Origin of the sequence: Porphyrobacter sp. LM 6, assembly GCF_001720465.1 — a bacterium.
Classification (GTDB): domain Bacteria; phylum Pseudomonadota; class Alphaproteobacteria; order Sphingomonadales; family Sphingomonadaceae; genus Erythrobacter.
Genome location: NZ_CP017113.1, coordinates 2,310,915 through 2,365,611, shown reverse-complemented (window position 1 = coordinate 2,365,611; position 54,697 = coordinate 2,310,915). Strand labels below are relative to the sequence as shown.

61 protein-coding genes (1 of these 61 running past the window's edge) are annotated in these 54,697 nt (G+C 64.4%); 45 read left to right on the top strand and 16 right to left on the bottom strand.

Translation table 11 applies throughout. The features are described 5' to 3' along the window. The 35 genes from rpsL to BG023_RS11215 form a co-directional block, all read left to right on the top strand. A protein-coding gene (gene rpsL, locus BG023_RS11385) for a 30S ribosomal protein S12 (protein WP_006831873.1) crosses the window boundary here: on the top strand, positions 1-124 show its 3' end. 248 nt of this gene lie to the left of the window's left edge; only the last 124 of its 372 coding nucleotides appear in the window; the start codon falls outside the window, past its left edge; it ends in the stop codon at positions 122-124. A 136-nt stretch (positions 125-260) separates the two neighbouring features. Next, positions 261-731 carry a 30S ribosomal protein S7 gene (rpsG, locus tag BG023_RS11380; RefSeq protein WP_069310558.1) on the top strand — a complete coding sequence of 157 codons (471 nt, stop codon included), beginning with the start codon at positions 261-263 and terminating at the stop codon, positions 729-731. Between the two features lie 110 nt (positions 732-841). Beyond that, the gene (fusA, locus tag BG023_RS11375; RefSeq protein WP_069310557.1) at positions 842-2,974 is read left to right on the top strand and encodes an elongation factor G; all 2,133 of its coding nucleotides are present in this window, start codon (positions 842-844) and stop codon (positions 2,972-2,974) included. A gap of 94 nt (positions 2,975-3,068) precedes the next feature. Beyond that, a complete protein-coding gene (gene tuf, locus BG023_RS11370; protein ID WP_069310556.1) occupies positions 3,069-4,259 on the top strand; it encodes an elongation factor Tu in 1,191 nt (396 codons plus the stop codon). A gap of 332 nt (positions 4,260-4,591) precedes the next feature. After that, entirely contained in the window at positions 4,592-4,903 is a 312-nt protein-coding gene (gene rpsJ / locus BG023_RS11365; RefSeq protein WP_017665146.1) for a 30S ribosomal protein S10, read from the top strand. A gap of 272 nt (positions 4,904-5,175) precedes the next feature. Then, the gene (gene rplC / locus BG023_RS11360) at positions 5,176-5,970 is read left to right on the top strand and encodes a 50S ribosomal protein L3 (RefSeq protein ID WP_069310555.1); all 795 of its coding nucleotides are present in this window, start codon (positions 5,176-5,178) and stop codon (positions 5,968-5,970) included. Positions 5,971-5,973: 3 nt separating this feature from the next. Beyond that, complete coding sequence (gene rplD, locus BG023_RS11355) at positions 5,974-6,597, top strand: 50S ribosomal protein L4 (protein ID WP_069310554.1); 624 nt, start codon at positions 5,974-5,976, stop codon at positions 6,595-6,597. Then, positions 6,590-6,898, top strand: a complete 309-nt coding sequence (locus BG023_RS11350; RefSeq protein WP_069310553.1) for a 50S ribosomal protein L23 — start codon at positions 6,590-6,592, stop codon at positions 6,896-6,898. The genes rplD and BG023_RS11350 overlap by 8 nt, the downstream gene beginning before the upstream one ends. Before the next feature lie 23 nt (positions 6,899-6,921). After that, positions 6,922-7,758 (top strand): 50S ribosomal protein L2, encoded by an 837-nt coding sequence (gene rplB, locus BG023_RS11345; RefSeq protein WP_069310552.1) that lies wholly within the window; start codon positions 6,922-6,924, stop codon positions 7,756-7,758. 6 nt (positions 7,759-7,764) lie between these two features. After that, entirely contained in the window at positions 7,765-8,040 is a 276-nt protein-coding gene (rpsS, locus tag BG023_RS11340) for a 30S ribosomal protein S19 (protein ID WP_069310551.1), read from the top strand. After that, positions 8,040-8,417, top strand: a complete 378-nt coding sequence (gene rplV, locus BG023_RS11335) for a 50S ribosomal protein L22 (protein WP_069310550.1) — start codon at positions 8,040-8,042, stop codon at positions 8,415-8,417. Before rpsS ends, rplV begins: the two co-directional genes overlap by 1 nt. 1 nt (position 8,418) lies before the next feature. Continuing rightward, complete coding sequence (gene rpsC, locus BG023_RS11330) at positions 8,419-9,114, top strand: 30S ribosomal protein S3 (protein ID WP_069310549.1); 696 nt, start codon at positions 8,419-8,421, stop codon at positions 9,112-9,114. 11 nt (positions 9,115-9,125) lie between these two features. Beyond that, positions 9,126-9,560 (top strand): 50S ribosomal protein L16, encoded by a 435-nt coding sequence (rplP, locus tag BG023_RS11325; RefSeq protein WP_069310548.1) that lies wholly within the window; start codon positions 9,126-9,128, stop codon positions 9,558-9,560. Next, the gene (gene rpmC / locus BG023_RS11320; RefSeq protein WP_069310547.1) at positions 9,560-9,772 is read left to right on the top strand and encodes a 50S ribosomal protein L29; all 213 of its coding nucleotides are present in this window, start codon (positions 9,560-9,562) and stop codon (positions 9,770-9,772) included. The genes rplP and rpmC overlap by 1 nt, the downstream gene beginning before the upstream one ends. A gap of 12 nt (positions 9,773-9,784) precedes the next feature. Continuing rightward, positions 9,785-10,075, top strand: a complete 291-nt coding sequence (rpsQ, locus tag BG023_RS11315) for a 30S ribosomal protein S17 (protein ID WP_069310546.1) — start codon at positions 9,785-9,787, stop codon at positions 10,073-10,075. A gap of 75 nt (positions 10,076-10,150) precedes the next feature. Then, entirely contained in the window at positions 10,151-10,519 is a 369-nt protein-coding gene (gene rplN / locus BG023_RS11310; protein ID WP_069310545.1) for a 50S ribosomal protein L14, read from the top strand. Continuing rightward, positions 10,519-10,839: a 50S ribosomal protein L24 gene (gene rplX / locus BG023_RS11305; RefSeq protein ID WP_069310544.1), complete on the top strand. Its 321-nt coding sequence runs from the start codon at positions 10,519-10,521 to the stop codon at positions 10,837-10,839. Before rplN ends, rplX begins: the two co-directional genes overlap by 1 nt. Beyond that, entirely contained in the window at positions 10,832-11,413 is a 582-nt protein-coding gene (gene rplE, locus BG023_RS11300; protein ID WP_069310543.1) for a 50S ribosomal protein L5, read from the top strand. Before rplX ends, rplE begins: the two co-directional genes overlap by 8 nt. A gap of 42 nt (positions 11,414-11,455) precedes the next feature. Next, positions 11,456-11,761, top strand: a complete 306-nt coding sequence (gene rpsN, locus BG023_RS11295; protein WP_069310542.1) for a 30S ribosomal protein S14 — start codon at positions 11,456-11,458, stop codon at positions 11,759-11,761. Positions 11,762-11,771: 10 nt separating this feature from the next. Continuing rightward, positions 11,772-12,167 carry a 30S ribosomal protein S8 gene (gene rpsH / locus BG023_RS11290; RefSeq protein ID WP_069310541.1) on the top strand — a complete coding sequence of 132 codons (396 nt, stop codon included), beginning with the start codon at positions 11,772-11,774 and terminating at the stop codon, positions 12,165-12,167. Next, the gene (gene rplF, locus BG023_RS11285; protein ID WP_069310540.1) at positions 12,167-12,700 is read left to right on the top strand and encodes a 50S ribosomal protein L6; all 534 of its coding nucleotides are present in this window, start codon (positions 12,167-12,169) and stop codon (positions 12,698-12,700) included. The genes rpsH and rplF overlap by 1 nt, the downstream gene beginning before the upstream one ends. 1 nt (position 12,701) lies before the next feature. Next, entirely contained in the window at positions 12,702-13,046 is a 345-nt protein-coding gene (gene rplR / locus BG023_RS11280) for a 50S ribosomal protein L18 (protein ID WP_069310539.1), read from the top strand. Positions 13,047-13,048: 2 nt separating this feature from the next. Continuing rightward, complete coding sequence (rpsE, locus tag BG023_RS11275) at positions 13,049-13,759, top strand: 30S ribosomal protein S5 (protein ID WP_083234667.1); 711 nt, start codon at positions 13,049-13,051, stop codon at positions 13,757-13,759. Positions 13,760-13,765: 6 nt separating this feature from the next. After that, positions 13,766-13,942, top strand: a complete 177-nt coding sequence (gene rpmD / locus BG023_RS11270; protein ID WP_069310538.1) for a 50S ribosomal protein L30 — start codon at positions 13,766-13,768, stop codon at positions 13,940-13,942. Between the two features lie 73 nt (positions 13,943-14,015). After that, positions 14,016-14,540, top strand: a complete 525-nt coding sequence (gene rplO / locus BG023_RS11265; RefSeq protein ID WP_069310537.1) for a 50S ribosomal protein L15 — start codon at positions 14,016-14,018, stop codon at positions 14,538-14,540. A gap of 140 nt (positions 14,541-14,680) precedes the next feature. Then, entirely contained in the window at positions 14,681-16,045 is a 1,365-nt protein-coding gene (gene secY, locus BG023_RS11260) for a preprotein translocase subunit SecY (protein WP_069310536.1), read from the top strand. Between the two features lie 104 nt (positions 16,046-16,149). Beyond that, positions 16,150-16,797 (top strand): adenylate kinase, encoded by a 648-nt coding sequence (locus tag BG023_RS11255; RefSeq protein ID WP_069310535.1) that lies wholly within the window; start codon positions 16,150-16,152, stop codon positions 16,795-16,797. A gap of 8 nt (positions 16,798-16,805) precedes the next feature. Further along, on the top strand, positions 16,806-17,603 hold the full coding sequence (locus BG023_RS11250) for an SRPBCC family protein (RefSeq protein WP_190315762.1): 798 nt from the start codon (positions 16,806-16,808) through the stop codon (positions 17,601-17,603). A 257-nt stretch (positions 17,604-17,860) separates the two neighbouring features. Next, positions 17,861-18,229, top strand: coding sequence for a 30S ribosomal protein S13 (gene rpsM / locus BG023_RS11245; protein ID WP_069310533.1), 369 nt, complete (start codon positions 17,861-17,863; stop codon positions 18,227-18,229). Positions 18,230-18,286: 57 nt separating this feature from the next. Further along, positions 18,287-18,676, top strand: a complete 390-nt coding sequence (rpsK, locus tag BG023_RS11240; RefSeq protein WP_017666383.1) for a 30S ribosomal protein S11 — start codon at positions 18,287-18,289, stop codon at positions 18,674-18,676. Positions 18,677-18,803: 127 nt separating this feature from the next. Continuing rightward, on the top strand, positions 18,804-19,859 hold the full coding sequence (locus tag BG023_RS11235) for a DNA-directed RNA polymerase subunit alpha (protein WP_069310532.1): 1,056 nt from the start codon (positions 18,804-18,806) through the stop codon (positions 19,857-19,859). Positions 19,860-19,975: 116 nt separating this feature from the next. Continuing rightward, entirely contained in the window at positions 19,976-20,392 is a 417-nt protein-coding gene (gene rplQ / locus BG023_RS11230) for a 50S ribosomal protein L17 (RefSeq protein WP_069310531.1), read from the top strand. Positions 20,393-20,495: 103 nt separating this feature from the next. After that, positions 20,496-21,899, top strand: coding sequence for a serine hydrolase domain-containing protein (locus tag BG023_RS11225; RefSeq protein ID WP_069310530.1), 1,404 nt, complete (start codon positions 20,496-20,498; stop codon positions 21,897-21,899). Positions 21,900-22,038: 139 nt separating this feature from the next. After that, entirely contained in the window at positions 22,039-22,602 is a 564-nt protein-coding gene (locus tag BG023_RS11220) for a hypothetical protein (RefSeq protein ID WP_069310529.1), read from the top strand. 197 nt (positions 22,603-22,799) lie between these two features. Next, the gene (locus BG023_RS11215) at positions 22,800-23,654 is read left to right on the top strand and encodes a hypothetical protein (RefSeq protein WP_069310528.1); all 855 of its coding nucleotides are present in this window, start codon (positions 22,800-22,802) and stop codon (positions 23,652-23,654) included. Here the strand turns inward: BG023_RS11215 and BG023_RS11210 are convergent. From BG023_RS11210 to BG023_RS11150, 12 genes are all read right to left on the bottom strand, one after another. Continuing rightward, positions 23,651-24,295, bottom strand: a complete 645-nt coding sequence (locus tag BG023_RS11210) for a trimeric intracellular cation channel family protein (protein ID WP_069310527.1) — start codon at positions 24,293-24,295, stop codon at positions 23,651-23,653. The two genes, BG023_RS11215 and BG023_RS11210, sit on opposite strands and share 4 nt — an antisense overlap. Then, a complete protein-coding gene (locus tag BG023_RS11205; RefSeq protein WP_069310526.1) occupies positions 24,292-24,984 on the bottom strand; it encodes a PepSY domain-containing protein in 693 nt (230 codons plus the stop codon). Before BG023_RS11205 ends, BG023_RS11210 begins: the two co-directional genes overlap by 4 nt. 24 nt (positions 24,985-25,008) lie before the next feature. After that, positions 25,009-26,367, bottom strand: coding sequence for an amidase family protein (locus BG023_RS11200; RefSeq protein ID WP_069310525.1), 1,359 nt, complete (start codon positions 26,365-26,367; stop codon positions 25,009-25,011). A gap of 28 nt (positions 26,368-26,395) precedes the next feature. Next, the gene (locus BG023_RS11195; protein ID WP_150122864.1) at positions 26,396-27,223 is read right to left on the bottom strand and encodes a hypothetical protein; all 828 of its coding nucleotides are present in this window, start codon (positions 27,221-27,223) and stop codon (positions 26,396-26,398) included. Between the two features lie 10 nt (positions 27,224-27,233). Then, positions 27,234-28,652: a dihydrolipoyl dehydrogenase gene (lpdA, locus tag BG023_RS11190; RefSeq protein WP_069311284.1), complete on the bottom strand. Its 1,419-nt coding sequence runs from the start codon at positions 28,650-28,652 to the stop codon at positions 27,234-27,236. Positions 28,653-28,739: 87 nt separating this feature from the next. After that, positions 28,740-29,030 carry a GIY-YIG nuclease family protein gene (locus BG023_RS11185; RefSeq protein ID WP_199797148.1) on the bottom strand — a complete coding sequence of 97 codons (291 nt, stop codon included), beginning with the start codon at positions 29,028-29,030 and terminating at the stop codon, positions 28,740-28,742. Positions 29,031-29,069: 39 nt separating this feature from the next. Then, positions 29,070-30,317: a 2-oxoglutarate dehydrogenase complex dihydrolipoyllysine-residue succinyltransferase gene (odhB, locus tag BG023_RS11180; protein ID WP_069310523.1), complete on the bottom strand. Its 1,248-nt coding sequence runs from the start codon at positions 30,315-30,317 to the stop codon at positions 29,070-29,072. Between the two features lie 52 nt (positions 30,318-30,369). Then, the gene (locus BG023_RS11175; protein ID WP_069310522.1) at positions 30,370-33,165 is read right to left on the bottom strand and encodes a 2-oxoglutarate dehydrogenase E1 component; all 2,796 of its coding nucleotides are present in this window, start codon (positions 33,163-33,165) and stop codon (positions 30,370-30,372) included. 70 nt (positions 33,166-33,235) lie between these two features. Beyond that, complete coding sequence (sucD, locus tag BG023_RS11170; protein ID WP_069310521.1) at positions 33,236-34,126, bottom strand: succinate--CoA ligase subunit alpha; 891 nt, start codon at positions 34,124-34,126, stop codon at positions 33,236-33,238. Between the two features lie 294 nt (positions 34,127-34,420). Then, a complete protein-coding gene (gene mdh, locus BG023_RS11160; protein ID WP_069310519.1) occupies positions 34,421-35,383 on the bottom strand; it encodes a malate dehydrogenase in 963 nt (320 codons plus the stop codon). Between the two features lie 249 nt (positions 35,384-35,632). Continuing rightward, positions 35,633-35,962: a hypothetical protein gene (locus tag BG023_RS11155; protein ID WP_150122863.1), complete on the bottom strand. Its 330-nt coding sequence runs from the start codon at positions 35,960-35,962 to the stop codon at positions 35,633-35,635. A gap of 149 nt (positions 35,963-36,111) precedes the next feature. Continuing rightward, positions 36,112-37,197 carry a cell wall hydrolase gene (locus BG023_RS11150; RefSeq protein WP_233992992.1) on the bottom strand — a complete coding sequence of 362 codons (1,086 nt, stop codon included), beginning with the start codon at positions 37,195-37,197 and terminating at the stop codon, positions 36,112-36,114. A 161-nt stretch (positions 37,198-37,358) separates the two neighbouring features. Here BG023_RS11150 and BG023_RS11145 point away from each other — a divergent pair, with 161 nt between their 5' ends. From BG023_RS11145 to BG023_RS11130, 4 genes are all read left to right on the top strand, one after another. Further along, entirely contained in the window at positions 37,359-38,204 is an 846-nt protein-coding gene (locus BG023_RS11145) for an ABC transporter substrate-binding protein (protein WP_069311280.1), read from the top strand. Beyond that, positions 38,201-39,199, top strand: coding sequence for a FecCD family ABC transporter permease (locus BG023_RS11140; protein WP_069310518.1), 999 nt, complete (start codon positions 38,201-38,203; stop codon positions 39,197-39,199). The genes BG023_RS11145 and BG023_RS11140 overlap by 4 nt, the downstream gene beginning before the upstream one ends. Further along, positions 39,200-39,955: an ABC transporter ATP-binding protein gene (locus BG023_RS11135; protein WP_069310517.1), complete on the top strand. Its 756-nt coding sequence runs from the start codon at positions 39,200-39,202 to the stop codon at positions 39,953-39,955. Positions 39,956-40,362: 407 nt separating this feature from the next. Beyond that, positions 40,363-42,429, top strand: a complete 2,067-nt coding sequence (locus tag BG023_RS11130; RefSeq protein WP_069310516.1) for a TIR domain-containing protein — start codon at positions 40,363-40,365, stop codon at positions 42,427-42,429. Here the strand turns inward: BG023_RS11130 and BG023_RS11125 are convergent. Further along, a complete protein-coding gene (locus BG023_RS11125) occupies positions 42,426-42,989 on the bottom strand; it encodes a hypothetical protein (protein ID WP_190315761.1) in 564 nt (187 codons plus the stop codon). The genes BG023_RS11130 and BG023_RS11125 overlap by 4 nt on opposite strands. Positions 42,990-43,443: 454 nt before the next feature. Here BG023_RS11125 and uvrA point away from each other — a divergent pair, with 454 nt between their 5' ends. From uvrA to BG023_RS11105, 5 genes are all read left to right on the top strand, one after another. Then, the gene (gene uvrA / locus BG023_RS11120) at positions 43,444-46,347 is read left to right on the top strand and encodes an excinuclease ABC subunit UvrA (protein ID WP_069310514.1); all 2,904 of its coding nucleotides are present in this window, start codon (positions 43,444-43,446) and stop codon (positions 46,345-46,347) included. Between the two features lie 16 nt (positions 46,348-46,363). Further along, on the top strand, positions 46,364-48,622 hold the full coding sequence (locus BG023_RS14570; RefSeq protein WP_083234666.1) for an SEC-C metal-binding domain-containing protein: 2,259 nt from the start codon (positions 46,364-46,366) through the stop codon (positions 48,620-48,622). Positions 48,623-48,763: 141 nt separating this feature from the next. Beyond that, positions 48,764-48,991 (top strand): hypothetical protein, encoded by a 228-nt coding sequence (locus BG023_RS11115; protein ID WP_069310513.1) that lies wholly within the window; start codon positions 48,764-48,766, stop codon positions 48,989-48,991. Between the two features lie 62 nt (positions 48,992-49,053). Beyond that, on the top strand, positions 49,054-49,380 hold the full coding sequence (locus tag BG023_RS11110; protein WP_069310512.1) for a hypothetical protein: 327 nt from the start codon (positions 49,054-49,056) through the stop codon (positions 49,378-49,380). Positions 49,381-49,417: 37 nt separating this feature from the next. Beyond that, complete coding sequence (locus tag BG023_RS11105) at positions 49,418-49,900, top strand: hypothetical protein (protein WP_150122861.1); 483 nt, start codon at positions 49,418-49,420, stop codon at positions 49,898-49,900. A gap of 245 nt (positions 49,901-50,145) precedes the next feature. Here BG023_RS11105 and BG023_RS11100 read toward each other — a convergent pair whose 3' ends face one another. Both BG023_RS11100 and BG023_RS11095 read right to left on the bottom strand, forming a co-directional pair. After that, positions 50,146-51,369: a hypothetical protein gene (locus BG023_RS11100; protein ID WP_069310510.1), complete on the bottom strand. Its 1,224-nt coding sequence runs from the start codon at positions 51,367-51,369 to the stop codon at positions 50,146-50,148. 120 nt (positions 51,370-51,489) lie between these two features. Next, positions 51,490-52,830: a sodium:solute symporter family transporter gene (locus tag BG023_RS11095; RefSeq protein WP_069310509.1), complete on the bottom strand. Its 1,341-nt coding sequence runs from the start codon at positions 52,828-52,830 to the stop codon at positions 51,490-51,492. 211 nt (positions 52,831-53,041) lie between these two features. Here BG023_RS11095 and BG023_RS11090 point away from each other — a divergent pair, with 211 nt between their 5' ends. Beyond that, complete coding sequence (locus BG023_RS11090) at positions 53,042-53,449, top strand: hypothetical protein (protein ID WP_069310508.1); 408 nt, start codon at positions 53,042-53,044, stop codon at positions 53,447-53,449. A 9-nt stretch (positions 53,450-53,458) separates the two neighbouring features. Here the strand turns inward: BG023_RS11090 and BG023_RS11085 are convergent, their stop codons facing one another. Then, positions 53,459-53,995, bottom strand: coding sequence for a septal ring lytic transglycosylase RlpA family protein (locus tag BG023_RS11085; protein WP_083234665.1), 537 nt, complete (start codon positions 53,993-53,995; stop codon positions 53,459-53,461). Positions 53,996-54,697 lie beyond the last annotated feature (702 nt).

The window sequence follows — 54,697 nt, the reverse complement described above, 5'->3', positions numbered from 1 at the left end:
CGGCGGCCGTGTGCGCGACCTTCCGGGCGTGCGTTACCACGTCCTTCGCGGCGTGCTCGACACGCAGGGCGTGAAGGATCGCAAGCAGTCGCGTTCGAAGTACGGCGCCAAGCGTCCGAAGTAAGGGTTTAGGTCCGGCTCCGGACCGCTCCCCCTCCCGAGCGCCCTACGGGTAGCATCCGGGTGGTCGGGAGGGGGAGTGGGCCGGAGCCGCAAGGCGGACCCGGAGGGGTTCGCCGCATTCCGAAGGAATTCAGAAGATGTCACGTCGTCGTCGTCCCGAAAAGCGGGTCATCCTGCCCGATCCCCAGTACGGGGATCAGATCCTGTCGAAGTTCATGAACAACCTCATGCTCGACGGTAAGAAGGCTGTTGCCGAAAAGATCGTCTATGGCGCGCTCGCCACGGTGGAAGCGAAGGCCAAGGCCGATCCGATCCAGCTGTTCCATGATGCGCTGAACAATGTGAAGCCGCAGGTCGAAGTCCGCAGCCGCCGCGTTGGTGGTGCGACCTACCAGGTGCCGGTCGAAGTCCGCCCCGAGCGTGCTCAGGCGCTGGCGATCCGCTGGTTGATCACCGCTGCGCGCGGCCGTCCGGAAACGACGATGGCGGCGCGTCTGTCGGGCGAGCTGCTCGATGCGGCCAACAACCGCGGCAATGCCGTGAAGAAGCGCGAAGATACGCACCGCATGGCGGACGCGAACCGCGCCTTCTCGCACTACCGTTGGTAAATCGCTGATTGGGGGCAGCCGGGGGCTCAAGTCTTCCGGCTGTCACAATCCTTCCTATATGGGGCTCAGTCCGCACCCCGGCGGCCCCTCTCTCGATTAAGGAACCTGATATGGCCCGCGAGTATCCGCTGGAGCGCTATCGCAATATCGGCATCATGGCGCACATCGATGCCGGCAAGACCACCACGACCGAGCGTATCCTCTATTACACCGGCAAGTCCTACAAGATCGGCGAAGTGCACGATGGTGCCGCGACGATGGACTGGATGGAGCAGGAGCAGGAGCGCGGGATCACCATCACCTCGGCTGCGACCACGACCTTCTGGACCGCCGAAGATTCCTCGATGGATCCGATGAGCGATCCCGACGCGCTGCGTGACGGCCAGCCCAAGCACCGCATCAACATCATCGACACCCCGGGCCACGTGGACTTCACCATCGAAGTCGAACGTTCGCTCCGCGTGCTCGACGGTGCCGTGGCGGTGTTCGACGGCGTGGCCGGCGTGGAGCCTCAGTCGGAAACCGTATGGCGCCAAGCCGACAAGTACGGCGTCCCCCGGATGTGCTTCATCAATAAGTTGGACCGTACTGGCGCCGACTTCTACTATTGCGTGCAGTCGATCATCGATCGTCTGGGTGCGAAGCCGCTGGTGCTCTATCTCCCGATCGGTGCCGAGAGCCAGCTTCAGGGCGTGGTCGACCTCGTCAACAACCGCGGCATCGTCTGGAAGGACGAGAGCCTCGGCGCGAAGTACGAGTTCATCCCCGTTCCGGCTGACCTCGCCGACAAGGCTGCTGAATACCGCGAGCGCCTGATCGAGCTCGTCGTCGAGCAGGACGACGATATCATGGAAGCCTACCTCGAAGGCAACGAGCCCGACGTCCCGACGATCAAGAAGCTGATCCGTCAGGGCACGATCGCGCGCAAGTTCGTGCCGGTGACCTGCGGCTCGGCGTTCAAGAACAAGGGCGTACAGCCCCTGCTTGACGCCGTGGTCGACTACATGCCGTCGCCGCTCGACATTCCGCCGATCAAGGGCGTCCTGCCCGACACCGATCAGGAAGACGAGCGTCCCTCGAGCGACGATGCGCCGTTTGCCGCGCTGGCGTTCAAGATCATGAACGACCCGTTCGTCGGCTCGCTGACCTTCACCCGCATCTATTCGGGCAAGCTGACCAAGGGTCAGGTCCTGAACTCGGTGAAGGACAAGAAGGAAAAAATCGGCCGCATGCTGCTGATGCACTCGAACAACCGCGAGGACATCGATGAGGCATTTGCCGGCGACATCGTGGCGCTGGCCGGCATGAAGGACACCACCACCGGGGACACCCTGTGCGACGCGTCCAAGCCGATCATCCTCGAGCGCATGGAATTCCCCGAGCCGGTGATCGAGCTCTCGGTCGAACCCAAGACCAAGGCCGACCAGGAAAAGATGGGCATCGCGCTCAATCGTCTGGCGCAGGAAGACCCCTCGTTCCGCGTGTCGACCGACCACGAAAGCGGTCAGACGATCATCAAGGGCATGGGCGAACTGCACCTCGACATCATCGTCGATCGCATGCGTCGCGAATTCAAGGTCGAGGCCAACGTCGGTGCGCCGCAGGTGGCTTACCGCGAATACCTCGCCCGCGAAGTCGAAGTCGATTACACCCACAAGAAGCAGTCGGGCGGCTCGGGCCAGTTCGGCCGCGTCAAGGTCACTGTCACCCCGGGTGAACGCGGCCAGGGCGTGATCTTCGAAGATCAGATCAAGGGCGGGAACATCCCGCGCGAATACATCCCGGCGATCGAGAAGGGCTTCCGCGAGCAGGCCGAAAGCGGCCATCTGGTGGGCTTCCCGATCATCGACTTCAGCATCAAGCTGACTGACGGTGCGTACCACGACGTCGACTCGAGCGCGATCGCGTTCGAAATCGCCGCGCGCGGTGCGATGCGTGAAGTCGCGCAGAAGTCGGGCATCAAGCTGCTCGAGCCGATCATGAAGGTCGAAGTTGTGACCCCGGATGACTATCTGGGCGACGTCATCGGCGACCTCAACAGCCGGCGCGGTCAGATCCAGGGCACCGACACGCGCGGCAATGCCCAGGCGGTCGAGGCGTTCGTCCCGCTCGCCAACATGTTCGGCTACGTCAACGAGCTGCGTTCGTTCACCCAAGGGCGCGCGCAGTACACCATGCAGTTCTCGCACTATGACGAGGTTCCGGCCAACGTCGCAGCCGAGGTCAAGGAGAAACTTGCCTAAGCTGCTTCGGCAGTCTAGGGGCGGCGCCTGATTCTGCGGGTGCCGCCACTCTCCCGCGAACACACATTTTCATCCAAGAAGGTACACCAGAGAAATGGCCAAGGAAAAGTTCCAGCGGAATAAGCCGCACTGCAACATCGGCACCATCGGTCACGTTGACCATGGCAAGACCACCCTGACCGCGGCGATCACCAAGGTGATGGCTGAAACCTACGGCGGCAGCGCCGTGGACTTCGCCAACATCGACAAGGCCCCGGAAGAGCGCGAGCGCGGCATCACCATCTCGACTGCGCACGTCGAGTATGAATCGGCTGCCCGTCACTACGCGCACGTCGACTGCCCGGGTCACGCTGACTACGTGAAGAACATGATCACCGGTGCCGCCCAGATGGACGGCGCGATCCTGGTGGTGAACGCTGCTGACGGCCCGATGCCCCAGACCCGTGAGCACATCCTGCTCGCCCGTCAGGTCGGCGTGCCGGCGCTGGTCGTGTACATGAACAAGGTCGACCAGGTTGACGACGAGGAAATCCTCGAGCTCGTCGAACTGGAAGTTCGCGAACTGCTTTCGTCGTACGACTTCGACGGCGACAACATTCCGATCGTCAAGGGTTCGGCTCTGGCCGCTCTCGAAGGCCGCGATGACAACATCGGCAAGGACTCGGTCATTGCCCTGATCGAAGCCGTCGACAGCTACATCCCGCAGCCCGACCGTCCGGTCGACAAGCCGTTCCTGATGCCGATCGAAGACGTGTTCTCGATCTCGGGTCGCGGCACCGTGGTGACCGGCCGTATCGAAACCGGCATCGTGAACGTTGGCGACGAAGTCGAAATCGTCGGCATCAAGGACACCCGCAAGACCACCGTCACCGGCGTGGAAATGTTCCGCAAGCTGCTCGATCGCGGTGAAGCTGGCGACAACGTCGGCGCCCTGATCCGCGGCGTTGCCCGTGAAGAAGTGGAGCGTGGCCAGGTTCTCGCGAAGCCGGGTTCGGTTACCCCGCACACCGAGTTCAGCGCCGAAGTCTATGTGCTGTCGAAGGACGAAGGTGGCCGTCACACGCCGTTCTTCGCCAACTACCGCCCGCAGTTCTACTTCCGCACCACCGACGTGACCGGCGAAGTGATCCTTCCCGAAGGCACCGAAATGGTGATGCCGGGCGACAACGTGACCATCGGCGTCAAGCTGATCGCTCCGATCGCCATGGACGAAGGTCTGCGCTTCGCGATCCGCGAAGGTGGCCGCACCGTAGGTTCGGGCGTCGTCGCCAAGATCACCAAGTAAGGTTTTGCCTCCGCGAGGAGGTTGACTGAACATGAAGAGGCCCGGCCGCTCCCACGAGCTGCCGGGCCTTTTTGTGTAGGGCAGGGCGCTCTGATCGGAGCTGCGGCGAGGTCATTTCCTTCCCGCGCAATTTCCTTTCAGTTGGCCCTTGCCATACCGGGGCGCTCTCCGTATAGGCGCGCATCCGCAGACGAGATTCGCGTTTCGTCTGACACGAGTTTTGAAGAAGGCCGCCCGCTCACGGGAAACCGGAAACAGCGGGGCCGGCCTTTGTTTTTGGGAAATGCCGGGCAACCGGCTGCTCCTTGGCTCTTTCGCATCGGTAGTAGGACATGGAAGCTCAGAATATCCGTATTCGCCTCAAGGCGTTCGACCACCGCGTTCTCGACCAGGCTACTGGTGAGATCGCTGATACGGCCCGCCGCACTGGCGCTCTTATTCGTGGCCCCATTCCGCTGCCGACGCGCATCGAGAAGTTTACCGTGAACCGCGGTCCGCACGTCGACAAGAAGTCGCGCGAGCAGTTCGAAGTTCGCACCTACAAGCGGCTGCTCGACATCGTGCAGCCCAACGCCCAGACCGTCGACGCGCTGATGAAGCTCGATCTGGCTGCCGGCGTGAACGTCGAGATCAAGCTGGCCTAAGGCCAGCCGAAATGCCCCCCGCTTCGGCAGGGGGCCTCTATCGTTGGGGCACCAAGATGCCCCGCCTGACGATAGGGTGGATACCGCCGGAGAAACTCTCCGGGCTGCGTCCCCCGTCTCGCTCCAGCGGCCACCCGGCCAGCGGAGCACTCAGCCCGGACGGGGCGATGCGTGACAATTCGGGCTGAACGGGGCTGCGGGCTTTTGCGCGCGGTCTCACACGCACCTTGCGGATGGTCCGTAGGGTGCCTCTGTTGAGGAGTGAACTGACGATGCGCACCGGCGTTATCGCAAAGAAAGTCGGGATGACCCGCCTCTTCCAGGAGGACGGACGGCACGTGCCTGTGACCGTTCTCGCGCTGGAAGACTGCCAGGTTGTTTCGCACCGCACCGCTGAACGCGATGGCTATTTCGCTGTCCAGCTCGGCGCGGGCGAAGCCAAGCAGAAGAACGTTGCCAAGCCGCAGCGTGAACATTTCGCCAAGGCCGATGTCGGTCTGAAGAAGCAGGTTGCCGAATTCCGTGTCGACAGCGCCGATGCGCTGGTCCCGGTTGGCGCCACCATCAGCGCCGAGCACTTCATTGCCGGCCAGATGGTCGACATCACCGGCCACACCCAGGGTAAGGGCTTTGCCGGCGCTATGAAGCGCTGGGGCTTCGGCGGTATGCGCGCCACCCACGGTGTTTCGATCTCGCACCGTGCCCACGGTTCGACGGGTAACCGTCAGGATCCGGGCCGCGTGTTCAAGGGCAAGAAGATGGCCGGCCACATGGGCGACCGTCAGCGCACCCAGCAGAACCTCGAAATCGTCCGCACCGACGCCGAGCGCGGTCTTCTCTTCGTCAAGGGCTCGGTCCCGGGCGCGAAGAACGGCTGGCTGCTCGTTCGTGACGCGGTGAAGCTGGCTGCCCCCGAAGGCCTGCCGTTCCCCGGTGCCATTCTCGAAAAGAAGGCTCCCGTGGCTGACGAGACCCCCTCGGTGGTCGAAGCTGCTGCCGAAGACGTCATCGTGACCGAAGCTGTCGAAACCGACGCGCCGGCCACCGAAGAAAACAAGGAAGGCTGAGCCATGAAGATCAAGGTTCAGAACATCGAGGGTAAGGCCTCGGGCGATATCGAACTGTCGGATGACGTGTTCGGCATCGAGCCGCGCGCCGACATCCTGCACCGGGTCGTGACCTGGCAGCTCGAAAATCGCCGCGGCACCGCCCGCCCGACGCGCGAGCGTTCGGACGTGGCCCGCACCGGCAAGAAGTTCGGCAAGCAGAAGGGTGGCGGCACTGCCCGTCACGGCGACCGCAAGGCTCCGATCTTCATCGGCGGCGGTAAGGCTCACGGTGCGCGCAAGCGTGACTTCGAGCAGTCGCTCAACAAGAAGGTCCGTGCACTCGGCCTCAAGATGGCGCTCTCGACCAAGGCCAAGACCGGACTCGTCGTGGTCGACAGCCTCGAGCTGAAGGACGCCAAGACCAAGGCGCTCAAGGGCCACCTCACCAAGGCCGGTCTGACCGGCAAGGTGCTGGTGATCGACGGCGAGCAGGTCGATGCCGGCTTCAAGAAGGCCGCTGGCAACCTCCCGGGCATCAACGTGCTCCCGGCGATCGGTGCCAACGTCTACGACATCCTCAACCACGACACGCTGGTGCTGACCAAGGCCGCTGTCGAAAAGCTGGAGGCGCGCTTCAATGGCTAAGAAACAGACCGTCGATGCGCGTCACTATGACGTGATCCTCGCGCCGCACATCACTGAAAAGTCGACGCTGGCGTCGGAACAGAACGCTGTGGTCTTCAAGGTCGCCAAGGATGCGACCAAGCCCCAGATCAAGGAAGCGATCGAGGCGATCTACGACAAGAAGGTCGTCGCCGTGAATACCCTGGTCGCCAAGGGCAAGACCAAGCGCTGGAAGGGCAAGACCTATCAGCGTTCCGACGTGAAGAAGGCCATTGTCACCCTTGCCGAGGGTGAAATGATCGACATCACCAGCGGTATCTGAGGCCAAGGGACAGGACACGAACAATGGCACTCAAGAACTACAAGCCGACCAGTCCCGCTCGCCGCGGTCTGATTCTGGTCGACAAGTCGGCGCTCTACAAGGGCAAGCCGGTGAAGGCGCTGACCGAAGGCAAGCGCAAGACCGGTGGCCGCAACAACAAGGGTCATGTCACCTCGCGTGGCATCGCCGGTGGTCACAAGCAGAAGTACCGCTTCATCGACTTCAAGCGTCGTAAGTGGGACATGCCGGCGACCGTCGAGCGTCTGGAATATGACCCGAACCGCACCGCGTTCATCGCTCTCGTGAAGTACGAAGACGGTGAGCAGGCCTACATCCTCGCCCCGCAGCGTCTGGCTGTCGGTGATCAGGTTGTGGCCGGCGAGAAGGTCGACACCAAGCCGGGCAACGCGATGCTGCTGGGTCAGATGCCGGTAGGCACGATCTGCCACAACGTCGAGATGAAGCCGGGCAAGGGTGGCCAGATCGCCCGTTCGGCCGGCACCTATGTGCAGGTCGTTGGTCGTGACCGCACCTTCGTTATCGTGCGCCTCAACTCGGGCGAGCAGCGTTACCTGCGCGCCGATTGCATGGGCACGGTGGGTGCGGTGTCGAACCCCGACAACGCCAACCAGAACTTTGCCAAGGCCGGCCGTAGCCGCTGGATGGGCAAGCGTCCGCTGACCCGCGGCGTTGCGAAGAACCCGGTCGACCACCCGCACGGTGGTGGTGAAGGCCGCACCTCGGGTGGCCGTCATCCGGTGACCCCGTGGGGCAAGCCGACCAAGGGTGCCCGCACGCGCCATAACAAGCAGACGGACAAGATGATCATCCGTTCGCGTCACGCGAAGAAGAAGAGGTAAGAGACGATGGCACGTTCCGTCTGGAAAGGTCCGTTTGTCGAGCTGAGCCTGTTGAAGAAGGCTGAAAGCGCGCAGGAAGCGAGCAACGCCAAGCCGATCAAGACCTGGTCGCGGCGTTCGACGATTCTGCCGCAGTTCGTCGGGCTCACCTTCAATGTCTACAACGGGCACAAGTTCATTCCCGTTTCGGTTTCGGAAGAAATGGTCGGCCACAAGCTTGGCGAATTTGCGCCCACGCGCACCTTCCCCGGCCACGCTGCCGACAAGAAGGGCAAGCGCTAATGGGCAAGGCAAAGGCACCCCGCCGCGTGGGCGATAACGAGGCGCTGGCCGTCGGCACCACCATCCGTGGTTCGGCGCAGAAGCTCAACCTCGTTGCTGCTCTGATCCGTGGCAAGAAGGCCGAAGAGGCGATGAACATCCTCGCCTTCTCGAAGCGGGCGATGGCACGCGATGCGAGCAAGGTGCTCGCCTCGGCGATCGCCAACGCTGAAAACAACCACAACCTCGACGTCGATGCGCTCATCGTGGCGGAAGCCTCGGTCGGCAAGTCGGTGACGATGAAGCGGTTCCACACCCGTGGTCGCGGCAAGTCGACCCGGATCCTCAAGCCGTTCAGCCGGCTGCGGATCGTGGTTCGCGAAGCAGAAGAGGCGTAAGATGGGCCAGAAGAGCAATCCGATCGGTCTGCGCCTGCAGATCAACCGCACCTGGGACAGCCGCTGGTACGCCGAAGGGCGTGACTATGCACAGCTGCTCAAGGAAGATGTCGCGATCCGCAAGTACATCATGAAGAACCTGCCCCAGGCGGCGGTTTCGAAGGTGGTGATCGAGCGCCCGGCCAAGCTGTGCCGCGTGTCGATCTATGCGGCCCGTCCCGGCGTGATCATCGGCAAGAAGGGCGCAGACATCGAAAAGCTGCGTTCGAAGCTGGCGACCATGACCGCGAGCGAAGTGAAGCTGAACATCGTCGAAATCCGCAAGCCGGAAATCGATGCCAAGCTCGTCGCCCAGGGCATCGCTGATCAGCTGGTTCGCCGCGTGGCGTTCCGCCGGGCGATGAAGCGTGCCGTGCAGTCGGCGCTGCGTCTGGGTGCCGAAGGCATCAAGATCGTGTGCGGCGGCCGTCTCGGCGGGGCGGAAATCGCCCGCGTCGAATGGTACCGCGAAGGCCGCGTGCCGCTCCACACGCTGCGTGCGAACATCGATTACGCCGAGACCGAGGCGCTCACCGCCTACGGGATCATCGGGATCAAGGTGTGGATCTTCAAGGGCGAGATCCTCGCTCACGATCCGACCGCGCAGGACCGCCTGATGATGGAAGCGCAAACTTCCGGCGTCCGTCCGGCTCGTTGAGGTAACAGATCATGTTGCAACCGAAGAAAACCAAGTTCCGCAAGCAGTTCAAGGGGCGGATCAAGGGCGAAGCCAAGGGTGGCACCACCCTCAACTTCGGCTCCTATGGCCTTAAGGCGCTGGAGCCGGAGCGCGTCACCGCCCGCCAGATCGAAGCTGCGCGTCGTGCGATCACCCGTCACATCAAGCGTCAGGGCCGTCTCTGGATCCGCGTGTTCCCCGATGTGCCGGTGTCGAAGAAGCCTGCCGAAGTCCGTCAGGGTAAGGGCAAGGGCTCGATCGAATATTGGGCAGCCAAGGTTAAGCCGGGCCTCATCCTGTTCGAACTCGACGGCGTTGCCGGTCCGCTCGCGGCTGAAGCGTTCGAGCGTGCGGCGATGAAGTTGCCGATCAAGACCAAGGTTGTTGCCCGTCTCGGCGACACCAGCCACCTGGGAGGCGAATAATGGCCGATATCGCGGACCTTCGCACCAAGACCGATGATCAGCTTACCGCCGAGCTCACCGAGCTCAAGCGCGAGCAGTTCAATCTGCGGTTCCAGGCTGCGACCAACCAGCTCGAGGCCCCCTCGCGCATCCGTCAGGTGCGCCGGACCATCGCGCAGATCAAGACGCTGCAGAGCGAGCGTGCGGCCAAAGCCGCCGCCGCCAAGGCGTAAGGAGTAAGCACAATGCCCAAGCGCATCCTCGTCGGGACTGTGACCTCCGACAAGACTGACAAGACCGTGACCGTGAAGGTCGAACGCAAGGTGCGTCACCCGCTCTACGGGAAGATCATCCGTCGTTCGAAGAAGTATCACGCGCACGACGAGAACAACGAATACACCGTGGGCGACGTGGTGCGGATCGAAGAGACCCGTCCGATGTCGAAGACCAAGACCTGGATCGTCAAGGACCGGGTCGTGGCGGGCGGCGTTCAGGCGGTGGAAGCCGACCTCGACGTGGCAGCTGCGGGTAACTGAAACAGGCGTAATCGGAACTCCCGGGCCCCGGTCGGATCGGGCGTCCCGGAAAGCCATTGAGAAGGAACCGGATCAATGATCCAGATGCAATCCAATCTCGACGTCACGGACAACAGCGGCGCCAAGCGCGTCCAGTGCATCAAGGTGCTGGGCGGGTCGAAGCGTCGTACCGCGGGCGTCGGCGATGTGATCGTCGTCTCCATCAAGGAGGCGCAGCCGCGCACCAAGGTCAAGAAGGGCGACGTTCACCGCGCCGTGATCGTGCGGACCCGCAAGGACGTTCGTCGTCCCGACGGCACCGTGATCCGCTTCGACACCAACGCTGCGGTGCTCGTGAACAAGAACGAGGAGCCGATCGGCACCCGTATCTTTGGCCCCGTGGTGCGCGAACTGCGCTCCAAGGGCTTCATGAAGATCATCTCGCTTGCGCCGGAGGTGCTGTAATGTCGGCCGCCAAGATCAAGAAGGGTGACAGCGTCGTCGTGCTGTCCGGCAAGGACAAGGGCCGCACCGGTACGGTCGCCCAGGTCATGCCGAAGGACGGCAAGGTCGTTGTCGAAGGCGTGAATATCGTCGCCCGTCACCGCAAGCCCAGCCAGCTCAACCCGCAGGGTGGCATCGACCGGTTCCCGGCGCCGATGCACATCTCGAAGGTTGCGCTCGCCGATCCCAAGACCGGCAAGCCCACCCGCGTCCGCTTCGAAGAGAAGGACGGCAAGAAGGTGCGCGTCGCCGTGAAGAGTGGGGAGACCATCAATGGCTGATTATAGCCCCCGCCTGAAGGCCAAGTACGAGACCGAAATCGTCAAGGCGATGACCGAGAAGTTCGGTTACAAGAACCGTCTTGAAGTCCCCAAACTCGAAAAGATCACGCTCAACATGGGCGTGGGCGAAGCGAGCCAGGACAAGAAGAAGGTCCAGACCGCTGCCGAAGAAATGGCGCTGATCGCCGGTCAGAAGCCGGTCATCACCAAGGCCAAGAAGTCGATCGCGCAGTTCAAGCTGCGTGAAGGCATGCCGATCGGTTGCAAGGTGACCCTGCGCCGCGAGCGTATGTACGAATTCCTCGATCGTCTGGTGACCGTGGCCATGCCGCGCATCCGTGACTTCCGCGGGCTGAACGCCAAGTCGTTCGACGGCCGCGGCAACTACGCGATGGGGCTGAAGGAACAGATCGTGTTCCCGGAAATCAGCTACGACAAGATCGAGAAGGTGCGTGGGATGGACATCATCGTCACCACCACCGCGAAGACAGACGAAGAGGCGCGCGAACTGCTGCGTCTGTTCGGCTTCCCCTTCCAGGGCGAGGCCAAGACCGAACAGAAGGAGGCGGCGTGAGCCGCTTCCCCCTAGAGACACAAGGCAAGAGAGCTTAAGTCCATGGCGAAACTGAGTTCCATCAACAAGAATGAGCGTCGCAAGAAGCTCGTGAAGCAGTACGCTGCGAAGTACGAGAAGCTGAAGGCGATCGCTGCCGATGAATCGCTTGACGAGACCGAGCGTCTGGTCGCCCGGCTCAAGATGGCAGAGCTTCCGCGCAACGCGAACCCGACCCGGGTGCGCAACCGTTGCGCCACCACCGGCCGCCCGCGCGGCTATTACCGCAAGTTCGGCATCAACCGTATCGAACTGCGCCAACTCGGTAACAGCGGGATGATCCCCGGTCTGACCAAGTCGAGCTGGTGAGGACTGAATAATGGCAATGACCGATCCTCTGGGTGACATGCTCACCCGCATCCGCAACGGCCAGCGCGCCAAGAAGGACTCTGTCCTGACTCCGGCGAGCAACCTGCGTGCCAGCGTGCTCGAAGTGCTTCAGCGTGAAGGCTACATCCGTGGCTACACCGAAGACAATTCGGGCAAGCACCCGGCGCTGCGGATCGAACTGAAGTATTTCGAAGGCGAACCCGCGATCAAGCACGTGGCGCGCGTCTCGAAGCCTGGCCGCCGGATCTACTCGGGCTCGAAGGAGCTCCCGACTGTCCGCAACGGCCTGGGCATCACCATCGTCTCGACCCCCAAGGGCGTGCTGTCGGATGCCGAAGCACGTGCCAACAACGTCGGTGGCGAAGTGCTGGCGGAGGTGTTCTGATGAGCCGCATCGGCAAAAAGCCGGTGGCGATCCCTGGCGGGGTGACGGCCACCATCGAAAACGGCACGCTCAGCGTGAAGGGGCCCAAGGGCACTCTCACTTTGGGCCTGTCGGACCTGATCTCCTACTCGCTCGAGGAAGGCGCGATCTCGGTCAAGCCGGCCAATGACAGCAAGCAGGCACGCGCCTTCTGGGGCATGCAGCGCACGCTGGTGTCGAACCTGGTGGAAGGCGTCAGCGCTGGCTTCACCAAGATCCTCGACATCAAGGGCGTCGGCTACCGTGCCAACGCGCAGGGTCGCAATCTGAAGCTGCAGCTGGGCTACAGCCACGATGTCGATCTGCCGGTTCCCGAAGGTCTTGAAGTGAAGACCCCGGACCAGACCACGATCGAGATTTCCGGCACCGACAAGCAGGCCGTTGGCCAGTTTGCCGCCGAAATCCGCCGCTGGCGCAAGCCCGAGCCCTACAAGGGCAAGGGTATCGCCTATCGCGGCGAGTATATCTTCCGCAAGGAAGGGAAGAAGAGGTAAGATGGCAAAGCTTTCTCTGTTCGAACGGCGCCGTCGCCGCGTCCGTACCGCGCTCCGCGCGCGTGCCGGTGGCAAGCCTCGTCTGTCGGTGCACCGCACCGGTCGCCACATCTACGCCCAGATCATCGACGATGCGGCCGGCCGCACCGTTGCTGCTGCCTCGACGCTCGGCGCCAAGGCAAGCGGCGCGAACGTCGATGCCGCTGCCGAAGTCGGTAAGGCAATCGCCGAAGCCGCGAAGAAGGCGGGCGTGACCTCGGTCGTGTTCGATCGTGGCGGGTTCCTGTTCCATGGCCGCGTCAAGGCGCTGGCCGATGCCGCCCGCGAAGGCGGGCTGGAGTTCTGATAATGGCTGACGAAAACACCATCGACACCGTCGACGTGGCGGGCGACATCGGCGGCGACGCCGGCGAAACCCAGGGCCGTCGTGGCCGTGGCCGGGGCGGCAATCGTGAAGGCGGCGAAGGCCGTGGTCGCGGTCGCGGCAACCGTGACGATCGTCGCGGCGGCAAGCAGGAAGAAGATGACGGCATCATCGAGAAGCTGGTTCACATCAACCGCGTCTCGAAGACCGTGAAGGGCGGCAAGCGCTTCGGCTTTGCAGCGCTGGTTGTGGTCGGCGACGGCCAGGGCCGCGTCGGCTTCGGCCATGGCAAGGCTCGCGAAGTGCCTGAAGCGATCACCAAGGCGACCGCTTCGGCGCGTAAGAAGATGATCCGCGTTCCGCTCAAGGAAGGCCGCACCCTGCACCATGACGGCAACGGCCGTTTCGGCGCGGGCAAGGTGACCCTGCGTACCGCGCCTCCGGGGACCGGCATCATCGCCGGTGGTCCGATGCGTGCCGTGTTCGAGAGCCTCGGCGTTGCCGACGTGGTGACCAAGTCGGTCGGCACCTCGAACCCCTACAACATGATCCGCGCCACCTTTGACGCTCTGCAGGAGCAGACTTCGCCGAAGTCGGTTGCCCAGCGTCGCGGCAAGAAGGTTGCCGACCTCCTGGGTCGGGGCGGGGCCAGCGCAGCCGAGGCCGAAGCCGACGCTGCGGCGATTGTGGAGTAATCCCAGATGGCTACCATCAAGATCAAGCAGATCGGTTCGCCGATCCGTCGCCCGGAAAGCCAGCGCCAGATCCTCATCGGTCTGGGGCTGAACAAGATGCACAAGATCGTCGAGCGTCAGGACACCCCCGAGGTGCGCGGCGCGATCGCCAAGATCCCGCATCTGGTCCAGGTGATCGACTAAACATCCGGCAAGCCCCGCTCCGGCGGGGCTTTCCATCTCTCAGCGCGACAAAAGCGAAAGCGAGTGCACGACTATGAAACTGAATGACATCCGCGACAACGCCGGTGCCCGCAAGGGCCGCGTCCGTGTCGGCCGTGGTATCGGCTCGGGCAAGGGCAAGACCTCGGCACGCGGCCAGAAGGGCCAGAAGGCCCGTTCGGGTGTGGCCATCAAGGGCTTCGAAGGCGGCCAGATGCCGCTGCACATGCGCCTGCCGAAGCGCGGGTTCAACAACCCGTTCGGTAAGGACTACGCCGAAGTGAACATCGGCATGGTGCAGAAGTTCATCGACGCCGGCAAGCTCGACGCCAAGGGCACCATCACCGAGGAAGCGCTGCGTGCAGCCGGCCTCGTGCGTGGCGGCAAGGACGGCGTGCGTCTGCTTGGCAAGGGTGAAATCACCGCCAAGGCGACCTTCGCTGTGACCGGTGCCACCAAGGGTGCGATCGCTGCGGTCGAAAAGGCCGGCGGCAAGGTCGAAGTGGCGCCTGCCCCGACCCCCGAGCACGAAAAGAAGCTCGCCCGCCGCGACGCCAACAAGGCCGCCAAGGCGAAGTAATCGACGAAATGGTGAGCGCGGGGGTTCGACAAGAGCCCCCGCGCTCCCTATTTACGCTCTCGCGCGCCGCAGCGGCCCCTTTTCGGGCCTGTTCGCGAGCCCCGCGCGCCCGGATCAAGAGCTAGGATCGACGAGACGACATGGCATCACGCGCCGACAATATCGCGAGCAACCTGAACCTGGGCAATTTTGCCAAGGCGACAGAGCTCAAGCAACGCATCTGGTTCACCATCGGGGCGTTGATCGTTTTCCGGTTCCTGAGCTTTGTGCCGCTGCCCGGCGTCAATCCGCTGATCCTGGGCGATCTCTACGACCAGACCCGCGGCGGTATCCTCGATCTGTTCAATGCATTTTCGGGCGGCAGCCTTGAGCGCATGAGCCTCATTGCGCTCGGCGTCATGCCCTACATCACGGCATCGATTGTTGTGCAGATGGCCTCGGCGCTGCACCCGGCGCTCGCCGCGCTCAAGAAGGAAGGCGCCAGCGGTCGCCAGAAGCTCAACCAGTACACCCGCTATGGGGCGGTGCTGCTGTGTGCGATCCAAGGCTACTTCCTCGCTGTCGGGCTGGAAACTTTCGCCGCCCAGAGCGGCCTGCAGGCTGTGGTCAATCCCGGCTACCTGTTCCGTGTCGGAGCGGTGATCAGCCTCGTTGGCGGCACCATGTTCCTGTTGTGGCTGGGTGAGCAGATCACCAGCCGCGGCATCGGCAACGGTGTTTCGCTGATTATCATGGCGGGCATCGTGGCGCAGTTTCCGAGCTTTGCGACCAACCTCTTCGAAGGGGGCCGCACCGGCTCGATCGCGCCCTGGATCATCATCGGTTTCTTCGCGATGGTGGTGGGCCTGATCCTGCTGATCTCGTTCATGGAGCGCGCCCAGCGCCGCCTGCTGATCCAGTATCCGAAGCGGGCGAGCCAACGCGGCATGATGCAGGCCGAACGTTCGCACCTGCCGCTCAAGATCAACACCGCAGGCGTTATCCCTCCGATCTTCGCCAGCTCACTGCTGTTGCTGCCGCTGACGATCACCCAGTTTGCCGGCAGTTCGATCGATCCCACCACCACGGGCGGTTCGATCCTCCAGCAGATCAACCAGTATCTCGCGCACGGCCAGCCGCTCTATATGACGCTCTACGCGATCGGGATCATCTTCTTCTGCTTCTTCTACACCGCGGTTGTCTTCAACCCCGAGGAAACGGCAGACAACCTGAAGAAGAACGGCGGCTTCATTCCCGGTATCCGTCCGGGCAAGCGCACCGCCGATTATCTCGAATATGTGCTTACGCGCATCACCGTGGTCGGCGCGCTGTATCTTACCGTGGTCTGCGTGCTGCCCGAATGGATGATCGCCCAGACCGGCATTCCGCTTTTCCTTGGCGGCACCAGCCTGCTGATCGTGGTGAACGTGACGGTGGATACGATCACCCAGGTGCAGTCGCATCTGCTCGCCCACCAGTATGGCGATCTGATCAAGAAGGCCAAGCTCAAGGGGAAGCTGCGCTGACATCTGGCGCATGTCCACTTGACGACAGCCAGCGCATGGTTGAACCCGCAAGTCTGCAAGCAAGCCCCGGCCGCGAAGCCTGAGGCGACAATGGGGGACGGTTCGTGAACATCATTCTTCTTGGCCCTCCCGGAGCAGGCAAAGGCACGCAGAGTGCCGGCCTCGTCGAACGACACGGGATGCGCCAGCTTTCCACCGGCGACATGTTGCGCGCAGCGGTCAAGGCCGGCACCCCGGTCGGCCTCAAGGCCAAGGCCGTGATGGAGCGCGGCGAGCTGGTGTCGGACGAAATCGTCTCCGACCTGATCGACGCCGAACTCGCCGCGATGGGCCCGGAAACCGGCGCAATCTTCGACGGCTATCCGCGCACCGCCGCCCAGGCGGATTCGCTCGATGCGATCCTGGCGCGAAACGGCCGCGCACTCGATCACGTGATCGAGCTTGAAGTGAACGAGGACGCGCTGGTCGAGCGCATTACCGGGCGCTTTTCCTGCGGCAATTGCGGCGCGCTCTATCACGACACCGCCAATCCGCCGGCCAAGCCGGGTGTGTGCGACGTGTGCGGCAGCACCGAGTTCAAGCGCCGGCCGGACGACAACGAGGAAACCGTGCGGATGCGGATGCAGGAATACCGCGCCAAGACCGCGCCGATCCTGCCCGGCTACGAAGCGCGCGGCATCGTCGCCCGGGTCGATGGCATGGCTGCGATCGACACGGTGGCCGGTCAGATCGACGCGATCCTCAAGGGCTGAGGCGGGCGATGAGCAGCGCTCGTGCCCTTTGCGTGGCGGCACTGGCAGGCGCTGCGCTGACCCTTGCCGCACCCGCCGCCGCCGAAGTTACCCGTTCTTCCGACGCTGGCTTTGTCTCGCGCCACGAGGTGCTGGTCGAAGCGAGCCCCAAAGAGGTGTGGCTGGCGCTGATTTCGCCCGCGCAGTGGTGGACCTCGGATCACACCTGGTCGGGCGATGCGGCCAATCTCACGCTCACCCCGCAAGCGGGCGGATGCTTCTGCGAGACCATCCCCGCGGTCGACGAGCCCGAGCGTTTCACGCTCCAGGGAAGTGTCGAGCATATGCGGGTAATCCAAGCCTATCCCGAACAGGCACTGCGGATGACGGGTGCGCTTGGCCCCTTGCAGAGCGAGCCGGTAGTCGGCGTGCTCACTATCGCCATCAGCACGGTGGAGCAGGGCACCCGGATCGTTTGGGAATATAATGTCGGCGGGTCGATGCGCTACGAGATCCCGGTGATCTCCAAGGCGGTTGACGGGGTGATGGGGATCCAGCTGAAGGCGCTTGCCAAGACGCTCGGGCCGGTCGTGGTGACTCCGGTAGCTGAACCGCAGGCAGCCGAAGCGGCTCCGGCTGCCGAAACCAAGGATGCAGTTGCTGCGCCGGAGGAAAAGCCCGCGAGCGTTCCTTCGGCCAAGCCGGTGGTGAAGCCCGTCGCCAAGCCAGTTGCCAAACCCGCCGCAGAGGCCGCACCCAAGCCTGCCGCCAAGCCCGCATCGGTGGAAGATGCCTTCGCCGATCTCGACAAGGCTCCGCAGTTCTGAGCATACTGGCAGGGCAAGCCGGACGTCGTTGTAGGGGCGGTTGACCTCTCCAACGAATCAGCCTATGCGCGCGGCTCATTCGACATGTTCGAAGCAAGTTCGGCAGGCATCGCCCTCGCGCGTGCCGACCGGGCTTTTTGCCGTTTGCGCCCCCGCCAATGCGGATCGCCTCGGCAAACGGGCACGAGAATGAATGAGCGTTGAGATAGGGGCGGCCCTTTTGGGTGCTAAAGTCCCTGTGGAGCATGGAGAAATAAGTGGCTCGTATTGCCGGGGTCAATATCCCCACCAACAAGCGCGTGATCATCGCGCTCACCTACATTCACGGGATCGGTCGTACCACGGCTGTCCAGATCGCTGACAAGCTCGGCATCCCGCACACCGCACGCGTGCAGGACCTCACCGATGAGGAAGTGCTGCGTATCCGCGAAACCATCGACGCCGATTTCACCGTGGAAGGCGACCTGCGTCGTCAGACCGCGATGAACATCAAGCGCCTGATGGACCTGCGCGCTTTCCGCGGTCTGCGTCACCGTGCCGGTCTGCCCGTTCGCGGCCAGCGCACTCACACCAACGCCCGCACCCGCAAGGGCAAGGCCAAGCCCATCGCGGGCAAGAAGAAGTAAGCTGGCGGCTTAGCCGCTGACGCTTTTTCCTTCTGACGAGCTAGAGGACATTTAACGATGGCACGCGAACCAGGCCGTATTCGGCGCCGTGACAAGAAGAACATCACCAGCGGCGTTGCGCATATCAACGCCAGCTTCAACAACACCATGATCACCATCACCGATGCGCAGGGCAATGCGATCAGCTGGTCCAGCGCCGGCATGATGGGCTTCAAGGGCAGCCGCAAGTCGACTCCTTATGCCGCTCAGGTCGCTGCTGATGACGCCGGCAAGAAGGCCGCCGAACATGGTGTGCGCACCCTCGAGGTTGAAGTGAAGGGCCCGGGTTCGGGTCGTGAAAGCGCACTGCGCGGCCTGGCCGCCGTGGGCTTCAACATCACCTCGATCCGCGACGTCACGCCGATCCCGCACAACGGGGTCCGGCCGTCCAAGCGTCGCCGCGTCTGATCCGCCGGGCTGGCGGCGGCAATCCGTGCCGTCGCTGCCCGAACGGGTCTGATGCCGCGCCACGCTGACGCGCATCGGGCCCGCCCAGAATGTGAACCGCCTCCCACAGGCGAATTAGGGGAAATCCATGTCCGTCAATACGAAGAACTGGCAGGAACTCAAGAAACCCAACTCCCTCGAAATCAAGGATGGTGGCGATCGTCAGCGCAAGGCGACGTTCGTTGCCGAGCCGCTCGAGCGTGGCTTTGGTCTGACGCTCGGCAACGCGCTGCGCCGGGTGCTGCTCTCCAGCCTCCAGGGCGCCGCGATCACCTCGATCAAGATCGAGAACGTGCTCCACGAATTCTCGTCGCTTGCCGGCGTGCGTGAAGACGTGACCGACATCGTGCTCAACGTGAAGCAGATCGCGCTCAAGATGGAAGGCGAAGGCCCCAAGCGGCTCCAGCTTTCGGCCACCGGCCCGGGCGCGGTGAAGGCTGGCGACATTGCTGTCACCGGCGACATCGAAGTCATGAACAAGGATCTGGTGATCTGCCAGCTCGATGAAGGCGCGACGCTCAACATGGAGCTGACCGCGGACACGGGCAAGGGCTACTCGCCGGCCGTGGCGAACCGTCCGGTGGACGCGCCGATCGGGCTGATCCCGGTCGACTCGCTCTACTCGCCTGTCCGTCAGGTGAGCTACAAGGTCGAGAACGCCCGCGTCGGGCAGGAACTCGACTACGACAAGCTCTCGCTGACCGTCGAAACCGATGGCACCGTCACCCCGGAAGACGCTGTGGCCTATGCCGCGCGCATCCTTCAGGACCAGCTGACGCTGTTCGTCCACTTCGAAGACGGCATTCCGCAGCCGGTCGGCCAGATGATCGGCCACGCCGTGCAGCCCGAAGAAAGCGACGCCAATCAGCTCAACCGCTACCTCCTCAAGAAGGTCGACGAGCTGGAACTGTCGGTGCGTTCGGCCAACTGCCTCAAGAACGACAACATCATCTACATCGGCGATCTGGTCCAGAAGACCGAAGCCGAGATGCTGCGCACGCCGAACTTCGGCCGCAAGTCGCTCAACGAGATCAAGGAAGTGCTCTCCAGCATGGGTCTGCGTCTCGGGATGGACATCCCGGGCTGGCCGCCGGAGAACATCGAAGAGATGGCCAAGAAGCTCGAGCAGGAGCTTTTGGGCTGATGAATTCGGGAGCCCCTGCGAAAGCGGGGGTTCACCATATGGGCGAAGGTGGCGGCCCTGACAGTCACCGGCACTGGGCTACCTGACACGGGCCCTTTTCGAACGGAGTAAAGAATATGCGTCATGGTATTTCGGGCCGTAAGCTTGGCCGCAAGACGGGCCACCGCAACGCCCTGTTCCGCAACATGGCTGCCGCGCTGATCAAGCACGAGCAGATCACCACCACGCTGCCCAAGGCGAAGGAACTGCGCCCCTACCTCGAAAAGCTGATCACGCTCGCGAAGCGTGGCGGCCTGTCGAACCGTCGTCTCGCCATGAGCCGCCTGGGTGACGAAGCGCAGCTCAAGAAGCTGTTCGACGTTCTGGCCGAGCGTTATGCCGACCGCGAAGGCGGCTACACCCGCGTTCTGCGCGCCGGCGTGCGCGCTGGTGACGCGGTGCAGATGGCCATCATCGAACTGGTCGACCGTGACGAAGCCGCCAAGGGCCAGGATTCGGGCCCGGTGCAGTCGGACGAATACGAAGACGCGTAAGCCGCGCTTCGCAGCGAAAGAGGCAAGGGCCGGGGCGGGGACGCTTCCGGCCCTTTCCTTTTGGCCCCTTTCCTTTTGGATGCTGCGGGGTAGGGTGCGCGCCATGATCCGCGTATCTCTCGCAGCGGCCACGCTGCTCCTCGCCTCCGCTCCCGCAACCGCGCAGTCCGAGCAGGATGCCCTCGACGCCCGCTATAATCGGGCGCTGGCGGCCGGTTACAAGGCACTGATGCTGTGCGGGGCGATCGCCAATGCCGAGGCCAATGGCACCACACGCACGCCTGACAGCGTCGCCGCGTGGGAGCTGACCGGCATTCAGGCACCAATGGACGGCGTGGTCGGCGAACTGCCGTTCGACATTATCCGCCGTCCCAGCGGCCAGATCGCCCATGTCGCGGTGAAATGGGCCGAGGACATGCCCGCCCGCATCGCCGCCTATTACGGACCCGATACCGGCTGCTCGATCCTCCCCATCGGCGCGCGCGAGGATGCGAGCAATCCGGGTCAGTCCGTGCCGCGCAAGCCAGCGCTGGCAGCGCCGGCCAATGATGGGCGTCCGATCAAGGTCATGATCCGGCACCAGCTCGAAGCGGTGATCGGCAATGCCCTAGACGGCACTGCCTACGGCAAGGGCGCGCGGACCACGGCGGTGATTGTGCTGGACGAGGGCACCAGCGCCGCCGAGGAATATGCCCCCGGCTTTGATGCCAGCACCCCGCAACGCACCTTCTCGGTCGCAAAGAGTATCGCGGCGACGCTGGTCGGGGCGGCGGTCATGGCGGGCGAAATCAGCGTCGATGATCCCATCAATCTCAATTCCTGGGTGGGCGGCGGGGCGAACGAGCCACGCAACGCGATCACCATCGATCACGCCCTGCGCATGGCGACCGGGCGCTATTCCGACACGCCGGGCAATCGCACCGATCCGCTCTATTACGGCGGGTCGAGCGTCAACGAGACCGCGACACCCTGGCCGGTGGTTTACAAGCCGGGCACCGTTTTTCGCTATGCCAACAATGATACGCTGCTGGCGATCAAGGCGATCGGCCCGTGGCTCGATTTCTATCCGCCGCGCGAGCTCTTCGCCAAGATCGGCATGAAGCACACGGTCGCCGAAACCGACTGGAAGGGCGATTACGTGCTGTCCTCGCAAGTGTGGAGCACCGCACGCGATCTGGCGGCCTTCGGCGAGCTTTATCTGAACGACGGGGTGACCGCCTCCGGCGAGCGGATCCTGCCGGAAGGCTGGGTGAAATATGTCACCACCCCGAGCGGCCCGCAGCCGACAACCGGCACGTTTGGCTATGGGGCGGGGTTCTGGCTGATGAACAAGGAAGAGGGTGTTCCGCCCGACACATTCACGGCCAACGGGAACCGCGGGCAATATGTGGTGATCGTCCCCTCGCGGAAGGTGGTGATCGTTCGGCGGGGCGAGGATCCGGTGGGTGCGCGGTTCGATATCGCGGCCTTTACCCGCGATGTGCTTGCCGCGCTTCCTGCGGACTGAGCAGGGCCATTCATAAAATTCGCCATTTTCATTAACATTTCCTGCAAGGTCAATTCAGCCAAGCCTCAGCGCGAATCGCGCATTCAGTCCTCGACACCGCAGGCAATCCAGCTCGCAGTGCCAGACGAGGACTAAACTGATGACCACCAAGACCAACCGACTGGCCTTCGGCAAACTGGCCCGGCTTTCGCTCGGCGCGGTCGCTGCCACCGCGCTGACTGCTGCCTCCGTCACTCCGGCGATGGCCGATGACCATCGTGATCGTGATCGCGGCGGGATCAGCGCTGGCGAGGTGATCGCCGGGGCGGTCGTGATCGGCGGTATCGCCGCGCTGGCCGGTGCCTTCGACAATGATCGTGACCGCTGGGATCGTGATGATCGCTGGGACCGCGATGGTCGCTGGGACCGCGGCGGTCGCTGGGATCACGATGGCTATGGCTTCCGCGGCAGCCCGCGGGCGGCGGTTGAGCGCTGCGTGCGCGCCGCCGAGAACCAGGCGCGTCGCTTCGGCGGCTACCGCTATGCCGACGTGATCGACGTCCGCGACATTGATCGCACCCGTGATGGTCTGCGCGTGCGCGGCCGGATCGAAGTTGGCGGCGGGTGGAACCGCCGTGGGCATGACACCGGCCGCTTCAGCTGCTGGGTCGATGGTCGCGGCGCACCGGTTGTCGAATTCGGCGGCATCCGCGGCCTGCGCTGACAAGCTCCCTGCTCGCGCAAATTCTCCCTCTCCCCCTTTGCGCGAGACCTTCAGCCGCCCCGCCAACCTCAAAGGTCGGCGGGGCGGTTTTTCTGTGCGGCGCACCGATTGTTCAGCCCCGCGCAAGCCTGCTCTGGTTAATCCGGCATCCATCAGGGCGATTGGTGGGCGCTCGCAACTGAACAGGAGTGAGCTTCATGGCTCTGAACGTCCGTGCGCTGGCGCTGGCCGGCGTGCTTGCCGGCACCACATTCGCCGCTGCCCCCGCATCCGCTGCTACGCTTCCCGCCGGGCTCTCCACGCCCGCGAGCACTGCGTTCTCGCTCGATTACAGCCGCTTTGATCCGGCTGACAGCGTCGCGGGCTATCACTGCCGCCGCTGGGGTTGTGGTGGCGGCTGGGGACGGCGTGGCTGGCGGCGCAACCGCATCGATGCGGGCGACGTGCTGATCGGCGCGGTTATCCTCGGCGGGATTGCCGCTATCGCCAATTCCAACAATCGCCGCGAGCGGGACCGCGACGTGGTGATCGTCGAGCGAGACCAGCGCGACTGGGATCGCCGCGATGACCGCCGTCTGGACGACCGCCGCACCGGCCCGCGCGGCACAGGGGCATCGGGCCTCGATAATGCGGTGAATATGTGCCTCGACCGGATCGAGCGCGATGTGCGGGTGGATACGGTCGACAATGTCGAGCGCACCAGCGTGGGCTGGGTCGTCAGCGGCGCGCTGTTCAACGGCTCGCCCTTCCAGTGCCGCATCGGCAACAACGGACAGATCGACGGGGTCGATTACGGCAACGGGCTGACCGACATCGGCATGGCTGACGCGCCGCTGTCGACGGCCCCGCGCGCCGATGGCCAGTGGAGCGACGAGCGCTATGCCGCTGCGCGCGCGGCGCTCGCGCCCGAAGCGCAGCCGTTGACGGCTCCAGCATCGCAGACCGCGCTTGCGCCGATGTCGCCCCGTCCTGAAGCGGCTCCTGCCTATCCCGGTGGCCCGATCCCGGGCGAGGTGATCCCCGAAACGGCCGAGGAAGCGAACGGGGGCTAAGCGCCCGACCTGCCTCCGCCGTAGCTCGGCAAGCCCCATTCCCACCGGATCGCGGCGCTGCGCAGGGCAAAGCCGCAGGCAAAGGCAAGGCCCCATGCGGCGGCGTCGGTCAGGCCGAGCGTTGCTGCGGCGAGCATTCCCGCAACGGTCAGCGCGGCGCTGAGCGCGGCGGGGGTGACGTAGAGTTCGGGGCTCATGATGATCGACGGGCGGCCTGCGACCACATCGCGGATGATCCCGCCGACGCAGCCGGTGATCACCCCCATCAGCGCGGCGGGCACGGGCGGCACGCCGTATGCGAGTGCCTTGGCGCTGCCGAGCACGGCATAGGCGGCAAGGCCCGCGCCGTCGGCATAGTCGAACCCTTTGCCCTGCCACCAGCGGACGGGGGTGAACCACGCGATCAGCGCCGTGCCGAGGCACACCGCCGCCACCCACGGATCGCCGATCCAGAACACCGGCGCACCGATCAGCAGATCGCGCACCGTGCCGCCGCCGACCCCCGTTACCAGCGCGAAGAATGCCATCGTCACAAAGGTCTGCCTGAGCCGCGCCGCCAGCACCGCGCCCGACAGCGCGAAAAGGGCGATGCCGGCAAGGTCGAGCAGATCGAGGATCGGGGTGAGGACTGTCGGGGTCACGGTGCGCTGACCCGCGCCTTGCGGCGGCGGAACATCAACACGCAGCCGATCACCGCTCCGGCGAGCGCAATCGCGGCGAAGATGATCAGGATCGGGTGGCTGGTGTCCTCGCGTTCGGACAGGTCCATGATGTGAAGACCCCAGGCGAAGTCGAAGGCGCGCCACCAGCGGGTGCGCACTGCCTCGATCTCGCCGGTGTCGCGCCCGACATAGATGTTGGTGCCGTCGGCCAGCTGCACCTGCCACACCGCGAGCGGCTGGCGGAAATCGAACGGGGTGCGGTCTGCCGGGAACAGCGTCACCCGCTCGACCGCATCGCCGCCGATGATGCGCCGGGCGACCAGCGCGCGGGCGGCGGCAGCATCGAGCGGGGGCAGAGCTGTGCCGGTCGCCAGATCGACCCGCCGAACCTCGCCCTTGAGCGTCGTCAGGATCGCCACCGCGCGGCCATCCTGCATCACTGCGTGCATATCCTTGAGCCCGGCATCGGGCGCAGCGAGGGCGCTGCCTTGGATGACCAGCGGCTGCTCGGCTACCTCGCGGCGCAGGTGATCACCGCGCACGGTCTCGATCGGGCGGGCCACCATCAACAGGCCGGTCGCCAGCCACATGACAATCGGCACCCCGACCAGCCAGCCGAGCCAGATGTGCCATTTGGCAAGGGTGAGCATGAGCGGTTTGCGGGCCATGTGCCGTTCCTTGGCCGCGCCCGTTCAGCGGTGCAAGATGTTCCCGATCGCTTCGGCGGCCGCGATGCAGTCAAGGTCGGCCCAACGCGGGCCGATCACCTGCATCCCGCACGGCAGTTCCGCGCCGAGATAGGTGCCCGAGCCGATCGGCACGATGGTTGAAGGCAGGCCGGGGAAGGTTGCCATGCCCGACCACATCAGCCCGCTGGCACCCGATTCCTCGGTGCCGTTGATCGCGATCGTCCCGCGGAACACCGCCTTGTCAGAGTGCGGCAGAGCGAGCACCGGAGCGGGCGGGGCGAGCACGAAGTCATAGGTTTCGAACAGCGCTTCCCATTGAGCGATTGCCGTCGCCTGCGCATTCATCAGTGTGAACCAGTCGCGGGCGGTCGCCTGCTTGCCATCGGGCGCGGGGGCACCGCCCGACATGACGATGTTCATCATCTTGAGATAGCTGCGGTAATGCAGCGGCTGGTCGGGCAGCAGGTCGCTGGCGCGATCGATGGTAACGCCGGCGCGGGCCAGCGCTTCAAGCGCGGCTTCGGTCGGCTCAAGCACGCTCGCATCGACCGGGGCACCGGGGAGCTGCGTGATCGCCAGCAGGCGGCAGTCCTTGAGCGGCTTGGCGCGGCGGCGCAGCGGAAATTCGGCACCGGCTTCGGTCAGCACGGCAAGATCCTGCGGATTGCGCGCCAGCGGGCCGGCAATGCTGAGCGGGCCATCGGCTGCCGCGACAAAGCCCTCGCGCCGCGACATGGACGGATGATCATGGCCGGTCTTGGGGACGAGGCCCCAGGTGGTCTTGTGGCCCCACACGCCGCAGAAATGCGCCGGCACGCGCACCGACCCGCCAATGTCGGTGCCGTAATCGCAGGCCACCATGCCGCTGGCGACCGCCGCAGCGCTGCCGCCGGATGATCCGCCGGGGGACCGCTCGGCATTGTGCGGGTTGGTGGTGCGGCCATAGACCGGGTTGAAGCTCTGCCAGTCGGTGAGATCGACCGGCACGTTGGTCTTGCCGATGATGATCGCGCCCGCCGCCTTCAGCCGCCGCACCAGCAGCGCATCACGGGTGGCCATCTGGTCCTTGTATTGCGGGTGGCCGAAGGTCGTCGGCAGGCCCGCGACATCGAAGCTTTCCTTGATCGTCATCGGCACGCCGAACAGCGGTTGGCCTTCGGCAGGCCCGGCGGCATCCATCGCTTCGGCGGCCTTGTAAGCCTGCTCGAAGTTCGGAACCGCGAGTGCGTTGATCGCGCCGTCGAGCTTTTCGACCCGGGTGATCGCGGCATCGACCGCCTCGGCAACGCTCATCGTGCCTGCGCGGATGGCCGCAGCAGTCGCCAGCGCGCCGGGTTTGTCGGTCAGCTGCGGATAGGTCATGCGTCAATTCTCCCCTCAGCGATGGGGTCTAGCGGCTCTCGCGGGCGGGCGAAAGCCTCCCAAGAGCGCCCAGGGCCAGTCCGAAGCCGAGGATCGGCGAGGCTCCGTAGCCGATCAGCGGAAAGGGGAAGGGGGCAAGTATCGCAGCCACGCCCAATCCCGCCAGCAGCGCAGCCAGGGCGTAACCTTCGGCGCGCGGAACGTGGAGGTTGCGGTAGAGCAGCCACGCAGGCGCGACTAACAGCGCCGCACCGAGCCCCAGCGCGAGCAGGGGGGCAGCGGCCCAGACCTGTGCAAGAACGCCCTCGGTGAACGCCTGCGGCTCCAGCGTGCCCGCACCGAAGGTCGCCAGCGTCAGGACAAGGGCCGCGCCGGAAACCAGCGCGAAAAGCGTGCTGCGCTGTGTCACCGCAAGCGCAGCGGTCGCGGCGGTAAGGCCGAGCAGCGTGCCGGCATCGGGCTGCAATCCCAGCGCCAGCAGCGCCAACCCGAGGATCGCCGGGCCAAGGCGCGGCTCGCGCGCGGTCAGCACGATCAGAAGCGGCAAGAGCAGCGTGCCCGAGTGCATCAGCACCGGGCCGAGCGGAATCCAGCGCGATACGCCGCCCGCATCCAGTTGCAGCAACAGGGGAAGAAACAGGCCGAACGCCATCAGGCCCGCGAGCGCCAGCCTCCCGCCGCGCTGCGACGGCACGCGCCCCCACAGCGTCCACGCCAGCGCGAACACGAGCGCGAGCGCATTGATCACGATCAGCCGCGAAGGCGCTCCGAAGGTCTGCAGGTAAGCAAGGCCGCCCAAGACAGGCAGCATGAGTGGCAGGGTGAGCTTCCAGCGATCAGGGATCGGCGTGCTCACCCCTGCCGAATCACATGTGGATCGGCTTGCCCTGCACCGCCATTGCCGCTTCCTTCAAGGCTTCGGCGTGGGTCGGGTGCGCGTGGCAGGTGTAGGCGATGTCTTCGCTGGTCGCGCCGAATTCCATGGCGAGCGCGGCCTCGGCGATCATCGTGCCCGCGACCGAGGCGATGGCCCAGACGCCCAGCACCTTGTCGGTCTTGGCATCGGCGATCACCTTCACGAAGCCGTCGGGCTCGTGGTTGGTCTTGGCGCGGCTGTTGGCCAGCATCGCGAACTTGCCGACCTTGATTTCGCTGCCCGAAGCCGCCGCCTGTTCGCGGGCCTGCTCTTCGGTCAGGCCAACGCCTGCGAATTCGGGCATGGTATAGACCACGCCGGGGATCACATCATGGTTCACGATGCCGGTTCCGGTGGCGATATATTCGGCCACGGCAACGCCTTCGTCTTCGGCCTTGTGCGCCAGCATCGGGCCGGGGATCACGTCGCCGATCGCGCGCACGCCGTCCACCTTGGTGCGGAAGTCGTGGCCCGTTTCGATCTGGCCGCGCGCGTTCACTTCGAGGCCGATGTTTTCGAGGCCGAGGCCCTGCGTGTTGGGACGCCGACCAATAGCGACGAGGACGCAATCGGCCTCGATCGTTTCGGCCGCACCGCCCTTGGCCGGTTCAGTGGTGAGCGTGACCTTCTTGCCCTTGACCACCGCGCCGGTGACCTTGGTGCCGAGCTTCAGTTCGAGCCCTTGCTTCTTGAAGATCCTGGCGGCTTCCTTGCGGACGTCGCCGTCCATGCCGGGCAGCAGCTGGTCGAGGAATTCGACCACGGTGACCTTGGCGCCCAAACGCTTCCAGACCGAGCCCATTTCGAGGCCGATCACCCCGCCGCCGATCACCACGAGGTGATCCGGCACACGGTCCAGCGCCAGCGCGCCGGTGCTGTCGACGATCAGCCCCTTGTCGTTGTCGATCTCGACGCCGGGCAGGGGGGTGACGCTCGAACCGGTCGCGATCACGATTTCCTTGGCGGTGTAATCCTTGCCCGCAACGGTGACGGTGTGCGCGTCCTTGAAGGTGCCGTGGCCCTTGAGCCAATCGACCTTGTTCTTCTTGAACAGGAACTCGATCCCGCCGGTCAGGCCCTTGACCGCATCGGCCTTGTCGGCCTGGAGTGCCGCCAGATCGAGCTCGACCTTGCCGAGCTTCACGCCGTAGCGCGCGAGCGTGCCTTCGGCAGCCTCGGCGAACTTTTCCGAGCCGTGGAGCAGCGCCTTGGAGGGAATGCACCCGACGTTGAGGCAAGTCCCGCCCAGCGTTTCGCGGCTTTCGACGCAGGCGGTCTTCAGCCCGAGCTGCGCGGCGCGGATCGCCGCGACATAACCGCCGGGGCCGGCACCGATGATCAGGACGTCGTAATCGTAATTCTCAGCCATTTCGAACTCCAAGTGTGCGTTCCTGCGAAAGCAGGAACCCAGACAGCGCGGCAAGTCGGGGCCCCGGACTCCTGCTTTTGCAGGAGATCACTGATTTATGTCAGGCCAGAGATCACGCCACTCCGGATTATCCTTTTCGATCAATTCAATCTTCCATGCCCGCTTCCAGGCCTTCATCTGTACTTCGCGGGCGCGTGCATCATGCAAGTTGGGATAGTGTGCGCACCACACAAGGGTCTTGCAGCCATAGCGCTTCGAAAACCCTTCGATCAGTCCCTCGCGGTGTTGCCAGATGCGCTGGCGCAAATCGCTGGTCACGCCGAGGTAAAGGGTACCGTTACGTTTGCTGGCCAGCAGATAGAGCCATCCCTCCTTCATGCGGCATGGGCTCCTGCTTTCGCAGGAGCGCACAACTCCTTACAAATCAATCAGCATCCGCGTCGGATCTTCGATCGCTTCCTTGATGATCTTGAGCGCCGTCACCGCCTCGCGCCCGTCGATCAGGCGGTGGTCGTAGGACAGCGCGAGATACATCATCGGGCGGATCACGATCTGGCCGTTACGCACGACCGGACGGTCTTCGATGCGGTGGAGGCCCAGCACCGCGCTCTGCGGCGGGTTGATGATCGGGGTCGACATTAGCGAGCCGAACACGCCGCCGTTGGAGATGGTGAAGGTGCCGCCGGTCATGTCTTCCATGGTCAGCGTGCCGGCCTTCGCGCGCGCGCCGAAATCGGCGATGTCCTGCTCGATCCGGGCAAAGCCCTTCTTGTCGGCATCGCGGATCACGGGCACGACGAGGCCGTTGGGGGCCGAAACCGCGACCGAGATGTCGACATAGTCGTGATAGACGATCTCGTCGCCGTCGATATAGGCGTTGACCGCCGGCACATCCTTCAGCGCGAGGCACGCGGCCTTGGCGAAGAAGCCCATGAAGCCAAGGCGGATGTCGTGCTTCTTGGCGAACAGGTCCTTGTACTTGTCGCGCGCTTCGATGACCGCGCTCATGTCCACATCGTTGAAGGTGGTGAGCAGCGCGGCCTGTTCCTGCGCGCCCTTCAGCCGCTTGGCGATGGTCTGGCGCATGCGGGTCATCTTGACGCGCTCGGAGTTGCGACCCGCGCCAGCCGGAGCGGCGGCTGCGGGAGCCGCAGTGGCCGGAGCCGCAGCAGCCGCGGGGGCAGGGGTACCCTTGGCCTTGGCTTCGGCGGCGGCGAGCACGTCTTCCTTGGTCAGGCGGCCATCCTTGCCGGTGCCCTTGATGGTCGAGGGATCAACTCCGTGTTCCAGCACCGCGCGGCGCACCGCGGGCGACATGGTCTGGGCAGGGGTGAGCAGCTCTTCCGAGGCAGCGGGTGCCGGGGCAGGCTCGGCCTTCGCGGCAGCAGCTGCTGGGGCGGCAGCGGGAGCAGCAGCACCAGCAGTCGCACCTTCCTCGATGATCGCGATCACCGCGCCGACTTCGACCGTGTCGCCCACTGCGACCATGTGCTGCGACATGACGCCCGCCACAGGCGAGGGCACATCGACCGCGACCTTGTCGGTTTCGAGGCTGGCGATGGGTTCATCGGCAGCGACCGCTTCGCCCGGCTGCTTCAGCCATTCGGCGATGGTGCCTTCGGTGACGGATTCGCCGAGAACGGGGACTTTGATTTCGGTGGCCATTGGAACGGGTTCCTGAAACTTGCTTGTATTTCGTATGAAGACGGTCGGTCGGTTACTGACCCAGAGCGGCGGCGATCAGCGCCTCCTGCTGGGCCTTGTGACGGCTGGCGAGACCCGTGGCGGGCGAGGCCGAGGCGTTGCGACCGGCATAGGTCGGACGCATGCCGGTATGGCCTGCCTTGGTCAGCGATTCCTCGATGCGCTCGTTGACGAAGAACCATGCGCCGTTGTTGCGCGGTTCTTCCTGACACCACACGACCTCCTTGAGGTTGGTCATGCGCGACAGGCGCAGCGCCAGCGGATCGCCGGGGAAGGGGAAGAGCTGTTCGATCCGGACGATCGACACGTCCTCTTGTCCCGCCGCATCGCGCGCTTCGATCAGGTCATAGGCGACCTTGCCCGAACACAGCACCAGACGCCGCACCTTGTCGTCGGCAATCGTCTTGGGGTCGGACAGGATGCGCCGGAACTGGCGATCACCGAGGAACTCCTCGCGGCTGCTCTTGGCCATCGGGTGGCGCAGCAGCGACTTGGGGCTCATGATGATAAGCGGCTTGCGGAAAGACCGCAGCATCTGGCGGCGCAGCACGTGGAAGTAGTTCGCCGGCGATGTGATGTTGCACACGCACATATTGTCGTCGGCGCACAGCTGGAGGAAGCGCTCGAGCCGCGCGGAGGAGTGCTCCGGCCCTTGCCCTTCGTAACCGTGCGGCAGCAGCATCACGAGGCCGTTGGCGCGCAGCCACTTGGCCTCGCCGGCAGCGATATACTGGTCGATCATGATCTGCGCGCCGTTGGCGAAGTCGCCGAACTGGGCCTCCCACAAGACAAGGCTCTTGGGATCGGCCATCGCGAAGCCATATTCGAAGCCGAGCACGCCGTATTCCGACAGCGTTGAATCATACACCTCGAACTTGCCATGCGGCAGCGTGGTGAGCGGCACGTATTTGCGTTCGGTCTTCTGGTCGACCCAAACCGCATGGCGCTGCGAGAAGGTGCCGCGGCCCGAATCCTGACCCGACAGGCGCACGCCGTAGCCTTCCATCACGAGGCTGCCGAAAGCGAGCGCCTCGGCCGTCGCCCAGTCGAAGCCTTCGCCCGTGCTGAACATGTCACGCTTGGCGGCGAGCACGCGGTCGAGCGTCTTGTGGATGTCGAGATCGGCGGGGACTTCGGTCAGCACGCGGCCGAGCGAATCCAGCACCTTGGGCTCGATCGCGGTTTCCACGCTGCGGCGCGCGGTTTCGGGATCGGCGGGCTTGTTGAGCCCCGACCAGCGACCGCCGAACCAGTCGGCCTCGTTGGGCTTGTAGCTCTTGCCGGCCTCGAACTCGCCTTCGAGCAACGCGGTGAACTCGTTGGCGATTGCCTCGCGGGTGCCGGGGGCGACCACGCCTTCACGCACCAGCCGCGCTTCATAGGAAACGCTGACCTTGGGGTGGGCGCGGATCTTGTCGTACATCAGCGGCTGGGTGAACTTGGGCTCGTCGCCTTCGTTGTGGCCGAAGCGGCGATAGCACCACATGTCGATCACCACGTCGCGGTGGAAGGTTTGGCGGTATTCGACCGCAAGCTTGCACGCGAAGGTCACGGCTTCGGGATCATCGCCGTTCACATGGAGGATCGGCGCCATCACGCCCTTGGCGACATCGCTCGGGTAGGGCGAGGAGCGCGCGAACTTGGGCGAGGTGGTGAAGCCGATCTGGTTGTTGATGATGAAGTGGACGCAGCCGCCGGTATCGTAACCCGGCACGCCCGAAAGCGAGAGGCTTTCCCACACCACGCCCTGACCCGCGAAGGCGGCATCGCCGTGGATCAGCACGGGGAGCACCTGGCTCTTGGTCTTGAGGTCATCGCGGATCGCCTGCTGGGCGCGCGTCTTGCCGAGCACCACCGGGTTCACCGTCTCGAGGTGCGAGGGGTTGGGCACGAGGCTCATGTGCACCGAAATGCCGTCAAACTCGCGGTCGGTGGAGGTGCCGAGGTGGTACTTCACATCGCCCGAACCGCCGACATCATCGGGATTGGCCGAACCGCCCGAGAATTCGTGGAAGATCACGCGGTAAGGCTTGGCCATCACGTTGGCGAGCACGTTAAGGCGGCCGCGGTGGGCCATGCCGTAGATGATCTCGCGCACGCCCGCGCTGCCGCCGTGCTTGATCACGGCTTCCAGCGCCGGGATCATGGATTCGCCGCCATCAAGGCCGAAGCGTTTGGTGCCGACATACTTCTTGGCGAGGAATTCCTCGTAGCCTTCCCCGCGCAGCACCGCGGCAAGGATCGCCTTCTTGCCCTCGGGGGTGAACTGGATGGTCTCGCCGGGCTTTTCGAACTTGTCCTGAAGGAAGCGGCGCTCCTCGGTGTCGGCGATGTGCATGTATTCAAGGCCGACCTTGCCGCAGTACACTTCGCGCAGGCGCTGGTGGAGCTTGCCGACCGTGGTCCATTCCATGCCGAGCACGCCGCCGACATAGACGTCCTCGTTCTCCTTGCCCGCAAGGCCGTGCCATTCGAGCGTCAGGTCGGCCGGGCCTTCGCGATTGCTGAGACCCAGCGGATCGAGGTCGGCGGCCATGTGGCCGCGCACGCGGTAAAGGCGAACGAGCGTCATCGCGGCGATCGAAAGCTTGGCAGCCTTCTCGATAGCCTGCGGGTCAGCTGCCTTGCCGGCATCCTTCGCCGCCTTGGCGAGGGCGAGCTTCATCTCGGTCGGGTCCATCGCGGCCACGAGGTCCGCGCCGCTGTCCGCCAGCGTGTCGAGCCAGCCGCGCTTGGCCCACGAAGGGCCGGGCTGCGGGCCTTCCTGATCGGTCAAGGCGGGGATGAAGTTCTGCGTTTCGTTGCCCATGTCGGGACTCCTGGGGAGGAGAAAGGATGGCCCCCGCCGGTTAGGACGCCGGGGGCCGTTGGTCGTTAACTCAGGCGTTTTCTTTCAGCATCGCGGCCAGCGTTTCGCCGAGCAGCGAGGGCGAGGGGCTGACGCGGATGCCCGCATCTTCCATCGCCGCGATCTTGTCTTCGGCGCCGCCCTGACCGCCGCTGACGATGGCACCAGCGTGGCCCATGCGGCGGCCCGGAGGGGCGGTACGCCCGGCGATGAAGCCGACCATCGGCTTCGAACGGCCCTTGGCGCGTTCGGCCTTGATGAAGGCGGCGGCTTCTTCTTCGGCGCTACCGCCGATTTCGCCGATCATGATGATGCTTTCGGTTTCCGGATCGTCGAGGAACAGGTCGAGCACGTCGATGAAGTTGGTGCCGTTGACCGGATCGCCGCCGATGCCGACCGCAGTGGTCTGGCCGAGGCCCGCCATGGTGGTCTGGTGCACGGCTTCATAGGTGAGCGTGCCCGAGCGCGAGACGATGCCGACCGAGCCTTTCTTGAAGATGTTGGCCGGCATGATGCCGATCTTGCACTCGTTGGGGGTCAGCACGCCGGGGCAGTTGGGGCCGATGAGGCGCGACTTCGAGCCTGCGAGCGCGCGCTTGGCGCGGACCATGTCGAGCACCGGAATGCCCTCGGTGATGCAGATGATCAGCTCGATTTCGGCATCGATGGCTTCGCAGATCGCGTCAGCCGCGAACGGCGGCGGCACGTAAATGCACGAGGCAGTCGCGCCGGTCGCAGCCTTGGCTTCGCGCACGGTGTCGAACTGCGGAATGCCGATATGGGTGGTGCCACCCTTGCCCGGCGTCACGCCCGCGACCATCTGCGTCCCGTAATCAAGCGCGGCCTGGGTGTGGAAGGTGCCGGTGTTGCCGGTCATCCCCTGGGTGATGACCTTGGTGTCTTTGTTTACGAGGATGGACATGTTTCAGACCTTAAGACTGTTGAGGAAATGAGAAGCCGCGACGCCGATTGCGCACCCCGACGAGATGTAAGTGAAGATGTACAGGCACCCCTTTCCGAGTTGCCTTGAGTCTCCATCTCTGGCGCTGCCCAGAACAAGGGCGGCCAACAGGATTAACCCGACGGGCGCATACAAAGCGACTGCTAGATATGGTGTGGCCTGCCACGCGCCGAAGAAAATGACGGCCGGGAGAAGGACGAGCAATGCAAGTCCTTCCCATGTTTTCCGGCTTGGCCATTTGATCATCGGACTGCATCACGCCAGCGAGCTATCCAGCGCCTTGCACGCATCGAGCAGTTCCTTGACCGCATCGACGCTGACCTGGAGGTTGGCCTTCTCTTCGTCCGAGAGGCTGATTTCGATCACTTCTTCCGCGCCGCCTGCGCCGATGACCACCGGCACGCCGACATAGAGGCCGTCAACGCCGTACTGGCCGTTGACCTCGACCGCGCAGGGCAGGATGCGCTTCTGGTCGTAGAGGTAGGCTTCGGCCATCGAGATTGCGCTGGTGGCGGGGGCATAGAAGGCCGAGCCGGTCTTGAGCAGCGCGACGATCTCGCCGCCGCCCGAGCGGGTGCGCTGGACGATTTCGTCCAAGCGGTCTTCCGAGATGCCCTTGATCTTGGCCATGTCCTTTACGGGGATGCCGTTGATCGTCGAGTAGCTCAGCACCGGCACCATCGTGTCGCCGTGGCCGCCGAGCACGAAGGCGTTCACGTCCTTCACCGAAACGCCGAATTCCCACGCGAGGAAGGTCGCGAAGCGCGCCGAATCCAGCACGCCGGCCATGCCGACGACCTTGTTGGCGGGGAGGCCCGAGAACTCGCGCAGCGCCCAGACCATCGCGTCGAGCGGGTTGGTGATGCAGATAACGAAAGCATCGGGGCAGTTGGCAGCAATGCCTTCGCCGACCGCCTTCATCACCTTGAGGTTGATGCCGAGGAGGTCATCGCGGCTCATGCCGGGCTTGCGCGCGACACCGGCGGTGACGATCACCACGTCGGCGCCCGCGATGTCGGCATAGTCGTTGGTGCCGGTGATCGAAGCGTCGAAGCCTTCAACCGGGCCACACTGCGAAAGGTCGAGCGCCTTGCCCTGCGGGACGCCTTCGACCACGTCGAACAGCACGATGTCGCCAAGGCCCTTGAGCGCGGCGAGGTGAGCGAGAGTGCCGCCGATATTGCCAGCGCCGACGAGGGCGATCTTCTTGCGGGCCATTATGTGGACTTCCTTCCCTGATCCGTCGGGACGAAGTTGTGGGGCGCGCGCTCTGGGAATAGGCGCTGGTGCCAACCCCCGTCCCAAGCGGCTCGGCACCCGTTACGAAACGGGCGGTAGGCCCCTCAAAAGGCGATTGCAACCATCAAAAGGTCGGTTGTGGCAACTATCTTTGCAAACAGTTCGCAATTGCATTAAGTCATGCAGATCGGCACATCAGGGAAACACCGTATCGCACCGCCGGCCTGGTCAGGCGGGGGTGAGATCGCGCCTTGCCGCTGCGGCAAGGCGGCGGTCGAACATCCCGGTGACTGCCAGCCAATGCGACCGCGCCTCGGCATCGCCGCGACTATGCGCCTCTCCGGCCTCATCGCGCGCGGCTTCGGCGGCGGCAAGGCCGTGCACGGCGAAATGCCGCAGGGCCTCGGTCAGCAGCGGATCGAAGGTGACGGTCTGGCGCGGCTGGTCGCCATTGTCGTTGGCGGCCCGCGCGAGGGCCGGCGCGATCATTCCACGCATCGCGGCCTGCCAACCGGGACGGCGGATGGCAGGGCGGGCGGGGGCAAAGCGAATGGACATTGTGTTTATGCGTTCCCGATTGCGACACCCGCACTCTGACGGCGCGGCGTGTGTCATCGGGTATAGTCCCTCGCCGCTAAGGCTTGGTATGGCAACAGGGTTTCGCGCGCTTTAACCCTGTTCTGCGGGCTCGCCGCAAGGCGCTGATTTTATTCGGCGGCAGGGGCCTGGGCGCTGGCGGGCGGGGTCTTCCATTGCCCCGCGCGGGCAAACTCGGGCTTGACCGAGCCGGTGACCGGAGCCGCAATTGAAGGCGCCGGGGCCGAGGGTGCCGCCGCCACCGGAGCCGCCGGAATTGCGGCCGAAGGAGCCGCGCTCGCGGTCAGCGCGGCAGGGGTGTAGGTCGCGCTCGCGGTCTGCACGGGCATGGGCGCGGTGGTGCGTCCGCTTACCAGCGGCTCGAACCCGGCATAGTTCGCGCGGAAGGCGGCTGCCGAGCCGCTCGCGCCGCGATTGCGGTAGAAGCGGTGCGCGCCGATCGAGCCGATGTGGTCGAGCGATCCGGCCCACGAAGGATTGACCCACAGCGTATGGTAATGCGTGGCGAGGCCGACAGGGGCATAGACCCGGCCCGACAGCGCCTCGGCCGCGATCCGTTGCGCGCGCGCCCAGCTTGCACCCGAAGGGCGGCGGGCAAGGCTGCCGTCGCAGGTGAAGGTGAACTGGCAGCCGGTCTGGCGTTCCGATCCCTGATAGACCACGCCACACACGCTCGACGGCCAGCTGGGGTGCGCCACACGGTTGAGCACCACCTGCGCCACGGCGCGCTGGCCCGCCTCGCTCTCGCTGGCGGCCTCATACCACACGGCCTGCGCGAGGCAGGTCTGCGCGCGGGCTGCGCTGATGCCGGTGCCGGGCGCGAAGAACGGCTTGGCGGGCGCGCCGACATCGATCAGCGAGCCGAGCGCGCGTCCGGCCTCGGCTCCGTTGCCGAGCGGATCGGCATCGGGCAGGGCGCGCAGGGCGCTGCCTGCGGGATCGGCCATGTAGAAATAGGCGGAGCCGGGAAAGCTCATCCCCGGCCGCTCGAACGGCAGCGCGGCGGCTGCGGCCTTGCGGGTGGCAAGCGCGGCAGTGCTTTCGACCGCCGGGCCGGGAAGCGAGGTGAAGCCTCCGGGCGCCGCCATCGCGGGCACGGTGATCGCGGCGAGCAGCACGGCCAAGCGCTTGCGCCAGGTCTTGCGCGGTGCGGCGGGGCCGTTGCGAAAGGCGGAGAAGGGGGCGAAGTGGGTCATGACCTGGGCTTGGCCCTAGCCCCGACCTGCCGTCCTCGCGAGCGCCCAGCACCCCCGCGTCCCATTCATGGACAGCCGCCGCGCATGTCTTAACCCGTTGCGCGCCAAGGCCCCCGGCCCTATCGCGGGCAACGAGGGATATGGCGCGGGATCGCAACACCATGGGCAGGCCGCGAGGGCCACGGCGCGCATCGCTGGCAGCGGCGCTGGCGGGTGTGTTCGTCGTATCCGCCTGCGCGCCCGCCACAACCCCGCGCGCGCACGATCAGGGCTTGCCGACGATCGTCAGCCTCAACCCCTGCCTCGATGCGATCCTTGTCGAGATGGCGCCGCCCGAACAGGTGCTGGCGCTGTCGCATTACAGCCGCGATGCCGGTTCGAGCTCGATCCCCGCGAAGGTCGCGGCGCGCTACGGCGTGACCGGCGGGACAGCGGAAGAAATCATCGCGCTCCAGCCCGATCTCGTGCTCGCCTCGGTCTATCTCCCCCAGCCGACCCGCAGCGCGCTCGAACGGGCTGGGCTCAAGGTTGCCACCTTCGGCAGTCCGTCAACCATCGCCGAAAGCGCGGCACAGGTGCGCGAAGTCGCGGCTTTGGCGGGCCACGCGGAAGCGGGCGAGGCGCTCGCTGCGCGGATTGCCGAGGTACCGGCGAACACCCGCCCGGCGGTGAGCGCGCTGCTGTGGCAACCGGGCGAGATCGTCGCGGGAGAACAGACATTGATCGTCGAATTGATGCGGCAGGAAGGATTCTATAGCCACGCCGAGGCGAGGGGCCTGCATCAGGCCGACCGTGTCTCGCTCGAATGGGTTGTGATGCACCGGCCCACCGTGCTGCTGGTGGCGGGCGATGCGCCGGGCCAGCGCCATCCGCTGCTGGAGGGCGCGTGGAAGCACATGGTAATCGCCCCCTTCGACCCATCGCTGATCTATTGCGGCGGGCCGACCATTCCCAAGGCGCGGGCACGGCTGCGGGCGATCCGCGATCAGGTGGATGCATTGCCATGAGCCGCGCGAGCCTGATCTTTGCCGCGCTGCTCGCCGTGCTGGTGCCGCTCTCGTTGCTGGCGGGCAGGGTGTGGATTCCGCCGCTGGGCGATGGCACGCCCAATGCGGAGTTGGTCCTGATTGAGCTGCGCTTGCCGCGGGCGGTGCTGGCAGTGGTGATCGGCGCGGGGCTGGGCGCTGCGGGGGCGGCGATGCAGGGCTATCTGCGCAATCCGCTCGCCGATCCCGGACTGTTCGGCATTGCCCCGATGGCAGCGCTGGGCGCGGTGGCGAGCTTCTGGCTTGGCGCGCTGTTCCCGCCCGCATTTGCTGCATTGAGCCTTCCCCTGCTGGCTCTGACGGGGGCGGGGCTGGGCATGGCGCTCCTCGCATTGATTGCGGGCCGCACATCTTCTGATGCGGCGGGCGGAGCAGGGGGCGGGATTGCGCTGTTCACGCTTGCAGGGCTCATGCTGGCGAGCCTTGCGGGCGCGCTCACCGCACTCGCGATCACGCTCGCCCCCAATCCCTTCGCGCTGTCCGAGATTGTGATGTGGCTCAACGGCGCGCTGACCGACCGTTCGTGGCGCGAGGTGGCGATTGCTGCGCCGCTGACCCTCGCGGGGATCGGCGTGCTGGCGCTGGCGGCACGGAGCCTTGATGCGCTGACGCTGGGCGAGGATGCGGCGCGTTCACTCGGGGTCGATCCCCGGCGGCTGCTGGTGCTGCTGGTGGCGGGCGTAGGGCTGACTGTTGGCGCGGGTGTGGCGGTGGCGGGGATCATCGGCTTCGTCGGGCTGATCGTGCCCCATCTGGTGCGCCCGCTGACCGACCGGCTGCCTTCCAGCCTGATCCTGCCGAGCGCGCTTGCGGGGGCAGTGCTCGTGCTCGCGGCAGACTCTATCGTGCGGATCTTGCCGCTGGTCACCGAACTGCGGCTCGGCATTGCGCTGTCGCTGATCGGTGCGCCGTTCTTCGGCTGGCTGCTGCTGCGCATGCGGCGAGGCGCGCTGTAGATGCTGGCGGCGGAAAACCTCAGCGTGCGGCGCGGCGGCGCGGTTGTGGTCGAAGGGCTTTCGGCGACGCTGGCCCCCGGCGCGATCACCGCGATTGTCGGCCCCAATGGCGCGGGCAAATCGAGCCTGCTGCTGGCGCTCGTCGGACTGCTGGAGCCGGCGGCTGGCGGGGCGTTGCTCGATGGAGAGGCGCTCGCCGCGATGCATCCGCGCGCGCGGGCGCAGGCGATCGGCTATCTCCCGCAGACCCCCGATGTCGCCTGGGATGTGGCGGTGGAAAGCCTTGTGGCGCTGGGCCGTCTGCCGTGGCGTGATCGCGGCACAGGCGAGGTGGAGGCGGCCATCGCCGCGCTTGCACTTGAGGAATTGCGCCACCGGCCTGTCAGCCAACTTTCAGGCGGGGAGCGGGCGCGGGTGCTGCTCGCGCGGGTGCTCGCCGGAACCCCGCGCTGGATCCTCGCCGACGAGCCGCTCGCCGCGCTCGATCTGGCGCATCAACTGGGGCTGATCGCGCATCTCAAGGCCTGCGCCGCAGCGGGGCAGGGGGTGGTGGTGGTGCTCCACGATCTCGCCATTGCAATGAACCATGCCGACCGGGTGCTGGTGATGAAAGGCGGCCATCTGATCGCTGACGGCGCACCGCGCGATGCGCTTGCGCCTGCGGTGATTGCCCAAGGCTGGGAGATCGCGGCGGCTTGGGTGGGCGAGCCGGGCAAGCAGGCGCTGGTGGTGGATGGGGTAGGAACCGGGCGGTAACAGCAAGGTGTTGGGGTGCTATACTGTTACCGCCCGGCTCCAAGCCGTGCCTCGGTAGACGTGCCAGGTTGCGACCCTGGGAGCCCCGACGGGAGACCGGTGTGAGGACTTCGAAATGGCCTGTCCCGACACCGGCGGCGACTTCATTTTTCCTGTAGGGGTGGCTGATTTAGACCTATCCTATTGAAAAATATGTAGTGTTCATGCCGTCACACCTCCGGTTTTAATCGCTGATTTCACCCTGCCTGCCGTTCCGGCGCCTGATTTCGGGCTGGTCGTCGTTCATTCATGGCCCCGTATGTTTGCCTATTCGGGCAAATCGCCTAAGCTCCGTCTCGCGGGCGTCGCACCGGCGGCAAGGAGACCTTCAGAGCCTCCCTCACCGGATATCAGCTTGGGGAGTTGGTATGGGCGATCACAAGGACGCTTATCGGTACAAAGCGTTCATCAGCTACAGCTGGGCCGATGCCAAATGGGGCAAGTGGCTCCAGCACGAGATCGAAACCTATCGCACCCCGCGGGTGCTGGTGGGCAAGGACAAGGGCCACGGCCCCGTGCCCGCGCGGCTGCACCCGCTGTTCAAGGATCGCGAGGAAGAAGCCGCCGGCTCCAGCATCGGCGCGGCGGTGGAAGCCGCGCTGGCGGACAGCGAGTTCCTGATCGTCGTCTGCTCGCCCAATTCGGCCAAGTCGCAATGGGTCAACCGCGAGCTCGCCTGGTTCAAGACCCATCGCGATCCGTCCAAGGTGCTGGCGCTGATCGTTGGCGGCGAGCCGGGCGATCCCGCCAACGAATGCTTCCCCAAGGCGCTGACCCACCATGTCGCCGCTGATCTGACGATCACCGATATTCCCGAGGATGCGCCGCTCGCTGCCGATGCGCGCGACAGCGGGGACGGCAAGCGGCGGGCCAAGCTCAAGCTGGCCGCCGCGATGCTCGGCGTGGGGCTCGACGAGCTGGTTCGCCGCGATGATCGCCGCCGCGTGTTGCGCACGCGCCTCGTCGTCACCGCCTCGCTGACGCTGGCGGCGGTGATGAGCACGCTGACCTATTTCGCGGTCGAAGCGCGCAAGGAGGCCGAGTTCCAGCGCAATCAGGCTGACGGGCTGGTCGAGTTCATGCTCACCGACCTGCGCGACAAGCTCGAACCGGTCGGACGGCTCGATGCGCTCGACGTGGTCGGCCAGCGCGCGCTCGATTACTACGCGAAACAGAAGCTCGGCGATCTCGACGAGGATTCGCTCGGCCGCCGCGCGCGGGCGCTGCTGCTGGTGGGCGAGGTGAGCAATATCCGCGGCGACAGCGACGATGCCCTGCGCGCCTTTCAGCAGGCGGCGGCTACCACCAAAGAGCAGCTCGCGCGCGATCCCGACAACCAGCAGCGCCTCTTCGACCACGCGCAGAGCGTGTTCTGGGTGGGCGCTATCGCCTATAATCGTGGTCAATACGGCGAGGCCGAGACGCAGTTCCGCGAATACAAGCGTCTTGCCGACCGGCTTATCGCGATCGATCCGAAGAACCCGAAGTGGCAGATGGAGAGCAGCTACGCCTACAGCAATCTCGGCGTCATGTTTAACGCCCAGGGCAGGCACGCCGAAGCCGAGCCGGCCTTTGCCAATGCGATGCGCCTGACTGAAAGCGTTGCCAAAAGCGGCCCCTTCGATGCCGAAAGGCAAGTCGAGCTCGCCATTGCCGTCAACTGGCTCGGGATCGGCAAGCATAGCCTTGGCAAGCTTTCGGAGTCGCTGACCCTGCACCAGCGGGAAATCGCGATCTGCGAAGAGGTGCTACGCCGCGATGCCGCCAATACGATGGCCAAGAACCGACTGTCCGTCGCGTTTCAGTTCCTCGCGCGGATAAAGCTGGAAAGCGGCGATATCGAGGGAGCGATCCGCGCGCACGATCAGGGATTGGCGGTGAATGCCGACCTGCGCCGGATCGAGCCCGCCAATACCGAATGGCAACAGACCGAAGTTGGCGCCCGACTCGACAAGGCGGCGACCCTCGTCAACGCTCGCCGCTTCGAGGAAAGCCGCGCACTGCTCGACGATGCGACCGCGCTGCTTGAGCGGATGATGGCCAAGGACCCCGCGAACACCGAGTGGTCGAGATCGGAACGCCACAAGGCGCTTGTCAACCGCGCTCGCTTGGCACTGGCGAGCGGCAATGCCCGCGAAGCGCGCGCTCTGATCAAACAGGCTACCGCGCTGACCGCAGGCGATGCCGACCAGACTAATCATACCGTATCGCTCCTGCTGACGGGCGATATTGAGGCGCGGCTTGGGGCTGCGGATGCCGCCCGGAGCTCCTGGACGAAAGCGCTGTCAGTCGCGCCAGCCTCGGCAAGCTTGGATGACGAGCGTTTCGCGTTGCTCAAGCGGCTGGGCAGGGCAGCCGAGGCGCGCGAGGTCGCCGCAGCGCTGGACAGGCGGGGCTTCCGTCACCCCGCCTATCTCGCAGAACGTTTGCGCTAGTCCTTCAGCATGAAGCTGGTGGTGCGGGTGCTCTTGGTGCTGAGCACCGGGTCGATGCTGATGAAATACTCGTTGTACTGGCCGGGCAGAACGAAGCCGAACTTGAACGCGTAGGGCGGGCTGCCATCATCGGACTTGTCCTCGATGACCAGATTGAGGTCGTCCTTGCGCTTGAAGGCCATCTTGGCGATGTCGATGGGCGGCAGGGCCTGATACTGGAGCGGCGGACCGTAATTGGTAATCTCGCAGAACCAGCCATAACCGCAGTGCTGTGTCTTGCCCTTACTGTCGGTGTAGGTCGTACCTTCATCGGACTTGGCCCAGCGCGGCGTGTTGTCGCCGGTCAACAGGTTGCCGTTGGCGTCGCGCATGTTGCTGGTGTCCAGCAGCAGGGTGATATCGATATTCTCGTCATATCCCGGCGCGGCCGGCATTTGGGAAATATTGACCGATCCCGAGGTGTCGACCGTGGCTGTACCGGCCGGATCGCTGGCAATTACCGTGAATCCGATCGAACTTGCCTCGATTGTCGGCTTGATGGGATCGATCCAATTAAGCACCGGCGAAACCTTAATGGTGATCGACCTGTCTTTCAGCGAATCCTGTGCCTGAAAGTCTTTTTCCGTCAATGTTGGCATATCATTTCCCCCGTCCCTTGGAGCGATCGACAACGCGCGTGCCCGCAAGGGTCGCCGGACAAGCCGCGCATAGCTGCTGCGATCCGATCGCCGGATGGGTGTCTTGTCGATCTTGCCGGGCGCAACGCGCGTTCCGGCCCATCACGGCCCTTGCTTGCCGGGAAAACCATGCTGCCGGCAGGCATGGCGAATAAATGCGCCGATTTTAGGGGGTTGTAAACCATAAGTGCACGCCCGCTGCCGCGCAGGGAATTGCGCCGCCGCGCGGCTTCGGCCGGAACCAATGCGGCCACCGCTCGCTCCACCCAGGCAGGGGTGGGAAATCGCCCCACTGCGCTCTTTACATCAGTGAACATTTACGGAACAGACCGCTCCCATGAGCCTGACCAAAATCTCCGTCCGCGGTGCGCGCGAGCACAATCTCAAGGGTATCGATATCGATCTGCCGCGCGATGCGCTGATCGTGGTCACTGGCCTTTCGGGCAGCGGCAAGTCGAGCCTCGCCTTCGACACCATCTATGCCGAAGGGCAGCGGCGCTACGTGGAGAGCCTCAGCGCCTATGCGCGCCAGTTCCTCGAGATGATGCAGAAGCCCGATGTCGAGCATATCGACGGGCTGTCCCCTGCGATCAGCATCGAGCAGAAGACCACCAGCCGCAACCCGCGCTCTACGGTCGCGACGGTAACCGAGATCTACGACTATATGCGCCTTCTGTGGGCGCGCGTGGGCACGCCCTATTCGCCCGCCACCGGAGAGCCGATTTCCGCGCAGACAGTCAGCCAGATGGTCGACCGGGTCATGGCCCTGCCCGAAGGCACGCGGCTCTACCTGCTCGCGCCCGTGGTGCGCGGGCGCAAGGGCGAATACCGCAAGGAGCTGGCCGAATGGCAGCGGCAGGGTTTCACCCGCGTGCGGATCGACGGGGAGATCTATCCGATCGAGGAGGCCCCCGCGCTCGACAAGAAGTTCAAGCATGACATCGAGGTGGTGGTTGATCGCATCGCGGTGAAGGACGGGCTGCAAACCCGCCTCGCCGAAAGCTTCGAAACCGCGCTGAAGCTCGCCGAGGGGCTGGCCTATGTCGATCTCGCCGATGGCGTGGTGCCGGGGCGCGAGGACGAAGGGAAGGGCGGGGCAATGAAGGGCGCAGGTCTGCCGCCCAATCGCATCGTCTTCTCCGAAAAGTTCGCCTGTCCGGTCTCCGGCTTCACCATCGAGGAAATCGAGCCGCGGCTGTTCTCGTTCAACGCGCCGCAGGGGGCCTGCCCGGCCTGCGACGGGATCGGCGAGAAGATGCTGTTCGATCCGCAGCTCGTGGTGCCGAACGAGGGGCTGAGCCTGAAGCAGGGGGCGGTGGTGCCCTGGGCCAAGTCCAACCCGCCGTCGCCCTATTACATGCAGGTGCTCGCCAGCCTCGCCAAGGCATACGGCTTCGATCTGACGACCCCGTGGAAAGACCTCGCCCCCGACCAGAAGCTCATCATCCTTCACGGCACAGGCGGGATGCCGGTGCCGCTGACCTTCAAGGACGGCCGCCGCGAATACACCGTCAACAAGGCGTTCGAGGGCGTGATCGGCAACCTCAACCGCCGCTTGATGCAGACCGAAAGCGCGTGGATGCAGGAGGAGCTCGCCAAGTACCAGACCGCGCAGGCCTGCGAGACCTGCGGCGGCAAGCGGCTCAATGAAAAGGCGCTCTCGGTCAAGGTCGCCGGCACCGACATCGCCACGCCCGTCCAGATGAGCGTCGCCGATGCCAAGGCGTGGTTCCTCCGGCTCGACGCGCAGCTCACCCCCCAGCAGAGCCAGATCGCCAAGGCCATCCTGAAAGAGATCAACGAGCGGCTGGGCTTCCTCGACAATGTCGGCCTCGACTACCTAAACCTCGATCGCACCAGCGGCACCCTCAGCGGCGGGGAGAGCCAGCGCATCCGCCTCGCCAGCCAGATCGGCAGCGGGCTGTCAGGCGTGCTCTACGTGCTCGACGAGCCCAGCATCGGCCTCCACCAGCGCGACAACGACCGCCTGCTCGAAACGCTCAAACGCCTGCGCGATCTCGGCAACACGGTGATCGTCGTCGAGCATGACGAGGACGCGATCCGCGCGGCTGACCATATCGTCGATCTCGGCCCCGGCGCGGGCGTGCATGGCGGCGAGGTGGTGGCGCAGGGCACCCTCAAGGACATCCTCAAGGCCAAGGGCAGCCTCACCGCCGATTACCTCACCGGCAAGCGCAAGATCGACGTGCCGACCACCCGCCGCAAGGGCAACGGGCACCACATCGTGGTCAAGAACGCGCGCGCCAACAACCTCAAGGGCGTGACCGCGAAAATCCCGCTCGGCACCTTCACCTGCATCACCGGCGTATCGGGATCGGGCAAATCCTCGCTCACCATCGATACCTTGCAGGCGGGCGCCGCGCGCGTGCTCAACGGGGCGCGGGTGATCGCGGGGGCGCATGACGCGATCACCGGGCTCGAGATGTGCGACAAGGTGATCGAGATCGACCAGTCCCCCATCGGCCGCACCCCGCGCTCCAACCCCGCCACCTACACCGGCGCCTTCACCCAGATCCGCGACTGGTTCGCGGGCCTCCCCGAAAGCCTCGCACGCGGGTACAAGCCGGGGCGCTTCTCCTTCAACGTCAAGGGCGGGCGCTGCGAGAAGTGCCAGGGCGACGGCCTCATCAAGATCGAGATGCACTTCCTCCCCGATGTCTACGTCACCTGCGAGGAATGCCACGGCAAGCGTTACAACCGCGAAACGCTGGAGGTGAAGTTCAAGGGCCACTCGATCGCCGACGTGCTCGACATGACGATCGAGGATGCCGAGGAGTTCTTCAAGGCCGTGCCCTCGATCCGCGAGAAGATGCGGATGCTGAACGAGGTGGGCCTCGGCTACGTCAAGGTCGGCCAGCAGGCGACGACGCTATCGGGCGGCGAGGCGCAGCGCGTGAAGCTCGCCAAGGAACTCGCCCGCCGGTCAACCGGGCAGACGCTCTACATCCTCGACGAGCCGACGACGGGGCTGCATTTCGAGGATGTGAGGAAGCTGCTGGAGGTGCTGCACCGGCTGGTCGATGGCGGGAACTCGGTCGTGGTGATCGAGCACAACCTCGACGTGATCAAGACCGCCGACTGGATCATCGATCTGGGGCCGGAAGGCGGCGTGCGGGGTGGGGAGATTGTGGCGGAGGGTGTGCCGGAGAAGGTCGTGTTGGAGCCGCGGTCGTTTACGGGGCAGTATCTAGCGCCGTTGTTGGGGCGGCGAATGAGATAGGGTTGGGCGGTTCGAAATGGCGAAAAGAGGAAAAGCCGGAAGGCCTAGAAAGCCGAATAAGAAATTGCCACTTAAGAGCCTGCCAAACCTCTATGAGACCGTACAGTCTCCTGAGTTGGGCAAAGAAGAAGATATATTCACCCAATTGGAACTCCTCTGTCGGGAGCCGGGGTACATACATGCCCTATGTGCTCTGGTGTTTCGTGATAACGTGGTTACGTTTGGCGAGACGGTGACGAAGGAAGATTATCAACGGATTTACCACCCTGAGCGACTAATCCGTACAGAGATAACGGTTCTTATCGGTCTTTGGCTTCGCGGGGATCGCAGCATTGAGCACCCCGGAGCTAAAAAGCTGCGAGACATGATGGAGAAGTCTGATCGACTTCTTCACGAGCTTCACGCAGCAATGATAGCACCGACCCATCGCGACTTCATGGCGGCTCTTCAGTCAAGAGCGGCTGGAAACGGTGTGGAAAGCCCGATGGGGTCGGGTTCCGCTATGCGTGAAGCGATCTTCTATGCTGCCGAATCCGCCTTTCCCTACCAGTACACGGATTTCGCGAAAGCTCGATATCGAGAGGATCGTGCATGGCTCATGGAGAATGCCGGGTTTACGATCGACGATGCCGCGACCTTCATTTCAGAATTGATCGATTGGCTCGCCGACACTCTCCAAGGGAACGTTGAAAAACTTAGATCGACTAATCCTAATTATTGGACCTTCATTGATCTTTTCTGCTTCACTATCGAGGATGCTGTGTCGTTCTCATCTCTCGATAAAATTGTGGTTGAAAAAATAATTTATAAATTTTCTGTTCCCGATGATTCAAAGAATGAAAATTATGTTAGTGCATTCGCGAGAAACCAAGCCGCCATATTCCCTTTTATTAGGTTGAATGATGGAAGAATTACGATGTTGCTTGAGTATGTCGGATGCGAAGCTATTTATGCTTCACCCGCTTATTGGATGCGGGAGGATCTAGATTACCTTGCTGTCGCTTCCGAGAATCGTGGGAAATTCGCCGAGTCTGAGGCAGTTCGTCTTCTCGGTCGAGCGTTCCCGGAAGGTAGTATCTTTAGAAACGTTATATTTCGCAAAACAAAAAAGAAGATTGCAGGAGAATTAGACGCCCTTGTTATTCATGGACGACGTGCGTTCATGATTCAGATAAAATCAAAGGGGCTTACGGAAGGAGCTAGAGCAGGTGATGAAATAAAAATATCAAAAGATTTCGAGGAAGCCGTACAAAAATCTTATGATCAGGCGGTATCTTGCGTAAAAGCCGCAAAGTCGGGACTCAATGTTGAAATAGACAGTATTATTGTAGATCGAGACATTTTTAAGAACGTCGATGAATATTATCCAATTTGTATATCTAGTGAAAACTATCCTTCTTTATCTCACCAAGTTTCTCAGTTTTTAAAAACTGAGAATTTTGAAGAATTAATGTCGCCGATTGTTCTAGATATTTTCACGTTGGATGTCATCACGGAATTTCTAAGAACACCTTTGTACGTCTCTGACTACCTTTGTAAAAGGGCGAGACTATTAGATAACATAATAGCCTCTCATGAGCTAAACATTTTCGGGATGCACCTTAAGAATAATTTGCATATTGAAGACAACGTCACACTAATGATGGTGGAGGACGATTTCGTTCTTGAGATCGACATCGCTTTAAATGCGCGAAGAAGAGGCTTGCCCGGCAAAGACACTCCAGCAGGCTTACTCACGCGTGACCTCGACAATCCGCTTGGGCGAATGCTTCAGAAGGTCGATACATCTGAGCGTGCAGATGTTCACCAACTTGGCGAATTTTTGTTGAGCCTAAGTTCTCAAGCGTGGGACAGCGCAAATAAATGGATTGAACGAGCTATTAGAGAGGCTCAAAGGGACTCAAATAATCATGATGTCACAATCCCGTTATCAGACGGGAACGTGGGATTAACGGTTCATTGTAACAACCTTTCAGATGATGACGCTTTTAGGAAGCTCGTAAATCACGTAGAGATGCGTAAATACATACATAAGGCGGGCAGATGGTTTGGCGTCTGCATGGATCCCAGTTCATCCCAAGTCAGATTTGCGCTTGGTCGTCTAGGAAAGTGGAAATTTGATCCGACATTGGATGATGAAGCAAAATCTCTGAAGGTCAGGTCAGTTCCTCGTTGGGTCGGCCCGGGCAATGAGCGCATGAAGGCAGGAAGAAATTCGCCCTGCCCCTGCGGTAGCGGAATAAAGTACAAGCGGTGCTGCCTTCGATCTGATTGATCCTTTCCTACACCCCCGCACCCCCTCTACCCTCGCGCGCAGGCGTCAGCCCTCAGCTCACCCGCGCGGCGCATCCTCCCCGCGCTGACCAGCATCCGCTGACGCCGTTTCGTCCCTCTCGCCTCGCAAGGGAGCGCGCGCATGGCTTTCACTCCCCCATCCCGTCCGAATTCCCGTCCGAACACCCGTCCGCTCAAGGCAGCGGCGGAGTCTCGGGATCCGGCGGGCTGCGCCTTCGTCGCGGGGTGGCTGGAGCGGGTCCGCGACGGGCGGATTGAAACGCAGGGGGGCATGTCCGACGAGGCGCGCGAGGCGATCCTCGCCAATGAGCGGGTGATGTTCGGGCGGCAGCGCACGATCCTCGACTGAGCGCGGCGGAAGTGATCCCGCTTGTCCGTTCCCCGGCAAGGGGTTAGCCTCGCGCCTCCACGATGATCGGGGAGGGTGATGCGATGCAGGTTGAGCGCAGGACAATCGCCGGGCTGGGCGCAATGCTGGGGGCCGTGCTGATGCTGGGCGGGTGCGGGCCGCAGACCCCGGAAGAGGTGCGCGCGGCGGCGATCGGCAAGTGCGAGCGGCAGTTCGGCCAGATGGCGCCCGATCCCTCGGCCGGCACGCAGCTGTGCGCCTGCCTCGTCGACAGGCTGGCGGCAGAGGGGCTCGAAATCACAGACATGATGGGCGGCGACAGATCGCAGGTGGAAGGCATCGCGCGCAGCTGTGCGGGCGCGGCGGGCGTTTCGCTGCCGACCGGTTGAGCCGCGTGATGATCGCAAGCGGGCAGGGGGCGCAGGGGTGAGCATGCCGGAGGAGCCGTCCCCCAACGCGCCGCCGCCGGACGACGTGCCGATCTGGGCGCAGCCTGATCCCTGGCGCGACGAACACGGCGAACTGCCCATCGATGAAGTGCATCACCGCGCCCGGGTGGACGCGGCGATCGAGACCATTCGCGATGGTTGGCCGATGCTGATCATTCCGGCGGCGCTGGTGATGCTGCTGCTCTCGCTGCTGGTCGGCGATGTGGTGTGGAAGCTGATCTGGGTGTTTCCGTTCCTCTATATGCTCGCGATCGTGGCGACGCCGCTGGTGGCGCGGCTGCGGAAAGGCGGGGAGCTGCGTCTGCCGGGGGCCGATGCGTTGACGGGGCCGGACAAGCGCAAGACGCTGGCGGCGGCACTCGGGCTCTCGGCGCTCTTGGCGGCCTATGCGGTCTATGGGGGTGTCTGGGAGTATCAGCTGCGCGAATGGCTCAAGGCGATGCTGGCGGGGGCGTGGTGAGCGCGGGCGGGTTTTCCTACGGCGCGGGTGGCTGGTAGGGCTGAAAGGGCGGCGCGGCAGGGGTGAGGACACACTGCCGATGTTCCGGCAAGCGTGGAACATTCGGAAGCGCGTGAATTCAGCGGGTTAAGCGTGGAACATTCCCCGCTAGCGCCGGTTCAGGCCGCTTTAGACCCCTGCCAGACCCCCCTCTAGACCCCCCTTAGACCTGCGCTAGACCCCCCTCAGGCTGGCCCCAGGCCCGCTCACTCGGCCGGAAGCGCTTCAAACGGGGGAAGGGCATCCGCCGCCGCCATAGGCGCCGCGCGCGCCACCGGAACTTCGCTCAGGCTCCATCCGCCGGCCAGGAAGCTGCGCCGCTCCAACCCGCCATCCTCGCCCTCGGGAAAGACATTGATCGCGGCAAAGCAATCTGGGACCATCAGCGCGATGTCGCACTGGAGGGGCAGGGCGGACAGGTCGATGCGGTAGCGCCAGTGATCCTCCGCCACCGCCTCGCGCTGGAGGGGGAGGGGATCGAAGCTGCGGGCATCATGCGCGGTGATATCGGCAAAGGTGATGCCGTTGATCACCATCACCTCGAAGGCGAGTGTCGTCTGCCCCGCGCCGCGCCGGACCGCGATATCGCTGCGGCGCGAGGGGCCGGCCCAGTTGCCCGTGCCAAGCGTCGTCGGCTCGGCCGGATACCACCCCCGCCGCAGCCACACACCGCCCGCATTGTCGGAGAAGACGCGGCTGGCATTGGCGGGATAGCTCCACGGCACAGCGCGCTCGCACATGTCCTCGGCCCAGGCAGCGAACTGGCTGTGGGCGTATTGGTGGAGCATGTTGTCGAGCGCGAACAGCGCCGGGCGCGCACGGATTGCGGCCTCGAGCGCAGCCAGATCGAGGTCGTCATCGGGAGCATGGTTGGTGGCATAGTCGCGCTCGGCCACGCAGCGGCCGGTCTCGCTCTCCCACAGCGGCACGAAGGCGTCGATCCGCTCCGTCGGCACGAGCCAGCGGATCCGTTCGAGCACCTGCGGCAGGCGGCGCAGCACCCAGGGCCAGTAGTCGCGGCGCTGCTCCTCGATCGCGAGCGGGAAGAAGGCCGAGAGCAGGTAGCGGGTCTGGAAATCGGCAAAGAAGTCGCCGAAATGATCGAAGAACGTACCGGCATCGAGCTCGCGCGCGGCGCGGCTCAGGCGGCGGTGCGGCTCGCGCCGGATGTGGCGGAAGTTCGACATGATCTGCGCCACCGGATCGCGTACCGTGACCAGCAGATCGGGGATCGCGCGGCCCTGAAGCAGTTCGCCGGTGACATGCGCCTCGACGAAATCATGCGCGGCAAGGCAGGCGTCGAAGGCCATCCCGTCATCGGGATAACTGAACTGATCGACCTGCAGATGGGACCGCCCCGGCGGGTAGGCCGAGGCAAGCCGGCGGGCGAGGGTCTGGCCGCCGGTCTTGGGAATGTGCAGATAGAACATGGCGTCTCCGTCCACCCAGGGGCCTGTCTCCGGAGGTCGGATATGACCGCACGGTGACCGGGGGGCAATTGAGGGTTAACCCTATGGGTGGTTAGCAATCCGCTATGCCCACCCAAGGGGTTAACGCGCGGTGGCGGTTAACCCTTCGCGCCGCCGCTCGGCAAATGCCACTGCGGCAAAGGTCGCCGCGCCCGCCGCGATCATCCACAGGAACGCCCCCGGCACACCGAGCCCGTAGTCGAGCACGCCAAGCACCCCGACCTGCACCACGATCGCGGCCAGCGCCGCGCGGCTCGAGCGCGACCACCCGGTCAGTCCGACGATGATCGGCACCGCCAGCACGGCCGCAATCGCGCCGGCATCGAGCACAAGGTTCCTGAGGCTTTCCCCTTGCGCGGCCAGCACGGCCGCCACTGCGGCAGCACAGATCGTCGAGCCGCGCGCCGCACGCAGCATCGCCAGCGGCGAGGCGTTCGGGGCGAGGCGGCGATACCCGCTTTCGGTCATCACCGCCGACACGGCCAGCAGCGCGGAATCGACCGACGACAGGATCGCCGAGACCAGCGCGCCGGTGAAGATGATGCTCAGCCACGAAGGGAACAGCGCATTGGCGAGGCTCGGCAGATAGGCCTCGTCCGCACCCAGCGTGACTCCGAGCGTGGGGGCAAGCTGCGGCCCGAACAGGCCGAGGCTGACCGGCACGAGGCCCGCTGCAAGATAGATCGCTGCGCCCAGCAAGGCACCGCGCCGCGCCACCTCGGGCGATTTCGCCGCGAGCGTGCGCGACAGCGCTTCCTGGCTCACCATCGTTCCGGCAATCGGGATCAGCCACAACTCCACCCGGTCGATCCAGCTCTCGCCTGGCGCGGTAAAGGTCCAGATCGTGGGCGGAGCGGCGTCCCACATCGGCCCGAACCCGCCCGCAGCATTCACCATCAGCGCGAACAGGATGATGATCGCCACGATGATGATCGCGCCCTGCACGATATCGGTCACCACGTCGCCCGCCAGCCCGCCGAACAGGGTATAGGTCATCACCAGCAGCGTCGCGCCGATCAGCCCGGTGGTGAAATCGACCCCCGATGCTCCGGCAATGATCGTGGCAAAGGCGAACAGCTGCGCGGCCGACCAGGTGGTGGCGCTGAGCGCAATGACGATGGCGGCGATCCCCTCGGTGCGCGGGCCGAACCGGTCGCGCAGAAAATCGGCGATGGTGATGAAACCCCCTGAGCGCAGGCGGTGGGCGAAATAGAGTGCGATCGCGAGGATGCCGACGGCGTAGGCGAAGGGCTCGGCCCGCGCGCCCGCCAGCCCGTCGCGCGCCACTTCGCCCGAGGTCGCGATCAGGCTTTCGGACGCGAACCACGTGGCGAACAGCGACATCCCGACCGCAAAGGTGCCGAGGCTGCGTCCGGCCACAAGGTAATCGGCATCGGACTTCGCGCCGCGACCGGCCCACACCGCAAGGGCAATCTGGACCGCGACATAAAGCAGGATCAGTGTAAGCGTGATGGCCGTATTCCCCTTACGACCCGCCGGGAGAGGCTCCGGCGCGGTATGCGAAGCGCGACGGTCTAACCGCGCTTACGCTGGGTGCAAGTCCTGTTGCATCTTCTGCGCCGACAGATGCGTAGCTGCTGGCGGACGGGCTGGAACGAAAGGAATGCCATCAATGTCCTATGCCCATATGTCGCCCTTCGGTCTGCGCCGCATCTCGGCCGGATTTGCCGCGATCGCCGCGACCGCGCTGCTTGCGGTTTCGGCCCATGCCACGATCAATTCGAACCTCCAGATCGAGGCCGGACAGACCTTTGAACTGGGCGGCGGGCAGGAAGGGGGCTTCACTGTCACCGGACGCAACACAGGGCCGGTCGCGGTGGTCGTGCTGGGGAAGGGCGAGGGCGCGACAAGCGCGGTGCTGCGCGGCACTGTGGCCCCCGGCGGCGAAGTCAACGCCAGCTTCGGGCCGGGCGAGATGGCGCTGCTGCGCAATACCTCGGACCGCACCATGGCGCGGCTCAAGCTCAAGATTACGGGGGATACCTCGTCGCTCGGGATGACCTATTCGGCCAACCCCTGAACGCGCCGATCAGTCTTCGATCAGGGCAAGTTCGACCGTGGCGTGGCCGCGAGCGACCATGCCGAGCTGGTCGGCGGCTGCGCGGCTGACATCGATCAGGCGGCCCTTGGTGAAGGGCCCGCGATCATTGATCCGCACGATCACGCTGGCGCCGGTCGAGGGATTGGTGACGCGCACGCGGCTGCCGAAGGGCAGGGTGCGGTGCGCGGCTGTCATGTCGTTGTTGTCGAAGGCTTCGCCGCTGGCGGTGCGGCGGCCGTGGAACTTGGCGGCGTAATAGGAGGCGCTACCGCGGCCGATCACGGTTTCCTGCGGCGCCGAAGGAGCTTCCTCGGCCTGTGAGGCGGGCGCGGTGACTTCGGTGGTGAGGGGAACCGGCACAAGCTCGATCACGGCGGCGCTGGTGGCGGTGTCGGCCGCATTGGCACCCGGATCAGACGCCAGCGCCGAGGAGGCTCCCATCGGCGCAAGGCCGAGCAGGGCGGCAACCATCGCCGTCTGCATTTTGCGGCCTAGCTGGCCCTTGATCTGCGTTCCCGTCCGCATGGCGGCGCGGATAGATCGGGGGCTGCGCAAAAGGCAAATCGCGGGCGCGGTTCATCGCCGGAAGGGTTCGATTGGGCCGCGAGTCGAGCCGGAATCGCGGTGAAGTGTTGCTTAGGGTGAGCGAGCTGAGAGCCAAAAAGGGCCGGTCCGGGGGCGCAGCGACTCGGCTGAGCCGCGAATTCGGACCGCTTGGGGGCCGGTAAAACAGTCGCATAGACCACAATGCAAATGGGGCCGGCATCGCTGCCGACCCCACTCTCACCGGCGTGTGGACACCCCTCGCTCTGCAATCTTCCGGCGAACCTTCCGATGTGCCTGCTCCGGGGCATACTTGGCGCCCGATGTCTGGCCCCGATGCGTTCGGTCTTGCGACTTCCCGCTCCGGGATTCGTCACCGGCGCTCGCGCCGGCATCCGGCTTTCGCTCCTGCCCTGCCGCGTTCCGCTCTCGCCCGAAGGCTCCGCATTCCGCTGCCATGCGCATTCGCTTGGCCGAGACCGCGTTCCTTTACCGATCCGTTATGCTGCGTTTCCGGCTTGCGCCTTCTTCGCTTCATCCGGTCTTCGGCCAGGTTCTTGGCCTGTCCGGTTCCACCGCGTCGCTCCCGTCTCAAACGATCCGGCTTGCGTTTGGCCGAAGCCTCCCTCATGCCGTCTCTCGATAGGCGCGTGGACAGATGTCACCGCCATCCTTGGGATCAAA

Excerpts from the sequence above, each read along its gene's own strand:
- rpsG (WP_069310558.1), top strand. The coding sequence starts at position 261 with ATGTCACGTCGTCGTCGTCCCGAAAAGCGGGTCATCCTGCCCGATCCC.
- fusA (WP_069310557.1), top strand. The coding sequence starts at position 842 with ATGGCCCGCGAGTATCCGCTGGAGCGCTATCGCAATATCGGCATCATG.
- tuf (WP_069310556.1), top strand. The coding sequence starts at position 3,069 with ATGGCCAAGGAAAAGTTCCAGCGGAATAAGCCGCACTGCAACATCGGC.
- rpsJ (WP_017665146.1), top strand. The coding sequence starts at position 4,592 with ATGGAAGCTCAGAATATCCGTATTCGCCTCAAGGCGTTCGACCACCGC.
- rplC (WP_069310555.1), top strand. The coding sequence starts at position 5,176 with ATGCGCACCGGCGTTATCGCAAAGAAAGTCGGGATGACCCGCCTCTTC.
- rplD (WP_069310554.1), top strand. The coding sequence starts at position 5,974 with ATGAAGATCAAGGTTCAGAACATCGAGGGTAAGGCCTCGGGCGATATC.
- BG023_RS11350 (WP_069310553.1), top strand. The coding sequence starts at position 6,590 with ATGGCTAAGAAACAGACCGTCGATGCGCGTCACTATGACGTGATCCTC.
- rplB (WP_069310552.1), top strand. The coding sequence starts at position 6,922 with ATGGCACTCAAGAACTACAAGCCGACCAGTCCCGCTCGCCGCGGTCTG.
- rpsS (WP_069310551.1), top strand. The coding sequence starts at position 7,765 with ATGGCACGTTCCGTCTGGAAAGGTCCGTTTGTCGAGCTGAGCCTGTTG.
- rplV (WP_069310550.1), top strand. The coding sequence starts at position 8,040 with ATGGGCAAGGCAAAGGCACCCCGCCGCGTGGGCGATAACGAGGCGCTG.
- rpsC (WP_069310549.1), top strand. The coding sequence starts at position 8,419 with ATGGGCCAGAAGAGCAATCCGATCGGTCTGCGCCTGCAGATCAACCGC.
- rplP (WP_069310548.1), top strand. The coding sequence starts at position 9,126 with ATGTTGCAACCGAAGAAAACCAAGTTCCGCAAGCAGTTCAAGGGGCGG.
- rpmC (WP_069310547.1), top strand. The coding sequence starts at position 9,560 with ATGGCCGATATCGCGGACCTTCGCACCAAGACCGATGATCAGCTTACC.
- rpsQ (WP_069310546.1), top strand. The coding sequence starts at position 9,785 with ATGCCCAAGCGCATCCTCGTCGGGACTGTGACCTCCGACAAGACTGAC.
- rplN (WP_069310545.1), top strand. The coding sequence starts at position 10,151 with ATGATCCAGATGCAATCCAATCTCGACGTCACGGACAACAGCGGCGCC.
- rplX (WP_069310544.1), top strand. The coding sequence starts at position 10,519 with ATGTCGGCCGCCAAGATCAAGAAGGGTGACAGCGTCGTCGTGCTGTCC.
- rplE (WP_069310543.1), top strand. The coding sequence starts at position 10,832 with ATGGCTGATTATAGCCCCCGCCTGAAGGCCAAGTACGAGACCGAAATC.
- rpsN (WP_069310542.1), top strand. The coding sequence starts at position 11,456 with ATGGCGAAACTGAGTTCCATCAACAAGAATGAGCGTCGCAAGAAGCTC.
- rpsH (WP_069310541.1), top strand. The coding sequence starts at position 11,772 with ATGGCAATGACCGATCCTCTGGGTGACATGCTCACCCGCATCCGCAAC.
- rplF (WP_069310540.1), top strand. The coding sequence starts at position 12,167 with ATGAGCCGCATCGGCAAAAAGCCGGTGGCGATCCCTGGCGGGGTGACG.
- rplR (WP_069310539.1), top strand. The coding sequence starts at position 12,702 with ATGGCAAAGCTTTCTCTGTTCGAACGGCGCCGTCGCCGCGTCCGTACC.
- rpsE (WP_083234667.1), top strand. The coding sequence starts at position 13,049 with ATGGCTGACGAAAACACCATCGACACCGTCGACGTGGCGGGCGACATC.
- rpmD (WP_069310538.1), top strand. The coding sequence starts at position 13,766 with ATGGCTACCATCAAGATCAAGCAGATCGGTTCGCCGATCCGTCGCCCG.
- rplO (WP_069310537.1), top strand. The coding sequence starts at position 14,016 with ATGAAACTGAATGACATCCGCGACAACGCCGGTGCCCGCAAGGGCCGC.
- secY (WP_069310536.1), top strand. The coding sequence starts at position 14,681 with ATGGCATCACGCGCCGACAATATCGCGAGCAACCTGAACCTGGGCAAT.
- BG023_RS11250 (WP_190315762.1), top strand. The coding sequence starts at position 16,806 with ATGAGCAGCGCTCGTGCCCTTTGCGTGGCGGCACTGGCAGGCGCTGCG.
- rpsK (WP_017666383.1), top strand. The coding sequence starts at position 18,287 with ATGGCACGCGAACCAGGCCGTATTCGGCGCCGTGACAAGAAGAACATC.
- BG023_RS11235 (WP_069310532.1), top strand. The coding sequence starts at position 18,804 with ATGTCCGTCAATACGAAGAACTGGCAGGAACTCAAGAAACCCAACTCC.
- rplQ (WP_069310531.1), top strand. The coding sequence starts at position 19,976 with ATGCGTCATGGTATTTCGGGCCGTAAGCTTGGCCGCAAGACGGGCCAC.
- BG023_RS11225 (WP_069310530.1), top strand. The coding sequence starts at position 20,496 with ATGATCCGCGTATCTCTCGCAGCGGCCACGCTGCTCCTCGCCTCCGCT.
- BG023_RS11220 (WP_069310529.1), top strand. The coding sequence starts at position 22,039 with ATGACCACCAAGACCAACCGACTGGCCTTCGGCAAACTGGCCCGGCTT.
- BG023_RS11215 (WP_069310528.1), top strand. The coding sequence starts at position 22,800 with ATGGCTCTGAACGTCCGTGCGCTGGCGCTGGCCGGCGTGCTTGCCGGC.
- BG023_RS11205 (WP_069310526.1), bottom strand. The coding sequence starts at position 24,984 with ATGGCCCGCAAACCGCTCATGCTCACCCTTGCCAAATGGCACATCTGG.
- BG023_RS11200 (WP_069310525.1), bottom strand. The coding sequence starts at position 26,367 with ATGACCTATCCGCAGCTGACCGACAAACCCGGCGCGCTGGCGACTGCT.
- lpdA (WP_069311284.1), bottom strand. The coding sequence starts at position 28,652 with ATGGCTGAGAATTACGATTACGACGTCCTGATCATCGGTGCCGGCCCC.
- BG023_RS11185 (WP_199797148.1), bottom strand. The coding sequence starts at position 29,030 with ATGAAGGAGGGATGGCTCTATCTGCTGGCCAGCAAACGTAACGGTACC.
- odhB (WP_069310523.1), bottom strand. The coding sequence starts at position 30,317 with ATGGCCACCGAAATCAAAGTCCCCGTTCTCGGCGAATCCGTCACCGAA.
- BG023_RS11175 (WP_069310522.1), bottom strand. The coding sequence starts at position 33,165 with ATGGGCAACGAAACGCAGAACTTCATCCCCGCCTTGACCGATCAGGAA.
- sucD (WP_069310521.1), bottom strand. The coding sequence starts at position 34,126 with ATGTCCATCCTCGTAAACAAAGACACCAAGGTCATCACCCAGGGGATG.
- mdh (WP_069310519.1), bottom strand. The coding sequence starts at position 35,383 with ATGGCCCGCAAGAAGATCGCCCTCGTCGGCGCTGGCAATATCGGCGGC.
- BG023_RS11155 (WP_150122863.1), bottom strand. The coding sequence starts at position 35,962 with ATGTCCATTCGCTTTGCCCCCGCCCGCCCTGCCATCCGCCGTCCCGGT.
- BG023_RS11150 (WP_233992992.1), bottom strand. The coding sequence starts at position 37,197 with ATGACCCACTTCGCCCCCTTCTCCGCCTTTCGCAACGGCCCCGCCGCA.
- BG023_RS11145 (WP_069311280.1), top strand. The coding sequence starts at position 37,359 with ATGGGCAGGCCGCGAGGGCCACGGCGCGCATCGCTGGCAGCGGCGCTG.
- BG023_RS11140 (WP_069310518.1), top strand. The coding sequence starts at position 38,201 with ATGAGCCGCGCGAGCCTGATCTTTGCCGCGCTGCTCGCCGTGCTGGTG.
- BG023_RS11135 (WP_069310517.1), top strand. The coding sequence starts at position 39,200 with ATGCTGGCGGCGGAAAACCTCAGCGTGCGGCGCGGCGGCGCGGTTGTG.
- BG023_RS11130 (WP_069310516.1), top strand. The coding sequence starts at position 40,363 with ATGGGCGATCACAAGGACGCTTATCGGTACAAAGCGTTCATCAGCTAC.
- uvrA (WP_069310514.1), top strand. The coding sequence starts at position 43,444 with ATGAGCCTGACCAAAATCTCCGTCCGCGGTGCGCGCGAGCACAATCTC.
- BG023_RS14570 (WP_083234666.1), top strand. The coding sequence starts at position 46,364 with ATGGCGAAAAGAGGAAAAGCCGGAAGGCCTAGAAAGCCGAATAAGAAA.
- BG023_RS11115 (WP_069310513.1), top strand. The coding sequence starts at position 48,764 with ATGGCTTTCACTCCCCCATCCCGTCCGAATTCCCGTCCGAACACCCGT.
- BG023_RS11110 (WP_069310512.1), top strand. The coding sequence starts at position 49,054 with ATGATCGGGGAGGGTGATGCGATGCAGGTTGAGCGCAGGACAATCGCC.
- BG023_RS11100 (WP_069310510.1), bottom strand. The coding sequence starts at position 51,369 with ATGTTCTATCTGCACATTCCCAAGACCGGCGGCCAGACCCTCGCCCGC.
- BG023_RS11090 (WP_069310508.1), top strand. The coding sequence starts at position 53,042 with ATGTCCTATGCCCATATGTCGCCCTTCGGTCTGCGCCGCATCTCGGCC.
- BG023_RS11085 (WP_083234665.1), bottom strand. The coding sequence starts at position 53,995 with ATGCGGACGGGAACGCAGATCAAGGGCCAGCTAGGCCGCAAAATGCAG.